49 protein-coding genes (2 of these 49 running past the window's edge) are annotated in these 57,486 nt (G+C 63.4%); 35 read left to right on the forward strand and 14 right to left on the reverse strand.

Annotated features, from left to right (window positions below; genetic code table 11):
* Both THL1_RS04735 and THL1_RS04740 read left to right on the forward strand, forming a co-directional pair.
* Positions 1–1,983 carry the 3' portion of a carbon starvation CstA family protein gene (locus tag THL1_RS04735; protein WP_069082185.1) on the forward strand. 84 nt of this gene lie to the left of the window's left edge, so 1,983 of the gene's 2,067 nt are visible here — the last part of the coding sequence; its start codon lies off the left edge, out of view; its stop codon occupies positions 1,981–1,983.
* 13 nt (positions 1,984–1,996) lie between these two features.
* Complete coding sequence (locus THL1_RS04740; RefSeq protein WP_069082186.1) at positions 1,997–2,200, forward strand: YbdD/YjiX family protein; 204 nt, start codon at positions 1,997–1,999, stop codon at positions 2,198–2,200.
* Positions 2,201–2,922: 722 nt separating this feature from the next.
* Here THL1_RS04740 and glyA read toward each other — a convergent pair.
* Positions 2,923–4,176, reverse strand: a complete 1,254-nt coding sequence (gene glyA / locus THL1_RS04745) for a serine hydroxymethyltransferase (protein ID WP_069082187.1) — start codon at positions 4,174–4,176, stop codon at positions 2,923–2,925.
* Between the two features lie 123 nt (positions 4,177–4,299).
* On the reverse strand, positions 4,300–8,439 hold the full coding sequence (locus tag THL1_RS04750) for a sensor domain-containing protein (RefSeq protein ID WP_069086408.1): 4,140 nt from the start codon (positions 8,437–8,439) through the stop codon (positions 4,300–4,302).
* A 345-nt stretch (positions 8,440–8,784) separates the two neighbouring features.
* On the opposite strand from THL1_RS04750, the gene ettA reads away from it, so the two are divergent.
* The 3 genes from ettA (at position 8,785) to gdhA (ending at position 12,762) form a co-directional block, all read left to right on the forward strand.
* Positions 8,785–10,452 (forward strand): energy-dependent translational throttle protein EttA, encoded by a 1,668-nt coding sequence (gene ettA / locus THL1_RS04755; protein WP_069082188.1) that lies wholly within the window; start codon positions 8,785–8,787, stop codon positions 10,450–10,452.
* A gap of 64 nt (positions 10,453–10,516) precedes the next feature.
* Positions 10,517–11,047, forward strand: a complete 531-nt coding sequence (locus THL1_RS04760; RefSeq protein ID WP_069082189.1) for a hypothetical protein — start codon at positions 10,517–10,519, stop codon at positions 11,045–11,047.
* A 380-nt stretch (positions 11,048–11,427) separates the two neighbouring features.
* A complete protein-coding gene (gene gdhA / locus THL1_RS04765; RefSeq protein ID WP_069082190.1) occupies positions 11,428–12,762 on the forward strand; it encodes an NADP-specific glutamate dehydrogenase in 1,335 nt (444 codons plus the stop codon).
* 140 nt (positions 12,763–12,902) lie between these two features.
* Here the strand turns inward: gdhA and THL1_RS04770 are convergent, their stop codons facing one another.
* From THL1_RS04770 to THL1_RS04780, 3 genes are all read right to left on the reverse strand, one after another.
* Positions 12,903–13,268: a hypothetical protein gene (locus tag THL1_RS04770; RefSeq protein WP_069082191.1), complete on the reverse strand. Its 366-nt coding sequence runs from the start codon at positions 13,266–13,268 to the stop codon at positions 12,903–12,905.
* A 90-nt stretch (positions 13,269–13,358) separates the two neighbouring features.
* Positions 13,359–14,579 carry an RtcB family protein gene (locus THL1_RS04775; RefSeq protein ID WP_069082192.1) on the reverse strand — a complete coding sequence of 407 codons (1,221 nt, stop codon included), beginning with the start codon at positions 14,577–14,579 and terminating at the stop codon, positions 13,359–13,361.
* A gap of 148 nt (positions 14,580–14,727) precedes the next feature.
* Positions 14,728–16,581, reverse strand: a complete 1,854-nt coding sequence (locus THL1_RS04780) for a DUF4105 domain-containing protein (RefSeq protein ID WP_069082193.1) — start codon at positions 16,579–16,581, stop codon at positions 14,728–14,730.
* Between the two features lie 163 nt (positions 16,582–16,744).
* On the opposite strand from THL1_RS04780, the gene THL1_RS04785 reads away from it, so the two are divergent.
* The 5 genes from THL1_RS04785 to THL1_RS04805 all read left to right on the forward strand — a co-directional run bounded on the left by THL1_RS04785 (position 16,745) and on the right by THL1_RS04805 (position 21,493).
* Positions 16,745–17,068 carry a TraR/DksA family transcriptional regulator gene (locus THL1_RS04785; protein ID WP_069082194.1) on the forward strand — a complete coding sequence of 108 codons (324 nt, stop codon included), beginning with the start codon at positions 16,745–16,747 and terminating at the stop codon, positions 17,066–17,068.
* Between the two features lie 88 nt (positions 17,069–17,156).
* Positions 17,157–19,667, forward strand: a complete 2,511-nt coding sequence (locus THL1_RS04790; protein WP_069082195.1) for a Lon protease family protein — start codon at positions 17,157–17,159, stop codon at positions 19,665–19,667.
* Positions 19,668–19,878: 211 nt separating this feature from the next.
* On the forward strand, positions 19,879–20,220 hold the full coding sequence (locus THL1_RS04795; protein ID WP_028629637.1) for a hypothetical protein: 342 nt from the start codon (positions 19,879–19,881) through the stop codon (positions 20,218–20,220).
* 263 nt (positions 20,221–20,483) lie between these two features.
* Positions 20,484–20,789, forward strand: coding sequence for a DUF6482 family protein (locus THL1_RS04800; RefSeq protein WP_069082196.1), 306 nt, complete (start codon positions 20,484–20,486; stop codon positions 20,787–20,789).
* An 86-nt stretch (positions 20,790–20,875) separates the two neighbouring features.
* Positions 20,876–21,493, forward strand: a complete 618-nt coding sequence (locus THL1_RS04805) for an FKBP-type peptidyl-prolyl cis-trans isomerase (protein ID WP_069082197.1) — start codon at positions 20,876–20,878, stop codon at positions 21,491–21,493.
* A 138-nt stretch (positions 21,494–21,631) separates the two neighbouring features.
* Here the strand turns inward: THL1_RS04805 and THL1_RS04810 are convergent, their stop codons facing one another.
* Positions 21,632–21,874 carry a hypothetical protein gene (locus THL1_RS04810; protein WP_069082198.1) on the reverse strand — a complete coding sequence of 81 codons (243 nt, stop codon included), beginning with the start codon at positions 21,872–21,874 and terminating at the stop codon, positions 21,632–21,634.
* Positions 21,875–22,230: 356 nt separating this feature from the next.
* A complete protein-coding gene (locus THL1_RS04815) occupies positions 22,231–23,199 on the reverse strand; it encodes a polyprenyl synthetase family protein (RefSeq protein WP_069082199.1) in 969 nt (322 codons plus the stop codon).
* 244 nt (positions 23,200–23,443) lie between these two features.
* On the opposite strand from THL1_RS04815, the gene rplU reads away from it, so the two are divergent.
* The 5 genes from rplU (at position 23,444) to THL1_RS04840 (ending at position 27,074) form a co-directional block, all read left to right on the forward strand.
* Positions 23,444–23,755 carry a 50S ribosomal protein L21 gene (gene rplU, locus THL1_RS04820; protein WP_016490856.1) on the forward strand — a complete coding sequence of 104 codons (312 nt, stop codon included), beginning with the start codon at positions 23,444–23,446 and terminating at the stop codon, positions 23,753–23,755.
* A gap of 24 nt (positions 23,756–23,779) precedes the next feature.
* A complete protein-coding gene (gene rpmA, locus THL1_RS04825) occupies positions 23,780–24,037 on the forward strand; it encodes a 50S ribosomal protein L27 (protein ID WP_069082200.1) in 258 nt (85 codons plus the stop codon).
* A gap of 140 nt (positions 24,038–24,177) precedes the next feature.
* Positions 24,178–25,395, forward strand: coding sequence for an Obg family GTPase CgtA (gene cgtA, locus THL1_RS04830; protein ID WP_069082201.1), 1,218 nt, complete (start codon positions 24,178–24,180; stop codon positions 25,393–25,395).
* Positions 25,396–25,475: 80 nt separating this feature from the next.
* Positions 25,476–26,594, forward strand: coding sequence for a glutamate 5-kinase (gene proB, locus THL1_RS04835; protein ID WP_069082202.1), 1,119 nt, complete (start codon positions 25,476–25,478; stop codon positions 26,592–26,594).
* Positions 26,595–26,609: 15 nt separating this feature from the next.
* Complete coding sequence (locus THL1_RS04840; protein ID WP_069082203.1) at positions 26,610–27,074, forward strand: CreA family protein; 465 nt, start codon at positions 26,610–26,612, stop codon at positions 27,072–27,074.
* 266 nt (positions 27,075–27,340) lie between these two features.
* Here THL1_RS04840 and rpsT read toward each other — a convergent pair whose 3' ends face one another.
* Positions 27,341–27,616 carry a 30S ribosomal protein S20 gene (gene rpsT / locus THL1_RS04845; RefSeq protein ID WP_069082204.1) on the reverse strand — a complete coding sequence of 92 codons (276 nt, stop codon included), beginning with the start codon at positions 27,614–27,616 and terminating at the stop codon, positions 27,341–27,343.
* Positions 27,617–27,832: 216 nt separating this feature from the next.
* On the opposite strand from rpsT, the gene murJ reads away from it, so the two are divergent.
* The 6 genes from murJ to ispH all read left to right on the forward strand — a co-directional run bounded on the left by murJ (position 27,833) and on the right by ispH (position 35,229).
* Positions 27,833–29,368 carry a murein biosynthesis integral membrane protein MurJ gene (gene murJ, locus THL1_RS04850; RefSeq protein ID WP_069082205.1) on the forward strand — a complete coding sequence of 512 codons (1,536 nt, stop codon included), beginning with the start codon at positions 27,833–27,835 and terminating at the stop codon, positions 29,366–29,368.
* Between the two features lie 106 nt (positions 29,369–29,474).
* Entirely contained in the window at positions 29,475–30,413 is a 939-nt protein-coding gene (ribF, locus tag THL1_RS04855; RefSeq protein ID WP_069082206.1) for a bifunctional riboflavin kinase/FAD synthetase, read from the forward strand.
* A gap of 15 nt (positions 30,414–30,428) precedes the next feature.
* Positions 30,429–33,263: an isoleucine--tRNA ligase gene (gene ileS, locus THL1_RS04860; RefSeq protein ID WP_069082207.1), complete on the forward strand. Its 2,835-nt coding sequence runs from the start codon at positions 30,429–30,431 to the stop codon at positions 33,261–33,263.
* Positions 33,256–33,759 carry a signal peptidase II gene (gene lspA, locus THL1_RS04865; RefSeq protein ID WP_069082208.1) on the forward strand — a complete coding sequence of 168 codons (504 nt, stop codon included), beginning with the start codon at positions 33,256–33,258 and terminating at the stop codon, positions 33,757–33,759. Before ileS ends, lspA begins: the two co-directional genes overlap by 8 nt.
* Positions 33,752–34,189, forward strand: coding sequence for an FKBP-type peptidyl-prolyl cis-trans isomerase (locus tag THL1_RS04870; RefSeq protein ID WP_069082209.1), 438 nt, complete (start codon positions 33,752–33,754; stop codon positions 34,187–34,189). Before lspA ends, THL1_RS04870 begins: the two co-directional genes overlap by 8 nt.
* A 92-nt stretch (positions 34,190–34,281) precedes the next feature.
* Positions 34,282–35,229, forward strand: a complete 948-nt coding sequence (gene ispH / locus THL1_RS04875; protein WP_069082210.1) for a 4-hydroxy-3-methylbut-2-enyl diphosphate reductase — start codon at positions 34,282–34,284, stop codon at positions 35,227–35,229.
* A gap of 43 nt (positions 35,230–35,272) precedes the next feature.
* Here the strand turns inward: ispH and THL1_RS04880 are convergent, their stop codons facing one another.
* Entirely contained in the window at positions 35,273–35,788 is a 516-nt protein-coding gene (locus THL1_RS04880) for a GspH/FimT family pseudopilin (protein WP_069082211.1), read from the reverse strand.
* Between the two features lie 475 nt (positions 35,789–36,263).
* Here THL1_RS04880 and THL1_RS04885 point away from each other — a divergent pair, with 475 nt between their 5' ends.
* From THL1_RS04885 to THL1_RS04945, 13 genes are all read left to right on the forward strand, one after another.
* Positions 36,264–36,605: a type IV pilin protein gene (locus THL1_RS04885; protein WP_237234816.1), complete on the forward strand. Its 342-nt coding sequence runs from the start codon at positions 36,264–36,266 to the stop codon at positions 36,603–36,605.
* A gap of 5 nt (positions 36,606–36,610) precedes the next feature.
* Positions 36,611–37,183 carry a type IV pilus modification protein PilV gene (gene pilV / locus THL1_RS04890; RefSeq protein ID WP_177343815.1) on the forward strand — a complete coding sequence of 191 codons (573 nt, stop codon included), beginning with the start codon at positions 36,611–36,613 and terminating at the stop codon, positions 37,181–37,183.
* Between the two features lie 5 nt (positions 37,184–37,188).
* Positions 37,189–38,325: a PilW family protein gene (locus tag THL1_RS04895; RefSeq protein ID WP_145928259.1), complete on the forward strand. Its 1,137-nt coding sequence runs from the start codon at positions 37,189–37,191 to the stop codon at positions 38,323–38,325.
* Positions 38,322–38,819, forward strand: coding sequence for a PilX N-terminal domain-containing pilus assembly protein (locus tag THL1_RS04900; RefSeq protein WP_069082213.1), 498 nt, complete (start codon positions 38,322–38,324; stop codon positions 38,817–38,819). Before THL1_RS04895 ends, THL1_RS04900 begins: the two co-directional genes overlap by 4 nt.
* A gap of 25 nt (positions 38,820–38,844) precedes the next feature.
* A complete protein-coding gene (locus tag THL1_RS04905; protein ID WP_069082214.1) occupies positions 38,845–41,871 on the forward strand; it encodes a pilus assembly protein in 3,027 nt (1,008 codons plus the stop codon).
* On the forward strand, positions 41,868–42,404 hold the full coding sequence (locus THL1_RS04910; RefSeq protein WP_069082215.1) for a GspH/FimT family pseudopilin: 537 nt from the start codon (positions 41,868–41,870) through the stop codon (positions 42,402–42,404). The genes THL1_RS04905 and THL1_RS04910 overlap by 4 nt, the downstream gene beginning before the upstream one ends.
* Before the next feature lie 183 nt (positions 42,405–42,587).
* On the forward strand, positions 42,588–43,679 hold the full coding sequence (gene thiO, locus THL1_RS04915; protein ID WP_069082216.1) for a glycine oxidase ThiO: 1,092 nt from the start codon (positions 42,588–42,590) through the stop codon (positions 43,677–43,679).
* 274 nt (positions 43,680–43,953) lie between these two features.
* Complete coding sequence (locus THL1_RS04920) at positions 43,954–44,421, forward strand: GspH/FimT family pseudopilin (protein WP_069082217.1); 468 nt, start codon at positions 43,954–43,956, stop codon at positions 44,419–44,421.
* On the forward strand, positions 44,418–44,855 hold the full coding sequence (gene pilV, locus THL1_RS04925) for a type IV pilus modification protein PilV (protein WP_069082218.1): 438 nt from the start codon (positions 44,418–44,420) through the stop codon (positions 44,853–44,855). The genes THL1_RS04920 and pilV (THL1_RS04925) overlap by 4 nt, the downstream gene beginning before the upstream one ends.
* 10 nt (positions 44,856–44,865) lie before the next feature.
* A complete protein-coding gene (locus tag THL1_RS04930; protein WP_069082219.1) occupies positions 44,866–45,897 on the forward strand; it encodes a PilW family protein in 1,032 nt (343 codons plus the stop codon).
* A 16-nt stretch (positions 45,898–45,913) separates the two neighbouring features.
* Entirely contained in the window at positions 45,914–46,426 is a 513-nt protein-coding gene (locus THL1_RS04935) for a pilus assembly PilX family protein (protein WP_083245822.1), read from the forward strand.
* Between the two features lie 16 nt (positions 46,427–46,442).
* The gene (locus THL1_RS04940; protein ID WP_069082221.1) at positions 46,443–49,868 is read left to right on the forward strand and encodes a pilus assembly protein; all 3,426 of its coding nucleotides are present in this window, start codon (positions 46,443–46,445) and stop codon (positions 49,866–49,868) included.
* The gene (locus THL1_RS04945) at positions 49,865–50,281 is read left to right on the forward strand and encodes a type IV pilin protein (RefSeq protein ID WP_069082222.1); all 417 of its coding nucleotides are present in this window, start codon (positions 49,865–49,867) and stop codon (positions 50,279–50,281) included. Before THL1_RS04940 ends, THL1_RS04945 begins: the two co-directional genes overlap by 4 nt.
* Positions 50,282–50,346: 65 nt before the next feature.
* Here the strand turns inward: THL1_RS04945 and THL1_RS04950 are convergent, their stop codons facing one another.
* The 3 genes from THL1_RS04950 to THL1_RS04960 are packed head-to-tail and all read right to left on the reverse strand — an operon-like array spanning position 50,347 to position 53,514.
* Positions 50,347–51,684 carry a sigma-54-dependent transcriptional regulator gene (locus THL1_RS04950; protein WP_069082223.1) on the reverse strand — a complete coding sequence of 446 codons (1,338 nt, stop codon included), beginning with the start codon at positions 51,682–51,684 and terminating at the stop codon, positions 50,347–50,349.
* Between the two features lie 2 nt (positions 51,685–51,686).
* Positions 51,687–53,288: a sensor histidine kinase gene (locus THL1_RS04955; RefSeq protein WP_069082224.1), complete on the reverse strand. Its 1,602-nt coding sequence runs from the start codon at positions 53,286–53,288 to the stop codon at positions 51,687–51,689.
* The gene (locus THL1_RS04960) at positions 53,278–53,514 is read right to left on the reverse strand and encodes a PP0621 family protein (protein ID WP_069082225.1); all 237 of its coding nucleotides are present in this window, start codon (positions 53,512–53,514) and stop codon (positions 53,278–53,280) included. The genes THL1_RS04955 and THL1_RS04960 overlap by 11 nt, the downstream gene beginning before the upstream one ends.
* A 171-nt stretch (positions 53,515–53,685) precedes the next feature.
* Between THL1_RS04960 and THL1_RS04965 the strand changes: the two genes are divergently transcribed.
* Positions 53,686–55,317, forward strand: coding sequence for an NAD+ synthase (locus THL1_RS04965; RefSeq protein WP_069086411.1), 1,632 nt, complete (start codon positions 53,686–53,688; stop codon positions 55,315–55,317).
* Between the two features lie 299 nt (positions 55,318–55,616).
* Here the strand turns inward: THL1_RS04965 and THL1_RS04970 are convergent, their stop codons facing one another.
* Positions 55,617–56,756, reverse strand: a complete 1,140-nt coding sequence (locus THL1_RS04970; protein ID WP_069082226.1) for an IS481 family transposase — start codon at positions 56,754–56,756, stop codon at positions 55,617–55,619.
* 269 nt (positions 56,757–57,025) lie between these two features.
* Positions 57,026–57,486, reverse strand: partial view of an outer membrane protein assembly factor BamD gene (locus THL1_RS04975; protein WP_069082227.1) — the end only. It continues 559 nt past the right edge of the window; only the last 461 of its 1,020 coding nucleotides appear in the window; the start codon falls outside the window, past its right edge; the stop codon is at positions 57,026–57,028.

The following is a 57,486-nucleotide window of genomic DNA, read 5'->3' on the forward strand; positions in this document are numbered from 1 at the left end:
TTGCGCCGCGGCGAAGCGATCAACGCCCTGTGGATTGTGGTTGCCGCCGTCGCCTTGTACCTGGTTGCCTTCCGCTATTACAGCCTGTTCATCGCCACCCGGGTGATGCAGCTCGACTCCACCCGTGCCACGCCGGCGGTGCTCCACAACGACGGTCTGGACTACGTTCCGACCAACAAGCACGTGCTGTTCGGGCACCACTTCGCGGCCATCGCCGGCGCCGGCCCGCTGGTGGGTCCAGTGCTCGCGGCGCAGATGGGCTACTTGCCCGGCACCCTCTGGCTGATCGCCGGGGTGGTCCTGGCCGGCGCAGTGCAGGACTTCATGGTGCTGTTCATTTCCAGCCGCCGTAATGGCCGTTCCCTGGGCGAGCTGGTGCGCGAGGAAATGGGCGAGGTGGCCGGCACCATCGCGCTGTTCGGCGCCTTCCTGATCATGGTCATCATCCTCGCGGTGCTCTCGCTGATCGTGGTGAAGGCCTTGGCCGAAAGCCCGTGGGGTATGTTCACCGTGATGGCGACCATCCCCATCGCGATGTTGATGGGCATCTACATGCGCTACATCCGCCCGGGCCGCATCGGCGAGATATCGGTGGTGGGCGTGGCGCTGCTGCTCGCCTCCATCTGGCTCGGCGGCCAGGTGGCCGCCGATCCGGTCTGGGGCCCGGCCTTCACCTTCACCGGCGTGCAGATCACCTGGATGCTGATCGGCTATGGTTTCGTTGCCGCCGTGCTGCCGGTCTGGCTGATCCTGGCTCCGCGCGACTACCTGTCGACCTTCCTCAAGATCGGCACCATCGTCGCCCTGGCCATCGGCATCCTGATCACCATGCCGGAGCTGAAGATGCCGGCGCTGACCCAGTTCGTCGACGGCACCGGACCGGTGTGGAAGGGCACGCTGTTCCCCTTCCTGTTCATCACCATCGCCTGCGGCGCGGTGTCCGGCTTCCATGCGCTGATCTCCTCGGGCACCACGCCCAAGATGCTGGCCAGCGAGTCCCATGCCCGCTACATCGGCTACGGCGGCATGCTGATGGAGTCCTTCGTCGCCATCATGGCCATGGTGGCCGCCTCGGTGATCGAGCCGGGTGTGTACTTCGCCATGAACAGCCCGCCGGCGGTGGTGGGGGCGGATGTCACCAGCGTCGCTGCGGCCGTCAGCAGCTGGGGCTTCGCCATCACGCCCGAGCAGTTGGAAGCGACCGCCAGGGACATCGGCGAGCACAGCATCCTGGCCCGTGCCGGTGGTGCGCCGACCCTGGCGGTGGGTATCGCGCAGATCCTCCACCAGGTGCTGCCGGGTGAGAACACCATGGCATTCTGGTACCACTTCGCGATCCTCTTCGAGGCGCTGTTCATCCTCACCGCGGTGGATGCCGGGACCCGTGCCGGTCGTTTCATGCTGCAGGACCTGCTGGGTGAGTTCGTTCCGGCACTCAGCAACACCGAGTCCTGGACGGCCAACGTCATTGCCACCGCCGGCTGCGTGGCCATGTGGGGCTGGTTGCTGTACCAGGGCGTGATCGACCCGCTGGGCGGCATCAACACCCTGTGGCCGTTGTTCGGCATCTCCAACCAGATGCTGGCGGGCATCGCCCTGATGCTGGGCTGTGTGGTGCTGATCAAGATGAAGCGCCAGCGCTACGTCTGGGTCACCCTGATCCCGGCCATCTGGCTGCTGATCTGCACCACCACCGCGGGCCTGATCAAGCTGCTCGATCCGAACCCGGCGGTCGGCTTCCTGGCCCTGGCCAAGAAGTACAGCGACGCGCTGGACGCCGGTCAGGTGCTGGCGCCGGCCAAGGACATCGGCCAGATGCAGCACGTGATCTTCAACGCCTACACCAACGCGACCTTGACCGTGCTGTTCCTCTTCGTGGTGCTGAGCATCCTGTTCTACGCTATCAAGGTGGGCCGGAACGCCTGGATGAAACCGGAGCGTACCGACAAGGAAGCGCCGTTCCAGCCGATTCCGGACGCCTGAGGAGGGACCGCATATGTTCAACGACCTCAGCCGCATGGGTAAGTACCTGGGCCAGGCCGCCCGCATGCTGGTGGGCATGCCCGACTACGACAACTACGTCGAGCACATGCGCAGCAAGCACCCGGACAAGCCGGTGATGACCTATGAGGAGTTCTTCCGCGAGCGCCAGGAGGCCCGCTACGGCGGCGGCAAGGGACGGCCCGTGCGCTGCTGTTGAGACCCACCTGGAGAGGAAACGCCACGACTGGGTCGTGGCGTTTCTTTTTGGAGAAACCGACGGGCTTGCCCCTAGCCATCGATAGGAATCGGGTTACCCAATCCGGCGGCCCGTAAGAAGGTCCATCATGGATTGCCGGGGAGGCCTGCACCGGAGTGGCAATTTTGTGTGTGTTCTTGCCTGGCTCCGTGCAACCGGATGCTTCCCTCTCCCTCGGCCCCTCTCCCGGAGGGAGAGGGGTGACTCGTGCCGGCGAGTCCAAAGCCATCCTGAAGCCCATGTAGAGCTGAAACTGGGTACAAATGGTGGGGCCGCAACCTGCCCCTTCAGTAGGCCGAGCGGAATCGTTGCACAAGAAAAAGTCCGGCATCAGCCGTAATGCTGTTCACTTAGGTGATGGCGTTAGCGCACATGAGGAGAGGCGTGACCGGCCTTCGGAGTAGTCTGCCACCAGGTAGCCCGGATGAAATCCGGGAGTAGCGGCTGGACTCTCCCCGGATTTCATCCGGGCTACCAAGCTGAAGGCACCGTAGGAGCGAGCTCTGCTCGCGAAGGCGACGGGTTCGCGAGCAGAGCTCGCTCTACGAGGGATAGATGCCCCGGACAAACAGCTTTTGATGATGCAAAACCAAAAACGCCGCCCTCCTGCTCAAGGAAAAGCGGCGTTTTTCTTATGTGAACAGCATTACGGCATCAGCCGGGCTCCTGCAGTGCGCTGTCGCTTACTTGCCGTAAACCGGCAGCTTGGCGCAGATGGCCTTGACCTGTTCGCGAACGCGGTCGACCACGGACTCGTCGCCCATGTTCTCCAGGATGTCGCAGATCCAGGTGGCCAGCTCGCGGCACTCGACTTCCTTGAAGCCACGAGTGGTCACGGCCGGGGTACCGATGCGCAGGCCGGAAGTGACGAAAGGCGAGCGGGGGTCGTTCGGTACGGAGTTCTTGTTCACGGTGATGAAGGCGCGGCCGAGGGCAGCGTCGGCATCCTTACCGGTGATGTCCTGCTTGATCAGGCTGAGCAGGAACAGGTGGTTCTGGGTGCCACCGGAAACCACGTCGAAACCGCGGTCGATGAAGACCTGGGCCATGGCCTGGGCGTTCTTCACCACTTGCTGCTGGTAAGCCTTGAACTCGGGTTGCAGGGCTTCCTTGAAGCACACGGCCTTGGCGGCGATCACGTGCTCCAGCGGGCCACCCTGGGCGCCGGGGAACACGGCGGAGTTGAGCTTCTTCTCGATCTCTTCGTTCTTGCGAGCGAGGATCAGGCCGCCGCGCGGGCCGCGCAGGGTCTTGTGGGTGGTGGTGGTGACCACGTCGGCGAAGGGAACCGGGTTCGGGTAGACGCCAGCGGCGACCAGGCCGGCAACGTGGGCCATGTCGACGAACAGGTAGGCACCTACCTTGTCGGCGATGGCACGGAAGCGCGGGAAGTCGAGGACCTGCGAGTAGGCGGAGAAGCCGGCGACGATCATCTTCGGCTTATGCTCTACGGCCAGGCGCTCGACTTCGTCGTAGTCGATCAGGCCATTGGCGTCGATACCGTATTGCACGGCGTTGTACAGCTTGCCGGAGGAGGACACGCTGGCGCCGTGGGTCAGGTGACCGCCGTGAGCCAGGCTCATGCCGAGGAGGGTATCACCGGCCGACAGCAGGGCCAGGTAGACAGCTGCGTTGGCCTGGGAGCCGGCGTGCGGCTGGACGTTAGCGTAGTCGGCGCCGAACAGTTGCTTGGCGCGGTCGATGGCCAGCTGCTCGACGACGTCGACGTACTCGCAGCCACCGTAGTAGCGCTTGCCCGGATAGCCTTCGGCGTACTTGTTGGTCAGCACGGAGCCCTGAGCCTCCATGACCGCCGGGCTGGTGTAGTTCTCGGAGGCGATGAGCTCGATGTGTTCTTCCTGGCGCTGGGCTTCTTGCTCCATGGCGGCGAACAGGTCGGCATCGTAGCGGGCGAGGGTCAAATCACGGCTGAACATGGCGGTCCTCTTAGGGATCGGTGCAGGGAAAGCTGCGCATTCTACCCGATAGGTCGCAGGCTGGCATATGAAGGTCGGTCATGTGACAGACAAGTGGCCTTCATCTCGCCTGTGGAGCGGGGTTCAGCTCAGGATGAAGTTGGCGCTGGTCCCGAACAGGCGTTCGAACTGGGCCGCCGGCACCGGGTGGCCGAACAGGTAGCCCTGCACTTCGTCGCAGCCGTGTTCGCGCAGGAAGTTCAGCTGGGCATGGGTTTCCACGCCTTCGGCGATGACCGCCAGGTTCAGGCTGTGGGCCATGGCGATGATGGCGCGGGCAATCTGCGCGTCGCGTTCGCCGTCGGGCAGGCCGTCGACGAAGCTGCGGTCGATCTTCAGCACATCGATGGGGAACTGCTTGAGGTAGTTGAGCGAGGAGTAACCGGTGCCGAAGTCGTCCACCGCGATGCACAGGCCGAGGCGCTTGAGGTTCTCCAGGATGGCCATGGCCTCGGCCACGTCGCGCATCAGGATGCTTTCGGTCAGTTCCAGTTCCAGGCAGGCCGCAGGCAGGCCACTGTCTTCGATGATGGCGGCGATGCGCTCGGCCAGCTGACCGTCGGCGAACTGGCGGGCGGAGATGTTCACCGAGATCTTCGGCAGGCGCATCTTCGCCTGGTGCCAGGTCCGGAGCTGGCGGCACGCCTCGCTTAGCACCCAGTCGCCCACTTGCACCACCAGGCCCAGTTCCTCCAGTACCGGGATGAACTCCCCCGGCGGCACCAGCCCGCGCGTTGGATGGCGCCAGCGCAGCAGGGCCTCGACCCCGGTGAGGCGCTTTCCGTCGCCGGAGAACTGCGGCTGGTAGTAGAGCAGGAACTCGCCTTGCTCCAGGGCATGGCGCAGGTCGCTTTCCAGCTCCAGGCGTTCCAGGGCGCGGGCGTTCATGTCGGCCTGGTAGAACTGGAAGTTGTTCTTGCCGCGTTCCTTGGCGTGGTACATCGCCGTGTCGGCGTTCTTCATCAGTTGGCTCAGCTCGCGACCGTCCTGGGGCGAAAGAGCGATGCCGATGCTGGCGGTGACGAAGAACTCGCGGCCCTCGAGGACGAAGGGGCGGGCCAGGCTGCCGAGGATCAGCTCGGCAACATGGATGGCGCGGTTCAACGCGCCCTCGCGGGTGGCGCGTGCTTGCAGCAGCAAGGTGAATTCGTCGCCACCCATGCGCGCCACGGTGTCGTCTTCGTCGACGCAGGCGGCCAGACGCACGGCCACGTCCTTGAGCATGCGGTCGCCGGCGGCATGGCCGAGCGAGTCGTTGATCGGCTTGAAACGGTCGAGGTCGAGGAACATCAGTACGACCCATTCCTGATGCCGCTCGGCGTGTTGCAGGGCCGTGTGCAGGCGGTCCTGGAACAAGGTGCGGTTGGGCAGGTGGGTCAGCCCGTCGTAGTAGGCCAGGCGGTGGATGCGCTGTTCGCTGGCCTTGCGCTCGCTGATGTCGCTGAAGAAGCAGACGTAGCTGACCAGGTCCCCTTCCTCGTCCTGCACGGCGGTGATGCCGACCCAGGCCGGGTAGTTGTCGCCCTCCCGGCGCTTGAGCCAGATTTCGCCTTCCCAGCTGCCGCGCTGGTTGAGCTGGCCGATGATGTAGTTGAGCTGGTTGGCCTGCTGGCGGTCGGCGGTGAACACCGAGGGGAGCTGGTCCAGCACGTCCCGGGCGGCGTAGCCGGTGATGCGGCAGAAGGCTTCGTTGACCTGGACGATGTAGCCGGCCGGGTCGGTGACCAGGATGGCCGAGGTGGAGTGCTCGAACACTGTGGCAGCCATGCGCATGTCTTTCTCGGCGCGGCGCTGCTGGCTGATGTCGCGACCGACGCCAAGCATGCCCTCGAAGCGTCCGTATTCGTCCCACATCAGCATGGTGCGCAGCTCTACGGGAATTTTCTGCCCGTCGGCGCGCATGCAATCGAAGAGGAACAGCCGCGACGGCATCTGGCTGCGCAGTTCGGCCAGGCGTTGCGGGTTACCCAGGGCGTTGCGGATCTGCTCCAGTTGCTCGAACAGCGTGACCATCTGCCGAGGGTCGGCGGCCATGCCCTGGAAGCCGTTGGCGATGGTCCATTCGGCGCTGTAGCCGAGCGCCGGCAGCACCGAGGGGCTGACGTAGTTGAGTTGTAGTTCTCTGTCGGTGGTGAAGATCACGTCGCTGATGCTTTCGGCCAGCATGCGATAGCGGCGCCCGCTCTCGCGCATGGACTCGGCGGCTTCGATCGGTTCGGTAATGTCCTTGGCCACGCCGATCAGGCGGCTGACGCGGCCGTTCTCGTCACGGGCCAGGGCCTGTTCGCGAACGTCGAACCAGTGCCAGGTGCCGTCCTTGTGGCGCCAGCGCAGCTGGCACTGCAGTAGCACGCCGTCACCGACCACCTGCTGCAGGCTGCGCACGCGCCAGTACTGCTCGGCGTCGTCGGGGTGCAGTATTTCCTCCCAGAAGCGTTCGCCCATCCTGCTGATGTCTTCACGGCCGTAGCCCAGCTGCTGGGCGAGGCGGTTGTTGGTGAGCATCACCCGCTTGTTGATGATGTCGTGCACGTAGAGGGTGTCGGGCACCGCCAGCACCACGTCGGACCAGAAGCGTTCGCGCTCGATCAGCGAGAGTTCCACCTCCTTGCGGCTGGTGATGTCGTTGATGCTGAGGGTGACGGCTTCCAGGTCCTGGATCATGTCCGGCAGGTGCAGCACCAGCCAGATGTGCCGCGACTGGCCCTGGGCGGTGACGATCCGGCTTTCCATCTCCAGGTGCTTGCTTCCCCCCAGCAGGGCGGCCATCAGCTGGAAGCGAATGCCGCTTTCTTGCAGCGGACGGGTGCCGACCAACAGTTGCCAGGCCTGCTCACTGCTACTGACTTCCAGCAGGCGCATGGCGACCTGGTTGACTTCGGTGATGCGCAAGAGGTCCAGCAGCTCGATGTGGCGCTGCGGGTTGGCTTTGATCCACGCGGCCAGGCTGTTGCGGTCGCGCACACCGTGCTGGATCAGGTAGCGGCGCAGGTCGGCCAGGTCGAGTACGCAGAGGGCGATGCCGCCGCCTTCGAAGATGTCCTGGTAGCGCCGACGGGTTTCGTGCAACACCCGCAGGGCGCGCTGCTCTTCGGTCACATCGCGCAGCACCCAGACGTAGCCCAGTAGCTGGGCACCGTCGTTGAGATCGTTGCGGGTCACCGCCAGCAGGCGCAGCTCGCCGTTGCGCTTGAACTGCACGAGGTCCGAGCCCAGTTCGTGGTCCAGGCCAGGGGCGTTGAGCAGCAGCGGGTCCAGGCCCGGCAGCAGGGCCTGCAGGTGGTGGTCCTGGGCGACCTTGCCGCTGATGCCGAACATGGCTTCGGCCTGGGGGTTGAGGTAGCTCAGACGGCCGTCTACCTGGGTCACCAGCACGCGTTCCTCAATCACCCCCAGGGCACTGGCGGCCTGGCGCAGCGAACGCCGCGAGGCGTCGTTGAGTTCGCGCAGGCCGCGTTGCTCGCGTTGCAGGTAATAGAGGGCTATCAGCGCCAGGCTGGCACTGATGAGGAACAACAGCAGTTTGCTGAGCAGTTCGGGGAACAGGCTGGCGCGTACCTGGCGCTCGTCATGAAGTGCCCGGACCTGCCAGTCGCTGTGTTCCAGCTTTGATACGAGGATGGTCTGTGCCTCCTGCTCGGCCGTCACCGGCATGACGATCGAGCCGGCGCGGTTCGAGTTGCCGCTCTGCGCCAGCACCCGCTGGAGGTAGCGGTCTTCCAGCAGCCAGCGATAGTCGCGGTCTTCGTGCTTGAGCAACCAGGTGCGAATGGCTTCGGCGTCCATGCGCAACACCCAGTAGCCGCTCGGTTCGGGTAATGGCGACTGGCGCAGGATCAGGTAGACCTCACCACGCCCCACGGCGCTGAACGCGTAGTGGTAGATCTGGCCATCGCTGCGTTGAACCAGGTTGGCCAGATACAGGTCGTCGTCGCTGTCGGCCTGGGTATCGGCCAGCACGCCGCCATTGGGGTTGAGCCAGGCCAGGCTGCGCGTGGCTGGCATGAGGGGGCGCAGCAGGTCCAGTTCGGTCAGGCGCGCGTCTCTGCTTTCGAGGTTGGGCGGTTGCTGGCGGAGTAGCGCGATGACGGCGTCGGCCTTCATCTGCATGACCAGCTCGAGGTGGCTGGCCAGCTCGCGGGTCAGGGTGTAATTGCGGCCCCGCGCACTGTCCTGCAACTGGCGGTACTCCTGATGCAACTGCCACAGCAGCAGCGTCAGCATCAGCAGCACCAGGCCCACCAGCACGCCCTTGACCGAGCCGCGTACGGGAACGCCGGACACGGGCAATCCGGGCTTTGGCGGGGCGGGAGGGCGTGGACTGGCTGGCACGAGTGGCGTTCCTGCGACTACTGCTCGACGGGCAGGTGACGGGGCGTCCCGGACCCCTGGGGCCGCGGACCGGCTAGCATGCCTTGAAGGCCTGCAAAGTGCCAGCACCACCGACGAGCGTCGTTTGCCCTCCCCGGTGCATTCCGGTAGCTTTGCCGCACGCGCGCGGGAGCGCCTGTTCCCAGATTGTCGCTCCCCGCCTTATCCAACATTCGTCACAGCACCAAGGTCTGTCACATGGCTCAATACGTCTACACCATGCACCGGGTTGGCAAGGTCGTGCCCCCGAAGCGGGAGATTCTCAAAGACATTTCCCTGTCCTTCTTCCCGGGCGCCAAGATCGGCGTGCTCGGCCTGAACGGCGCGGGCAAGTCGACCCTGCTGCGCATCATGGCCGGGGTGGATACCGAGATCGACGGTGAAGCCCGCCCGATGCCGGGTATCAAGGTCGGCTATCTGCCCCAGGAACCCCGGCTGGACCCGGCCAAGAGCGTGCGTGACATCGTCGAAGAAGCCGTCGGCGAGATCAAACAGGCCCAGGCGCGCCTGGACGAAGTCTATGCCGCCTACGCAGAGCCGGATGCCGACTTCGATGCCCTGGCCGCCGAACAGGCCAGGCTGGAGGCCATCCTCCAGGCCGCCGACGGCCACAACCTGGAGCGTCAGCTGGAAGTCGCCGCCGACGCCCTGCGCCTGCCGTCGTGGGAGGCGAAGATCGAGCACCTGTCCGGTGGCGAGAAGCGCCGCGTAGCCCTCTGCCGCCTGCTGCTGTCGGCTCCCGACATGCTGCTGCTGGACGAACCGACCAACCACCTGGACGCCGACTCGGTGGCCTGGCTGGAGCACTTCCTCCACGACTTCCCCGGTACTGTGGTCGCGATCACCCACGACCGTTACTTCCTCGACAACGTCGCGGGCTGGATTCTCGAACTGGACCGTGGCTACGGCATCCCCTTCGAGGGCAACTACTCCGGCTGGCTGGAATCCAAGGCCAACCGCCTGGCCCAGGAAGCCAAGCAGGAAGCCTCCCACGCCAAGGCCATGAAGGCCGAACTGGAGTGGGTTCGCCAGGGGGCCAAGGCTCGTCAGTCCAAGTCCAAGGCCCGTCTGCAACGCTTCGAGGAAATGCAATCGCAGGAATTCCAGAAGCGCAGCGAAACCAACGAGATCTACATCCCGGCCGGCCCGCGCCTGGGCGACAAGGTCATCGAGTTCCACAACGTCTCCAAGGGCTACGGCGACCGCGTGCTGATCGAGGACCTGTCCTTCAGCGTGCCGAAAGGCGCCATCGTCGGTGTCATCGGTGGTAACGGTGCCGGTAAGTCGACCCTGTTCCGCATGATCCTGGGCAAGGAGCAGCCGGATTCGGGCAGCATCGAGCTGGGTGAAACCGTCCAGCTGGCCAGCGTCGACCAGAGCCGCGACAGCCTGGAAGGTGGCAAGACCGTATGGCAGCAGGTGTCCGATGGCTTCGAGCAGATCAAGATCGGCAACTACGAAGTTCCCTCGCGCAGCTATGTCGGCCGCTTCAACTTCAAGGGCGCCGACCAGCAGAAGTTCGTCAAGGATCTCTCCGGTGGTGAGCGTGGCCGCCTGCACCTGGCCCTGACCCTGAAGCAGGGCGGCAACGTGCTGCTGCTCGACGAACCGTCCAACGACCTCGACGTGGAAACCCTGCGTGCGTTGGAAGAAGCGCTGCTGGACTTCCCCGGCGCCGCCATCGTGATCTCCCACGATCGTTGGTTCCTGGACCGTATCGCCACCCACATCCTGTCTTACGAGGACGACGGCAAGGTGACCTTCTTCGAAGGTAACTACACCGAGTTCGAGGCCGACCGGAAGAAGCGCCTCGGCGATGCGGCTTCCCAGCCCCACCGGGTGCGTTACAAGAAGCTCGCCCAGTAAGCCATCGGGCAAGCATCACGAGAAAACGGAGCCCCACGGCTCCGTTTTTGTTTCTGGAGGTTCCATGAAAGGATTCAACCACTACCTGTTCTGGTTATCGATCCTGGCGTTGTTCGGGGTCTGTGGCCTGTACTTCTCGTTCTACCCTTCGCCGGTCTGGCAGCTTGGCTCCGTGGCCTGCGCCCTGTTGCTGGGTGGCGGGCTTTACGCCTGGCTGGCCTGGCGGGAGCGTTTCGTCAGCCTGTTCGAACTGGAAACCGACGCCGCTCTGCTGCCGTTGCACCTGACTCTGGGCTCGCTGCTGGTGCTGGTGGTCTGGGGCGTCCTGCAGGTGCCTGTGGCGGCGCTCTACACCCAATGGCTGGGCGAGGACGCCGAGTTCGCCGCACGGGTGCTCAACAAGGACCAGGGTGGACTGGGCTGCGAATTCCGGGTGGAGCTGGTGGTTGACGATGCGGCGCAAGGTATGGGCGTCTGTGTGACGGAGGACGTCTGGCTGTCCCTGCCGGAACGTGGCGCGGTGGTGATGCTCGGCAAGCGTAGCGGGCTGGGCATCAATCCTCGGCAGGTGCTGCGGGCGTCGGCGGGGCGCTGAGTCGCTTTCGTGTCCTACCCGTCAGGGTGGCGACTGGCCGGGCGCAATGCTCAAGTAATGAGCGACAGATTGTATCCAATCGTTTCTGCTTGGACCTGCATGCCGGGCCGCCGGGAAGGGTGGCTGAAGTGGGTCGCTGTGACCGTCCTTTTATGGTGCGCGCCGTGCAATGTTCTGGTGCGATATGTCGCTAAGGGGCGGCGGGTGTTTTGCATGGCATGCTGGCTGGGGAGCGGGGGAATCTGCTGTTTCTGTCGTGAATTTATATGTAATGCACCAAAAAGTTTCATCAATGCGTCATGTCGCCCTATCTAGGGGCTGGCTGGCTTGATAGAGTTTCGCGCCACGAATTGTTCACAAAAGAAAAAATGGTGAGAAACATGACGCAATCCGTCGACGCCTTTCTGCTGCGCCTGAAGCGGCGTGATCCCGACCAGCCTGAATTCCATCAGGCCGTGGAAGAAGTGCTGCGCAGCCTGTGGCCCTTCCTTGAAGCCAATCCGAAGTATCTGGAGGCCGGCATCATCGAACGGATCGTCGAGCCGGAGCGTGCCGTGCTGTTCCGGGTGCCGTGGGTCGACGATGCCGGTCGGGTGCAGGTGAACCGCGGTTTCCGCGTGCAGATGAGCAGCGCCATCGGCCCCTACAAGGGCGGCCTGCGTTTCCACCCTTCGGTGAACCTGGGCGTGCTGAAGTTCCTGGCCTTCGAGCAGGTGTTCAAGAACTCCCTGACCTCGTTGCCCATGGGCGGCGGCAAGGGCGGTTCGGACTTCGACCCCAAGGGCAAGAGCGACGCCGAAGTCATGCGCTTCTGCCAGTCCTTCATGAGTGAGTTGTACCGCCACATCGGCGCCGACCTGGACGTGCCAGCCGGCGATATCGGTGTTGGAGCCCGCGAGATCGGCTTCCTCTTCGGCCAGTACAAGCGCCTTTCCAACGAGTTCACCTCGGTCTTCACCGGCAAGGGCCTGGCATACGGCGGCAGCCTGATTCGCCCCGAAGCCACCGGCTATGGCTGCGTCTACTTCGCCCAGGAAATGCTCAAGGGCATCGGTCGCGGGTTTGACGGCCAGCGCGTGGCCATCTCCGGCTCCGGCAATGTCGCCCAGTACGCGGCGCAGAAGGTCATGGAGCTGGGCGGCAAGGTCATTTCGCTGTCCGACTCTGAAGGTACCTTGTTCGCCGAGGCGGGCCTGACCGTGGAGCAGTGGGAAGAGCTGATGGAGCTGAAGAACGTCCGTCGTGGCCGTATCAGCGAGCTGAGCGGCCCCGGCCTGCGCTTCCTGCCTGGCCAGCGTCCCTGGGCGCTGCCTTGTGATATCGCGCTGCCCTGCGCGACCCAGAACGAGCTGGGCGCCGAAGATGCCCGCGCGCTGCTGGCCAACGGTTGTGTCTGCGTCGCCGAAGGCGCCAACATGCCGTCGACCCTGGAGGCTGTGGATATCTTCATTGACGCGGGGATTCTCTTCGCACCGGGCAAGGCATCCAACGCTGGCGGCGTTGCCACCAGCGGCCTTGAAATGAGCCAGAACGCCATGCGCCTGCACTGGACCGCCGGCGAGGTGGATCAGCGCCTGCACGGCATCATGCAGAACATCCACCACGCCTGCGTGAGCTACGGCGAGGAGAATGGCCGGGTGAACTACGTCAAGGGCGCCAACATCGCCGGCTTCGTGAAAGTGGCCGACGCCATGCTGGCGCAGGGCGTCGTCTGACCCTCGGGCCGTTATGTGTTTTGTAGGAGCGATTTCAATCGCGAAAGCAGACCGCAGGGGTGTCCTGCAGAGGTGATGAGGGCAGCTTTGCTGCCCGATCGCGAATGATTCGCTCCTTCAAGGCAAGGCGCCGTCGTCGATCAGTCAGGGCGCAACGCCCTGCCCATCGCATTCCCTCGATCCCTTTCCCACTCTTCGTCCTGCCGGTCGCGGCGCCAGTCCTCGTACTCGCGCCGTTCCTCGCTCTGTACTTGCGCCTGGCACTGCCGGAAGCCATCGCTCCAGCCTTCGGCATAGTGGGCGTCCTTGAGGTAACGGGGCACGTCCTTGCGGAACTCGCCGCTGATCACGCCTGCAGCCTGGCGGCCGCTGCTGCAGCCATCTGCAAAACCGTCGGCGAACGCCGGTGGATACCCCTGTGCGAGCAAGTGGTCATGGGTGGATTCGCAGCCCACGAGCAGGCTGGCGCAAAGTGTGGCGAGAAGGGCGGCGTAGCGAAACGCCATGCTGGACTCCCGTGCGCCAGAGGGCGGGCGCACGCGCAGTGGGGGGGCGAACGACTCTAGCGCTGGCCGTGTGATGAAAACGTCAAGGACTCAGCCCTTGACGCATACCACCTGACGCAAGGTATGCACCACCTCCACCAGGTCGCGCTGGGCGGCCATCACGGCGTCGATGTCCTTGTAGGCCATCGGGATCTCATCGATCACATCCTTGTCCTTGCGGCATTCGACATGCGCGGTGGCGCGGACCTGATCCTCAACGGTGAACAGCTTCTTCGCCCGTCCCCGGCTCATGCTACGGCCGGCGCCGTGGCTGCAGGAGCAGAACGCCTCCTCGTTGCCCAGGCCGCGCACGATGAAGCTCTTGGCGCCCATGGAACCGGGGATGATGCCCAGCTCGCCTTTCTGCGCCGACACCGCGCCTTTACGCGTCACCAGCACTTCTTGGCCGAAGTGGTGCTCCTTCTGCACGTAGTTGTGGTGGCAGTTCACCGCCTCCAGGTTAGCCTCGAAGGGCGTGCGGATCACCTTGCGCGCCGCGTCGATCACCGCCTGCATCATCAAGGCACGATTCTGCCGCGCGAAGTCCTGGGCCCAGCCCACCGCTTCCACGTAGTCGTCGAAGTGCTTGCTGCCCTCTTCGAAGTAGGCCAGGTCGCGGTCCGGCAGGTTAGCGATGTGCTGGCGCATGTCGGCCTGCGCCAGTTCGATGAACAGGGTGCCGATGGCGTTACCCACGCCGCGCGATCCGCTGTGGAGCATGAACCAGACGCGGTCGGCCTCATCCAGGCAGACCTCGATGAAATGGTTGCCGGTGCCCAGCGTGCCGAGATGGTGGCGGTTGTTGGTCTTTTCCAGTCGCGGGTACTTGCTGGTGATGGCCTTGAAGCGCCTGGCGAGTGGGCGCCAGGCCTGGTCGGCGGCGTCCGGCACATCATCCCAGGCGCCCTGGTCGCGCCTGCCGAACGTCTTGCCGTGGGGCACGGCGCCCTCGATGGCGCGGCGCAGGCCATGGAGGTTGTCCGGCAGGTCGGCGGCGCGCAGGGAGGTGAGGGCCGCGATCATCCCGCAGCCAATGTCCACGCCCACTGCAGCAGGAATGATGGCGCCCAGGGTGGGGATCACACTGCCGATGGTGGAGCCCTTGCCCAAGTGCACGTCGGGCATTACCGCCAGATGCTTGAAGATGAACGGCATCTTCGCGGTGTTGATCAGTTGCTGGCGGGCTTCCTCCTCGACGGGCACGCCCTGTGTCCAGAGATGGATGGGTTTGCCGCCGGCCACTTCCAGCAATTGTGGGCTGTTTGGTTTCATCGGTGCTGCCTGATGAGGGTGTGGATATCTATTGTGTGCCTGTCAGGGCCGGCCGGGCGCGTATCTTACCGGTGGAGCGCCGCCCGCCCCATCCTGCGAGCCAAGCGACGGAGCACGCCCCGTAGGATGGGTTGAGGTACGAAACCCATCAATAGTGGTACCACTTCAGTTCCAGCAGCACTTCGTTCACCGGCGCAGTGAGCTGGCTGAACTCCCGTTGTGCGGAGAGGCGCAGGCCGAGGCTGCGGGAGATTTCCCATTGCTGGTTGAGCGACAGGCTCCGGCGCACTTCGCCGTTGTGGAAGTAGTCGCCAGACGCCTCCAGGCTGAGGGGGCCCATCGGGTTGTGCCAGAGCAGGCCGGTATTGAACCCGGCGGCGGTGGCGATGAAGGGGGCGAAGTCTTCATTGTGCTCGACGCGGGCGGTGGCGAGCGCAAAGCCCAGAGCCTCTTGACCGAGCTGCCAGGAGCCGCCGACGCCACCGTTGAGGTGGCTGACCAGGCGCTCGTCGCCATCCTCGCCCAGTACCCGCTCCAGGCCCCCGGCCACTTGCCAGGACCAGGGTTTGAGCAGTTCGCCGCGCGGCGTGAGGGAGCGGATGGTGGCGAGGTCCAGGCGCTGCAGTTGCCAGTGGTTGTTTTCGTACTGACGGAGCTTGGCCTGGAGAATCTCGATCTGTGCACCCGCCGGGAAGCCGGAAAGGTTGTCGTTGAGGTCGTGGTAGGCCATGCGCAGGCCGTACTCGACGAAGGCGCGGTCCTCGCGGCTGCCCACGCCCAGTTGCCAGGTTCGCGATTCGTGGCCTTCCTCAGGCAGGTCCGGGCGCGCCACGTCCAGCTCCGGTGGCGGATTGCGATTGATGCTTTGCAGCAGTTCGAAGCTGCGGGAGGCGTTCTCTCGGGTACGGCTCTCGCCCGTCGTGCGATAGCGCACCAGGCGGAAGGCGGCATCCTGGATCAGCGCACGGCGCGGGGCGGGGAGGGTGAGGAAGGCGGGGTCGTCCAGCCGCTTCTCGTCTTTGGCCAGGCGTAGCACCCACTGCTGCTCGTCGCTGTCCAGTGGCGCGGCGCGGGCCAGCAGTTCCTTCTCTCGCGAGGGGCGGTAGTCGATGGATTCCACCAGCCCGGCGTGCTTGACCGCGCGTACGGTGTCGGTGGGGATGGCGGTGATCGGAAACTGGTCGGTGAGCTCGATGCCGGGGCGGGCGATCTCCAGCAGTTCCAGCAGGCGGTAGGAGCAGTTTTCGTCGAAGAAGTAGTAGTCGAAGCGGACTTGCTTGAGCTCCCAGATGTGCTCGACCATGCGCCCGGTCTCTTCGGGCGTGAGGTTCAGGCGATATTCCCAGAGGTCACGGTTCTCCAGGCGGCTGTATTCCTTGAGCTTCTCGCGGTAGGGCACCAGGGCGAACAGGCCGGGGTAGCCGCCCATCAGGCCTTTCCAGGCATAGAGGATGCTGTTGTCGGCGCCTTCGATGAAGGCGCCGAAGTTCAGCGCGTAGCTGAGCATCACGGTGTTGTTTTCGTGGATGTCCGGCTGGTCGATACGCAGCAGCGTGTGGCCGAACATGGACGAAGGACTGTTCAGATAGGCGGCGGGGAACACCAGCACCGTGCTGTGCGGATTGACGTCAGCGTACCAGGCCTTGAATTCGCTGCAGGCCGGCTGCGGCAGGTCGTTCAGTTGCAGTTGCTGGTGCAGCCAGCGGGTGCGTGCCGGATAGGTGCACTGGGGGTGCTTGTCGCCCAGGCTGGCGGGTTCGTAGAGGGCCTTGAGGGTGGCGTTCAGTTCAGCTGCCGGGTTCCCGGGGCCGTCCTCGGCGAGGAAGAAACCGGCATCGTCCACGTAGCTGCGCCAGCCGCCCAGCTTGCCGGTCTCGTAGTGGCCCAGGGCAATCCAGTAGGGATCGTTCGCCAGTGTCTGGAGGCGTTCGGCGGGGACATGGGGAGCGGCGTGGACGGTGATGCAGGAGCACAGGGCGAAGTACGGCAAAATCCGTTTCAAGGGCGCAACTCTTCTTGGGGAGAGGTCGTCGGCCGGAGCTTTGGGCAAGGCCGGTGCGGGTGTCAAGCAAGGCCATGGCCGGTATTTGCGCAAGTTTGCCGAAGTGGCATGCAGGCTGCGTTACAGCGTCCACACTTAGGGTGTGAACTGGGGAGATTCCAGCATGACTGTCACTGATCCTCGGGCCGCCCTCGATGCCCTGATAGTGGAGTACACCGCCCGCGCCAATTCGATTCGCGAAGACCTGGCCAGCAGCCACTCGCCGGATTTCGCCGAACAGGCGGGAGAGCGCGAGAACGACGAAGTGCTGACTGCCATCCTCGCCGAAACCGAGGCCGCCCTGCGTCGCGTTGGCATGGCCAAGCTGCGTCTGGCCGACGGCAGCTACGGCTATTGCCAGCGCTGCGGTGAGGCCATAGAGCCGGCGCGACTGGCGGTGTTGCCGGCGGCCGAGTACTGCCTGAGCTGCGCTGACCTGGCGCACTGAATACCCCTGGCGTTATGCCTTGCCAGTGATGTCGGGGCGGCGCCAGAATGCGGCCATTGCTTTCTTGCCGAGCCACTAAGGACACTCGATGCCTGACTCCTTCGCTGCCAGCCTGCGCCTGGCGCCCGATGCGCTGACCCGTCCCTTCGAGCCCCAGCAGTTCAGTTTCAAGACGACCGACGACCTGGAGCCGTTTCGCGGCGTGCTCGGCCAGGAGCGTGCGGTAGAGGCCCTGCAGTTCGGCGTGGCCATGCCGCGCCCCGGTTACAACGTCTATGTGATGGGCGAGCCGGGAACCGGCCGCTTCTCGTTCGTGCAGCGCTACCTCAAGGCTGAAGGCAAGCGCCTGGATACCCCGGCCGACTGGGTATACGTCAACCACTTCGAGGAGCAACGCGAACCCCGCGCCCTGCAACTGCCGGCGGGGGAGGCCCAAGACTTCATTTGCGACATCGAGCACCTGGTGGACAACCTCCTGTCGACCTTCCCGGCCGTGTTCGAGACGCCCACCTTCCAGCAAAAGAAAAGTGCCATTGATCGCGCCTTCAATCAGCGCTACGACCGCGCCCTGGATGTGATCGAGCGCCTGGCCCTGGAGAAGGACGTTGCCCTCTATCGCGACAGCGCGAATATCGCCTTCACCCCGATGAAGGACGGCAAGGCCCTGGACGAGGCGGACTTCGCCCAGTTGGAGGAGGCCGAGCGCGAGCGCTTTCACGACGACATCGCGATTCTGGAAGAGCGGCTGAACGAGGAGTTGTCCAGCCTGCCGCAGTGGAAGCGCGAGTCCAGCAACCAACTGCGCCAACTGAACGAGGAAACCATTACCCAGGCCCTACAGCCGCTGCTTTCGCCCCTGTCGGAAAAGTACGCGGAGAACGCTGGCGTGGTGGCTTACCTGCAGGCCATGCAGGTGAATCTGCTGAAAACGGTGGTGGACCAACTGCTGGACGAGAAGCCCGACGCCCTGCGCCGCGAATTGCTGGAAGAGCAGTATTGCCCGAGCCTGGTGGTGGGCCACAGCGCCAGCGGCGGCGCCCCGGTGGTGTTCGAGTCTCACCCGACCTACGACAATCTGTTCGGCCGCATCGAGTACGGCACCGACCAGGGCGCCCTCTACACCAGCTATCGCCAATTGCGGCCGGGTGCGCTGCACCGTGCCAACGGCGGCTTCCTGGTACTGGAAGCCGAGAAACTGCTGGGCGAGCCCTTCGTCTGGGACGCCCTCAAGCGTGCACTGCATTCACGTCAGTTGAAGATGGAGTCGCCGCTTGCCGAGCTGGGCCGCCTGGCCACCGTGACGCTAACGCCGCAGGTGATCCCGTTGCACGTGAAGGTCGTGATCATCGGTTCGCGCCAGCTCTACTACACGCTGCAGGACCTGGACCCGGATTTCCAGGAGATGTTCCGCGTGCTGGTGGATTTCGACGAAGAAATCGCCCTGTCGGACGACAGCCTGGAACAGTTCGCCCAACTGCTGAAAACCCGGACCTCGGAAGAGGGCATGGCACCCCTCACCGCGGCTGCGGTCGCCCGGCTGGCCACCTACAGTGCGCGACTGGCGGAACACCAGGGACGCCTGTCGGCGCGCATCGGTGATCTGTTCCAGCTGGTCAGCGAGGCGGACTTTATCCGTCACCTGGCTGGCGAACCGGTGACCGACGCTGGCCATATCGAGCGCGCGCTCAAGTCCAAGGCCACGCGTACGGGCCGTGTTTCCGCGCGCATCCTCGATGACATGCTGGCGGGCATCATCCTGATCGACACCGCCGGCGCTGCCGTGGGCAAGTGCAACGGCCTGACGGTGCTGGAAGTGGGCGACTCGGCCTTCGGTGTACCGGCGCGGATTTCCGCAACTGTCTATCCGGGCAGCTCGGGCATCGTCGACATCGAGCGCGAGGTCAACCTTGGCCAGCCCATTCACTCCAAGGGTGTGATGATCCTCACGGGTTACCTTGGCAGCCGCTACGCCCAGGAATTCCCCCTGGAGATTTCCGCGAGCATCGCGCTGGAGCAGTCCTACGGCTACGTGGACGGCGATAGCGCGTCCCTGGGCGAGGCCTGCACCCTGATCTCCGCGCTGTCGCGCACCCCGCTCAAGCAATGCTTCGCCATCACCGGCTCGATCAACCAGTTCGGCGAAGTGCAGGCGGTGGGCGGGGTCAACGAGAAAATCGAAGGCTTCTTCCGCCTCTGCGAGGCTCGCGGATTGACGGGTGAGCAAGGGGTGATCATTCCCCATGCCAACGTCACCACGCTGATGCTCGACGAGCGCGTGCTTGAGGCCGTGCGCCAGGGGCGTTTCCATGTCTACGCCGTGCGCCAGGCTGACGAGGCCCTGAGCCTGCTGGTGGGAGAGCCCGCCGGCGTGCCGGACGACAAGGGCCAGTTCCCCGAAGGCAGCGTCAGTGCCCGCGTGGTGGCGCGCCTGCGGGAAATCGCCGAGATGGGCCTCGAAGAGGAAGAAAAGGTCGGGGCGGCACAGGAAGTGGTGGAAGCCGTCGCCAAGGCAGCCTCGCCACCGAAGCCCAGCCGCAAGGGACCAAAGCAGGAGCCTGGCAAGGCGCCGGTTCGGGACAAGACCCAGGGCCCGGCCTGATGCTCCCCTGACCGGTTGCACCGGGCCTGTTCCCGGTGTGGCTGGTCGGTCATTGAGCGGCAGGGGCAGGCGCTTGTGCAGTCTGCGTCCGGCCGCCTTTCCCTCACCCTGTCAACAGGGTTATCCACAGTTCACGTGGATAAGCATCGCGCTTTCGCAGGTCCGAACTCGGGTGTAGGCTGAAAAGCAGGCCTCTGCGAGGAAAGCCGCCATGACGCGCAACCTCTGCCTTACCCGCCAATGCCTGGGACTGGTGACTCGGATCGAGTGCGTGATCCGTCCGCTGGCGGGAGAGAATGGACTCTGGACGCTGCTCTGTGCGGCGGGCATGTCGGGGGAGCAGCCCTCGGCGATCAAAGCCCAGGGTCCATTCCACGGGCCGCTGGTGGCCGAGTCGGTGCTTTCCGCGATCGCCGATTGCCTGGCCGAGCAGGGCTACACCGAAGCCCACGATCCCCCCATCTGGCGATTGCACCTGCAGGGCGAGTTGCGTCGCATCAACGGTACGCGCTGCCGCAACCTGGGTGACTACCAGTTCCGTCCTGAAACCTGACGGCGTTCGGTTGGCCAGCTTTTGAGCAGCCGCTGCGTGCCGAAAACAAGATCAGGTGGCAGGTGATCCTCCACATGATCTTCGTCGTCTCGGCCTTCGACATGTGCTACCTGGACAAGATGACCAAGCACGACCACTGATCGTCGCTTCCAGACCGTCTGAACCGCCCGGCCGCTGAAAAGCGGACGGGCGGTTGCGTTTGGGCCGCCGGTATCTGGCCTCGTGCATTAGATTTGAGGTGTACAGACCACGAGGGCGACGCCATGAAATTGCACGACCTCACCAGTCATGCCCGTGCCGGGCACGTCGAAGAAATCAATCTGATCTCCCTTGAAGGCGGCATTTACGTGTTGGAGGCCCGCATCGATGGGCGTTCCCATGCGCTGGACGATGGGCAAGGCCATGCCACGCACCTGCGTTCGGTGGAGCACGCCCGAGAGGTGCTGCGCGATCTTCCGGATCTGCCGTTCCACCTGGTCCACAGTGTGGTACATGACGAGATGTGCGGGATGGATACGGACAGTCAGGACACCGTGCGCGTACCGATCTCGACCCGCGCTTCCCACTGAGGTGCCGCAGCCGTCCGGAGCCCGCGCCGGGGAGAGGAAGCTGTGCTAGTCTGGCCGGCCTTTTTTCCCCTGAACCGAGTTCCGCCATGACTCAACTTGATCTTTCCACCGACGAAACCCGCGTCAGCTACGGCATCGGTCGCCAGCTCGGCGACCAGATCCGTGACAATCCCCCGCCCGGTGTGAGCCTGGAGGCCGTCATCGCTGGCCTCAGCGATGCCTTCCAGGGCCTGGAAAGCCGCGTTGACGGTGCTGCACTGTCCGCCAGCTTCCGTGTGATCCGTGAGCTCATGCAAGCCGAAGCCCAGGTCAAGGCAGAAGCTGCCGCCGGCGCGGGTCGCGAATACCTGGAAGAGAACGCCAAGCGCGAGGGCGTGACCGTCTTGGCGTCCGGCCTCCAGTACGAAGTGCTGGTCGCGGGCGAGGGCGCCAAGCCGTCGGTCGAAGACACCGTACGTACCCACTACCATGGCACCCTGATCGACGGCACTGTGTTCGACAGCTCCTACGATCGCGGCCAGCCGGCCGAATTCCCGGTAGGCGGCGTGATCGCTGGCTGGGTCGAGGCCCTGCAACTGATGAACGCCGGCAGCAAGTGGCGCCTGCACGTACCGAGCGAACTGGCCTATGGCGGCCAGGCTGTCGGCAGCATCCCGCCGCACAGCGTGCTGGTGTTCGACGTGGAACTCCTGGACATCCTCTGATCCAGGCGTTGACCCTTGGACGAGCCGTCCCTGGCTCGTCCTGCGGGGGCGCCTTTGCCCTCGCTGCAGGACCGGCGCCCGTGTGCCGTCCCAGCGGATGACGCGTCTTGGCGTCACCCGGAATCTTCCACTCCCTTCTCAGTGCGCCTCACCATGGGGACGCAGCGCTCTTGCGTAACAGAACAGGAAGAGGTTGCGCACCAGTTCCTTGAGCACCAGCGGTTCGCTGGAGCTCAGGCTGGTCAGGTCGAGGTCACCTTGGTCACGCAGCTCGTCGAGAGCTTCTTCTTCCAGCACGGCGCACACCTCTCCGGTTTCCCGATGGAGTATCCGCAGGTAGGGGTGGGGGCGATCCAGCCAGGCATCGATCAGGTAAGTCATGGCTCATCTCCTTGAAAAGCGTAGAGATGAGAATAATTCGTATTATCTAAATAGCAAGTGCCAATCGATACCTTTCGTCGAGGCAGAAAAAAGCCCGTCACCAGGACGTAATGCTTTCACTGGGGTGTTGGCGGTAGCGCATATGAGGAAGTAGCCTGCCGCCGGGAAAGGCCCCGTAGGAGCGAGCTCTGCTCGCGAAGGAGGCGGGTTCGCGAGCAGAGCTCGCTCCTACGCGTGATATGTGCCCTGGATAAACACTTTTTTGAAGATGCAAAACCAAAAACGCCGCCTCTTGCTAAAGGAGAAGCGGCGTTTAGCATTACGTCACCAGGACGGGCTTTTCGGCTGCTCGGAACTCAGTGGGTGCGCGCGACGGCGAATTCGGTGAGTTCGATCAGCGCATCGCGGTAGGCGCTGGGCGGCAGTGTGTCCAGGCAGGCGATGGCGCGGGCGGCGTAGTCGCGGGCCAGACGCGCGGTGTAGTCCAGTGCGCCGGCGGATTCGACTGCTGCGCGGATGCCTTCCAGGTCCTGGCTGCCGCCTTGCTGGATGGCCTTGCGCACCAGGCTGGCCTGTTCCGGGGTGCCGTCGCGCATGGCGGCGATCAGCGGCAGGGTCGGCTTGCCTTCGGCCAGGTCGTCGCCAACGTTCTTGCCCAGGGTGGCGGCGTCACCGCGGTAGTCGAGCAGGTCGTCCACCAGTTGGAACGCGATGCCCAGGGCGTCGCCGAACTGGCGCAGGGCTTCGGCCTGCTCGGCGCTGGCGCCGGCCAGCACCGCAGCACTGTGGGTGGAGGCTTCGAAGAGCATCGCAGTCTTGCCGCGGATGACTTCCATGTAGGTTTCTTCCGTGGTGCTGGCGTCGCGAATCTTCGACAGCTGCAGCACTTCGCCTTCGGCGATGACCCGGGTGGCCTGGGAGATGATGCGCATCACCGGCATGGAGCCGAGTTCCACCATCATTTCGAAGGAGCGGGCATAGAGGAAGTCGCCCACCAGGACGCTCGGCGCGTTGCCCCAGAGCGCGTTGGCGGTGGAGCGGCCGCGGCGCAGGCCGGAGGCGTCCACCACGTCGTCGTGGAGCAGGGTTGAGGTATGCAGGAACTCGATGGTGGCCGCCAGCAGCCGCAGCTGGTCGCCACCGAAGCCCAGGGCGTTGCCGCCGAGCAGCACCAGGAGCGGACGCAGGCGCTTACCGCCGGCGGACACGATGTAATCACCGATTTTTTCCACCAGGGGAACGCGGGAGGTCAGTTGCCGACGAATGATGTCGTCGACTGCGGTAAAATCGTCCGCCACCACGCGGTAGAAAGCCTGGGGTTGCATCGGCCAGATGTGCTCCTGTTGGGATGCGCGGCATGCTAGGGACCGGGCCGGGGACTGTCAAGGCGAGCACTGCCGGTGCTTGCGCGGCAATCGCGGCTTGCGTACAATCGCGGCCCCTGAACTTCCTTGGGCATTTTCCTGCCTTACGCAATTGCACGGGCGTCAATTCCGGCCCCATGCAGCCATGCCGACCCATACCTCTTTTTATAAAGCGTCGGGTGAGCAGGTTTAACGGAGAAAATCCATGTACGCAGTTATCGTTACCGGCGGCAAGCAATACAAAGTCGCTGAAGGTGAATTCCTGAAGATCGAGAAGCTCGAAGTCGCCACTGGCGAATCCGTGACTTTCGATCGCGTCCTGCTGATCGGCAATGGCGAAGACGTGAAAATCGGTGCTCCGGTCGTCGATGGCGCCAAGGTAGTCGCTGAAGTGGTCTCCCAAGGCCGTCACGACAAAGTGCGCATCATCAAGTTCCGCCGTCGTAAGCACCACATGAAGCGCCAGGGCCACCGCCAGTGGTTCACTGAAATCAAAATCACCGGCATCCAGGCCTAATTTCCTTTTTGGAGGATTTGACTCATGGCACACAAAAAAGCTGGCGGTTCTACCCGTAACGGCCGCGACTCAGAAAGTAAACGCCTTGGCGTGAAAATGTACGGCGGCCAGGTTATCAAGGCCGGCAACATTATCGTGCGTCAGCGCGGCACCAAATTCCACGCCGGCGTCGGCGTTGGCCTGGGCAAGGATCACACCCTGTTCGCGAAAGTGGATGGCGTGGTCAAGTTCGAGGTCAAAGGTGCTTTCAACCGCAAGTACGTAAGCATCGTCGCGGCCTGATTGCGACTTCGCTGGAAAAGCCCCGTCTTGCGACGGGGCTTTTTTGTTTCTGCTTTGCTGAAACTCTGCATCGAGCAGGGTTCCCTGTATCCTATGTGCTTTGTTTCACTCAACCCGTCCCCGTGGCGGGAGGCGTCCTGATGAAATTCGTCGATGAAGTATCGATCTTTGTAAAAGCGGGCGACGGCGGCAATGGCCTGATGAGTTTCCGTCGCGAAAAATTCATTGAAAAGGGCGGCCCCAACGGTGGTGACGGGGGCGATGGCGGCTCCGTGTTCATGGAGGCCGATCCAAACCTCAATACCCTGGTGGACTATCGCTACACCCGTCGTTTCGATGCCCAGCGTGGCGAGAACGGGGGCAGCAAGGACTGCACCGGGCGCAAGGGTGATGATCTGGTCCTTCCGGTTCCGGTGGGTACCACCATCATTGATGCGGCTACCCAGGAAATCATTGGTGACCTGACCAGGCCCGGCCAGCGCCTGATGGTTGCGCAGGGTGGCTGGCACGGTCTGGGCAACACCCGCTTCAAGTCCAGCACCAACCGTGCCCCGCGCCAGACCACCAAGGGCAAGCCGGGCGAATCCCGCGATCTCAAGCTGGAGCTGAAAGTGCTGGCGGATGTCGGTCTGCTCGGTCTGCCGAACGCGGGCAAGAGCACCTTCATTCGTGCCGTGTCGGCTGCCAAGCCGAAAGTGGCTGACTATCCGTTCACCACGCTGGTGCCGAACCTGGGTGTGGTCAGCGTGGGTCGCTTCAAGTCCTTCGTGGTGGCTGATATTCCGGGTCTGATCGAAGGTGCCGCCGACGGCGCTGGCCTGGGTATTCGTTTCCTCAAGCACCTGGCGCGTACGCGTCTGCTGCTGCACATCGTCGACATGGCGCCGCTAGATGAAAGCGACCCGGCCGAGGCTGCGGCGACGATCATCGAAGAGCTGGGCCGCTTCAGCCCTGCGCTGACTGAGCGTGATCGCTGGCTGGTGCTGAACAAGGCGGACCAACTGCTCGATGATGATCGCGATACGCGGCTGAAAGCAGTGCTCGAGCGTCTGGGCTGGACGGGGCCGGTATTCGTGATCTCCGCCCTGGAGCGCGAAGGTACCGAGGCGCTCTCCCAGGAGATCATGCGCTACCTCGACGAGCGCAGTCTGCGCATGGAAGAAGAGCCGGAGTATGCCGAGCAGCTCGCCGAGCTGGATCAGCGTATCGAGGACGAGGCTCGTGCCCGTCTGCAGGCCATGGACGATCAGCGCGCCCTGCGCCGTGCCGGCCTGAAGAGTGCCGGTGTCGATGACGACGATGATTTCGATGACGACGAGGATGACGGCGACGGGCCGGAAATCTTCTACGTACCCTGACCCCTGCGCCGCCCGGTGCTGTGGGGTGTTCGCATGGCCGCGCGCCTTGCCGCGCGGCCTTCTAGCTAAGGTTGGACGATATGCGGGACAAGGTGACTGGCGCGCGGCGCTGGGTGGTGAAGATCGGTAGTGCTTTGCTGACGGCCGATGGTCGTGGTCTGGATCGCGCTGCGATGGCGGTCTGGGTCGAGCAGATGGTGGCTCTACGTGATGCGGGCGTGGAGCTGGTGCTGGTGTCCTCCGGTGCGGTGGCGGCTGGCATGAGTCGCCTGGGCTGGAACAGCCGTCCAAGCGCCGTGCATGAGTTGCAGGCTGCGGCTGCGGTCGGGCAGATGGGGCTGGTGCAGGCCTGGGAATCCAGCTTCGCCGAGCATGCCCGGCACACGGCGCAGATCCTGCTGACCCACGATGACCTGTCTGACCGAAAGCGCTACCTGAACGCTCGTAGCACCCTGCGCACCCTCGTGGAGTTGGGTGCCATCCCGGTGATCAATGAAAACGACACCGTGGTGACCGATGAAATCCGTTTTGGCGACAACGACACCCTGGCGGCGCTGGTGGCCAACCTGGTGGAAGCTGATCTGCTGGTAATTCTCACCGACCGCGATGGCATGTTCGACGCGGATCCGCGTCATAACCCCGATGCCCAGTTGATCTTCGAGGCCCGTGCCGACGATCCGGCACTGGACGCCGTGGCCGGTGGTACCGGTGGCGCCCTGGGGCGCGGCGGTATGCAAACCAAGTTGCGTGCGGCGCGCCTCGCTGCTCGCTCCGGTGCTCACACGGTGATCGTCGGTGGTCGCATCGAGCGGGTGCTCGATCGTCTCAGGTCTGGCGAGCGCCTGGGTACGCTGCTGGCGCCTGAGCGCGGCATGCTGGCCGCGCGCAAGCAGTGGTTGGCTGGCCATCTGCAGACTCGCGGCACGCTTGTGCTGGACGCGGGCGCGGTCAAGGCGCTGCGCCAGGACCGCAAGAGCCTGCTCCCGGTAGGGGTCAAGGCGGTACAGGGCAGCTTCCGTCGCGGCGAGATGGTAGTTTGTGTCGGTCCGGATGGTGCTGAAGTGGCGCGTGGCCTGGCTAACTACAGTGCCCTGGAGGCGCAGAAGATCATTGGCCAGTCGTCTGATCTCATCGAGAAGCTGCTGGGCTATGTAGATGAACCTGAACTGGTGCACCGGGACAACCTGGTCCTGGTCTGAGTCGCGGAGGACGCTATGCGGCTGATCAAGGGAATGGCGGCGGCTCTGCTGGCTCTGCCGCTGCTGGTGGTGGCTGAGGAGATCGGTTCTGTTTCCACGGTGTTCAAGTGGGTAGGGCCGAACGACAAGATCACAGTCGAGGCGTTCGACGATCCCAAGGTGGACGGCGTGACCTGCTACCTGTCGCGGGCAAAGACCGGCGGCGTGACAGGAGGGTTGGGGCTGGCTGAGGATCGCGCCGAAGCCTCGATCGCTTGCCGCCAGGTGGGGGCCATTCGCTTCAATGGCGAACTCAAGGATGGCGAGGAGGTGTTCAAGGAGCGCACCTCGCTGGTGTTCAAAACCATGCAGGTAGTGCGTTTCTTTGACCGCAAGCGCAATACCCTGGTTTACCTGGTGTACAGCGATCGGATAATCGAGGGCAGTCCTCAGAACGCAGTGACTGCTATCCCGATCCTGCCCTGGCCTGGTAAGCCTTGAGTTGACGAAGAAGCCCGGAGACTCTGGGCTTTTCCATGGGGATTGGGTGCTGTAGGGGGGGCGTCACGCTTCACCGACCCACCATCGAGGCTCGGTCGGGCTCCGCTGGTGGATGTGAACAGCGACATCCATCCTACGCTGTTGCGCGACCGCACTCGGGGTAAGCGCACCTGGCTCGTGCTCGCAAAAGGGAGGGGGCGTTAGGTGTGTTTTCTGCAGGCAATAAAAAACCGGCCAGAAGGCCGGTTTTTCGCAAGAACTCAAGCTTAGGCAGCAGCTTGACCGAGCGCCTTGATATGGGCGTTCAGGCGGCTCTTGTGACGAGCAGCTTTGTTCTTGTGGATGATGCCTTTGTCGGCCATGCGGTCGATCACCGGTACAGCGGCGGTGAAAGCGGCTTGGGCCTTCGGCAGGTCTTTGGCGTCGATAGCCTTGACCACGTTCTTGATGTAGGTACGAACCATGGAGCGCAGGCTGGCGTTATGGCTACGACGCTTCTCAGCCTGTTTGGCGCGTTTTTTGGCAGAAGGTGTGTTGGCCACCGTCAAGCTCCTCGAAACTGGGGAATTGAATCAAATTAAGGCCGCGAATCATGCCGATGCGATTTGGCCTTGTCAAGGGTGATCAGGCGGGTCGGGCGACGAGTGTCCGCTTTTCGTGCGGGATGATTTTATCCAGCCCGGACTCTACACTCGGCAGCCTCAGACCGCGCGCCGGCAGTCTACCAGCGCGCGCTGCATTCCAGTCCGGATTCCTGAATGAATTTGCTCAAGTCGCTGGCGGCCGTCAGCTCCATCACCATGCTGTCCCGCGTCCTGGGCTTTGTGCGCGACACCATTGTCGCGCGCTTCTTTGGCGCAGGAATGGCCACCGACGCCTTCTTTGTCGCCTTCAAATTGCCCAACCTGCTGCGCCGGATCTTTGCCGAGGGGGCCTTCTCGCAGGCCTTCGTCCCTATACTGGCCGAGTACAAGACCCAGCATGGCGAAGAGGCGACCCGCACCTTCATCGCCTACGTGTCCGGTCTTTTGACTCTGGTGCTGGCCGCAGTGACCCTGGTGGGCATCCTGGCCGCGCCCTGGGTGATCTGGGTGACCGCGCCGGGTTTTGCCGACACTCCCGAGAAGTTCGCCCTGACCACTGACCTGCTGCGGGTGACTTTTCCGTACATCTTCCTGATCTCGCTGTCGTCGCTGGCTGGAGCCATCCTCAATACCTGGAACCGATACTCAGTGCCGGCTTTCGTGCCGACCCTGCTGAACGTCAGCATGATTGTGTTCGCCCTGTTCCTCACGCCCTATTTCGACCCGCCGATCATGGCGCTAGGTTGGGCGGTGCTGGCGGGCGGCCTTGCACAGTTGCTTTACCAGCTGCCTTCGCTGAAGCGAATCGGCATGCTCGTGCTGCCGCGACTGGACCTGCGCGATACCGGTGTCTGGCGCGTCCTCAAACAAATGGGGCCGGCAATCTTCGGCGTTTCGGTCGGTCAGATTTCGTTGATCATCAACACCATCTTCGCCTCGTTCCTGGCGGCAGGTTCGGTGTCGTGGATGTACTACGCCGACCGCCTGATGGAGCTGCCTTCCGGGGTGCTGGGCGTGGCGCTGGGCACCATCCTGCTGCCGTCCCTGGCCAAGACCTACGCCAGTGATGACCGCCACGCCTACTCGCAGTTGCTCGACTGGGGGCTGCGCCTGTGTTTCCTGCTGGTGCTGCCTTGCTCACTGGCCCTGGCGTTGCTGGCCGAACCCCTGACGGTCGCGTTGTTCCAGTACGGAAAGTTCACCGCCAACGATGCCCTGATGACCCAGCGCGCATTGATTGCCTACGCTGTCGGGCTGCTCGGGATCATCCTGGTGAAAGTGCTGGCGCCCGGCTTCTACGCGCGACAGAACATCCGCACGCCGGTGAGGATTGCGATCTTTACCCTGTTGGCGACCCAGTTGATGAACCTGGCCTTCGTCTTTCCGCTGCGCCATGCCGGACTGGCCCTGGCCATCAGCCTGGCGGCCTGCATGAACGCCGGGTTGCTCTACTGGCAGCTGCGCAAGCAGCAACTGTTCCAGCCGCAACCGGGTTGGCGCGCGTTTCTCGTCAAGCTGGTGCTGGCCGTGCTGGTGATGTGCGCGGTGCTGCTGGGCGTCATGTACCTGCTACCGGCCTGGGATCAGGGCAATATGGCCGAACGCCTGCTGCGCCTGGGGCTGTTGGTCGGGGCCGGCGTGATCGCCTACTTCGGCATGCTGGCCCTGCTGGGTTTCCGTTTGCGGGATTTCGCGCGGCGGGCAGTCTGAGTCGCCAGCACCCGGCGGCCGCTTGTCGTACTGGCAGGCTTGCGCCGCCTGTTGTCCGGCGCTGGCTGTGCGTATAATCGACCACTTTGTGAACAAGACTTGTGCTATGCAGCTGGTTCGAGGCCTACACAACCTGCGGCCCCAACATCGGGGCTGCGTCGCCACCATCGGCAATTTCGACGGCGTGCACCGCGGCCATCAGGCCATTCTCAAGCGGTTGCGCGAGCGTGCGGCTGAGCTGGGTTTGCCCACGTGCGTGGTGATTTTCGAGCCGCAGCCGCGTGAATTCTTTGGCCCGGACACCGCCCCCGTCCGCCTGACGCGCTTGCGTGACAAGCTCGAACTGCTGGCCCGTGAAGGGGTGGACCGCGTGCTCTGTCTGGCCTTCAATCGCCGCCTGCGTGAGCTCAGTGCTGCCGAGTTCGTCCACGCCGTGCTGGTGGAAGGGCTGGGAGCCAGGCACCTGGAAATCGGCGACGATTTCCGCTTCGGTTGCGACCGCGCGGGCGATTTCGAATTTCTCCAGCAAGCCGGCGAGGCCGAAGGTTTCAGCGTCGAAGCCGCGGCCACCGTGGAGCTGGATGGCCTGCGGGTCAGCAGCACCCGCGTACGCCAGGCGCTGGCCGATGGGGATTTCGCCCTTGCCGAACGCCTGCTCGGCCGGCCGTTCACCATCACCGGCCGAGTGCTGCATGGCCAGAAGCTGGGCCGCCAGCTGGGTACCCCGACGGCGAATGTGCAACTCAAGCGCCGCCGGGTTCCGCTCAATGGCGTTTACCTGGTCAGCGTGGAGCTGGACGGCGGGCAACGGCCCGGAGTTGCAAACATCGGCGTGCGCCCCACCGTCAAGGGCGACGGGCGCGCCCACCTGGAGGTCCATCTGCTGGACTATTCCGCCGACCTTTACGACCGGCGGATCAGCGTGACCTTCCACCGCAAGCTGCGCGAAGAGCAGCGTTTTGCCTCTCTGGAGGCATTGAAATCGGCGATCGATGCGGATGTCGCTGCAGCCCGTGCCTATTGGCAGGGTACTCAATCAAATTGAAGAGCCTGGACTGAAATGACCGATTACAAAGCGACCCTGAACCTGCCCGAGACGGCATTCCCGATGAAGGCCGGTCTGCCCCAGCGCGAGCCAGAACTGCTGCAGCGCTGGAACAGCCTCGACCTCTACGGCAAGCTGCGGCAGATGGGTGAAGGTCGCCCGAAGTTCGTCCTGCACGATGGCCCGCCCTACGCCAACGGCAGCATTCACATCGGTCACGCGGTCAACAAGATACTCAAGGACATCATCGTTCGCTCCAAGACCCTGGCGGGTTTTGACGCGCCCTATGTGCCAGGTTGGGACTGCCACGGCCTGCCCATCGAGCACAAGGTCGAGACCACCCACGGCAAGAACCTGCCGGCAGACAAGACGCGCGAGCTGTGCCGTGCCTACGCTGCCGAGCAGGTCGAAGGCCAGAAGGCCGACTTCATTCGCCTGGGCGTATTGGGCGAGTGGGACAACCCCTACAAGACCATGGCGTTCGCCAACGAGGCCGGTGAAATCCGCGCCCTGGCCGAAATGGTCAAACAAGGCTTCGTGTTCAAGGGCTTGAAGCCGGTGAACTGGTGCTTCGATTGCGGTTCCGCCCTGGCTGAGGCTGAAGTCGAATACGCCGACAAGAAGTCCGATGCCATCGACGTCGCCTTCCCGATCGAAGACGCCGACAAGCTCGCCGCCGCCTTCGGCCTGTCGAACCTGGCCAAGCCCGCCGCCATCGTCATCTGGACCACCACCCCCTGGACCATCCCGGCCAACCAGGCGCTGAACGTCCACCCCGAATTCAATTACGCGCTGGTCGACACCGGCGCGCGCCTGCTGGTGCTGGCTGAAGAGCTGGTGGAGTCGTGCCTTTCGCGCTATGGCCTGGAAGGCCAGGTCATCGCCACCGCCAAGGGCGAGGCGCTGGACCAGGTCCGCTTCCGTCACCCCTTCTACGAGCGCCTGTCGCCCGTCTACCTGGCCGAGTACGTCGAGCTGGGGGCCGGTACCGGCATCGTCCACTCCGCGCCGGCCTACGGCGAGGACGACTTCCGTACCTGCAAGCAGTACGGCATGAGCAACGACGACATCCTCAGTCCGGTGCAGAGCAACGGCGTCTATGTCGAGTCGCTGCCGTTCTTCGGCGGCCAGTTCATCTGGAAGGCCAACCCGGCCATCGTCGCCAAGCTGGAAGAAGTGGGCGCGTTGCTCAAGCACGAATCCATCAGCCACAGCTACATGCACTGCTGGCGCCACAAGACTCCGCTGATCTATCGCGCCACGGCCCAGTGGTTCGTCGGCATGGACAAGCAACCGGAGCAGGGCGCCACGCTGCGTGAGCGCGCCCTGGACGCCATCGGCCAGACCGAGTTCATCCCGGCCTGGGGCCAGGCGCGCCTGCACGGCATGATCGCCGGTCGTCCGGACTGGTGCATCTCCCGCCAGCGCAACTGGGGCGTACCGATCCCGTTCTTCCTGCACAAGGCCTCCGGCGACCTGCACCCGCGTACTGTCGAGCTGATGGAACAGGTTGCCCAGCGCGTCGAGCAGCAAGGCATCGAAGCTTGGTTCAAGCTGGATGCCGCCGAACTGCTCGGTGACGAGGCTGGCCAGTACGACAAGATCAGCGACACACTGGACGTCTGGTTCGACTCGGGCACCACGCACTGGCACGTCCTGCGCGGCTCCCACGCCGAACTGGGCCATGCCAGCGGTCCGGCTGCCGACCTCTACCTGGAAGGTTCCGACCAGCACCGTGGCTGGTTCCATTCGTCCTTGCTGACCGGCTGCGCCATCGACGGCCATGCACCTTACCGCCAGCTCCTGACCCACGGTTTCACCGTGGACGAGAGCGGTCGCAAGATGTCCAAGTCCCTGGGCAACGTGATCGCCCCGCAGCAGGTCACCGACAGCCTGGGCGCCGACATCCTGCGCCTGTGGGTATCTGCCACCGACTATTCCGGCGAGATGGCCGTCTCCCAGCAGATCCTCCAGCGCAGCGCCGACGCCTATCGCCGAATCCGCAACACCGCGCGCTTCCTGCTGGCCAACCTGAACGGCTTCGACCCGGTCAAGGACCTGCTGCCCACCGAAGACATGCTGGCCCTGGATCGTTGGGCCGTGGACCGCGCCCTGCTGCTGCAGCGCGAACTGGAAGAGGCCTACGGCGAATACCGCTTCTGGAACGTCTACTCCAAAGTGCACAACTTCTGCGTGCAGGAGCTGGGTGGCTTCTACCTCGACATCATCAAGGACCGCCAGTACACCACCGCCGCCGACAGCGTTGCGCGTCGCTCCTGCCAGACCGCGTTGTTCCACATCGCCGAGGCCCTGGTGCGCTGGATTGCCCCGATCCTGGCCTTCACCGCCGAGGAAATCTGGCAGTACCTGCCGGGCGAGCGCAACGAGTCGGTCATGCTCAACACCTGGTACCAGGGCCTCAGCGAAATGCCGGAAGGCACCGAGCTGGACCGCGAGTTCTGGGAGCAGGTCATGGCCGTCAAGGCGTCGGTCAACAAGGAACTGGAAAACCTGCGCAGCACCAAGGCCATCGGCGGCAACCTGCAAGCTGAAGTCACCCTGTTCGCCGAAGAGGCCCTGGCCGCCCGCCTGGCCAAGCTGGGCAACGAGCTGCGCTTCGTGCTGATTACCTCCGCTGCCGAAGTCCAGCCGCTGGGCAGTGCGCCGGCCGATGCCGTCGAGACCGAGGTTTCTGGCCTCAAGCTGAAGATCAACAAGTCCGCGCACACCAAGTGCGGCCGTTGCTGGCACCACCGCGTTGACGTCGGCCAGTTCGTGAAGCATCCGGACCTGTGCGGCCGTTGCGTGGAAAACATCGAAGGTGCTGGCGAGGTACGTCACTATGCCTAAGGCATATGGCCGCCTCGGCTGGCTCTGGCTGACTGCGCTGGTGTTCGTGCTGGACCAGGCGAGCAAATGGTTCTTCGAGACCGAGCTCAACCTCTACGAGCAGATCGTGGTCATCCCTGACTACTTCAGTTGGACGCTGGCCTACAACACGGGCGCTGCATTCAGCTTCCTGGCCGACAGTTCCGGTTGGCAGCGCTGGCTGTTCGCGACCATCGCCCTGGTGGTCAGTGCTGTGCTGGTGGTCTGGCTGAAGCGCCTGAAACCCGAAGAGACCTGGCTGGCCATTGCGCTGGCCCTGGTCCTGGGCGGGGCGCTGGGCAACCTCTACGACCGCGTGGTGCTTGGCCATGTGGTCGATTTCATCCTGGTGCATTGGCAGCACCGCTGGCGCTTCCCGGCATTCAACCTGGCGGACAGTGCCATCACGGTCGGCGCCGTGATGCTGGCGCTAGATATGTTCAAAGCGAAGAAGTCCGGAGAAACCGCCCATGACTGAACATCGCATAGGGCCGGACATGGAGGTCACCCTGCATTTCGCCATCAAGCTCGACAATGGCGACGTGGTGGACAGCACCTTCGAGAAGAATCCCGCCACCTTCAAGGTGGGTGACGGCAACCTGCTGCCGGGCTTCGAGAGCGTGCTGTTCGGCCTCAAGAGCGGCGACAAGCGCGTGCTCGCCATCGAGCCCGAGCAGGGCTTCGGCCAGTACAATCCGCAGAACGTGCAAGTGATGCCCCGGGGCAACTTCCAGGACATGGAGCTCTCCGAAGGCTTGCTGATCATCTTCAACGATGCGGCCAACGCAGAGCTGCCCGGCGTGGTGAAGATCGTCGACGACACCCACGTAACGATCGACTTCAACCACCCGCTGGCGGGCAAGCCGCTGAGCTTCGAGGTGGAGATCCTGTCGGTGAGGCCAGCCTGATGGGCAGTGGCCCTGTAGAAGCGAGGGGGACGCCGAGTCCTTGCTCGCGATGAAGCGACTAAGGGCCACGAAGGCTGTACGAGGTAACTAACATGCAAATCAAACTCGCCAACCCCCGCGGCTTCTGCGCCGGCGTCGACCGTGCCATCGAGATCGTCAACCGCGCCCTGGAAGTCTTCGGGCCGCCGATCTACGTGCGGCATGAAGTGGTGCACAACAAGTTCGTGGTCGAAGACCTGCGCGCCCGTGGCGCCGTGTTCGTCGAAGAGCTGGATCAGGTGCCGGACAACGTCATCGTCATCTTCAGTGCCCATGGCGTTTCCCAGGCGGTGCGCCAGGAAGCCGTACGCCGTGGCCTCAAGGTATTCGATGCCACCTGCCCGCTGGTGACCAAGGTGCACATGGAAGTCGCGCGCTACAGCCGCGATGGCCGCGAATGCATCCTCATCGGCCACGCCGGCCACCCCGAAGTGGAAGGCACCATGGGCCAGTACGACGCCAGCAATGGCGGTGCCATCTACCTGGTGGAGGACGAGGCCGACGTTGAGCGCCTGGTTGTGCGCAACCCTGATGCGCTGTCGTTCGTGACCCAGACCACGCTGTCCATGGACGACACCAGCCGGGTCATCGACGCACTGCGGACCAAGTTCACCAGCATTGGTGGCCCGCGCAAGGATGACATCTGCTACGCCACCCAGAACCGCCAGGATGCGGTCAAGCAACTCGCTCACGAGAGCGACGTGGTCCTGGTGGTCGGCAGCCCCAACAGCTCTAACTCCAACCGCCTGCGCGAGCTTGCCGAGCGCTTGAACACTCCGGCCTACCTGATCGATGGCGCCGAAGACCTCAGGCGTGAGTGGTTCGACAACGTCCAGCGGGTCGGCATCACCGCCGGCGCCTCGGCACCCGAAGTGCTGGTGCAAGGTGTGATCGAGCAGCTTCGGGAGTGGGGCGCGGAGGTCGCCGTCGAGCTGGATGGCAGGCCGGAGAACGTGACCTTCTCCATGCCGAAGGAATTGCGGGTGGTCAACGTCGGTTGACACTACCCATCCCATCCCATCCGAATCCGGAGGCGGGTGTGAGTCAGCAGCTGCCAGGCCTCTTCTTGACGCTGCGTACCCTGCCCGTTGCGTTCAGTACCAATTGCCTGATCGGCAGCCGGCCATCGGCATGGCAAAGCGTCAATGTGCCGGCTTGGAAGGCGCCGCCTATCAAAGATGTTCGGCCCATCGGCGTGTAACGCACATAACGCCGTACTGGTGAATTGCCCTTGATGATTAACCCTTCCGGTTGTGGGCCGACCTGCCTCAGCACGGGTTCGTCGTAGTCCCATCGACCATTGCCGTTCTGATCGGCGTAGATCAGCCACCCTGTTGACCAGTTTCCGTCCTGGTTATCGACGAGCACCGCGACCCTCCGTGTTACTGATGCTTGGCGCGCATAGGCAAAGCTCGTGATCAGTGCCTGATTGGCGGCAGTCAATTCCTGTGCGCGGATGAGCTGGCTGAGCTTCGGAACTCCAAGGCTGATGCACAGCGCGACAAGTGTCAGTACGACCAATGCTTCGATGAGGGTGAATCCGTGAGCGGTTCTGGCCATGGCATCCTTGCCCTTGTTGAGAATCCAGGGGGTATCGGCCTGTCGTCCCCGCCCTTTGCCCGCCCGTCGCCGACAAAAGGACCAGGGTCAGGCCTGGCTTGTAAGCTTCTGGAATTGAAGGGATTTCTCAAGATCACCAGATCGACGATGGAATAGGGAAAACTCCGGAAATTGGCGGCAGATCACTTCGCGACATAAAGGAATGACGCATGCTGTATGTGTGAATGTGCTAGGGAAGCATGTGTAAAGCGCGCATTACACCGCTGGTGGCGGGTTCCCGTTGTGCGCAGTGAGACTGAGACGAGAGTCGGGTGAAGTTGCGACAGCAGTCGGAGGGTGGACAATGGTGGCAACTGAAGGGATCTCAGCTGAATCAGGGATCATGAAGTCGAATCAGGCACTCCTCCGGTCGTCAATCCAAGAAGGTGGTTCAGTGGGCAGAACGAAGCAGCGTGGCTTTACCCTCATAGAACTCATGATCACGGTTGCGATAGTCGGCATCCTGGCGGCAATCGCCTATCCGAGTTACCAGCAATATGTGATTCGCGGTAATCGTGCGGCTGCACAGGCGCAGATGATGGATATCGCCAATCGCCAGCAGCAGTACTTCCTTGCCAATCGTACGTATGCGACCAAGGAGCAACTAGGTTATAGCCTTGAGAGCGACCTGGTCGGCAAGTACACCGATAGCATCACTTTGGGCTCCGGTTCCGTCCCCAGCTTCACCATCACCTTCACTGCGGCTGGGTTGCAGGCGAGCGATGGCAACTTGACCCTCAATAATGAGGGGGTCAAGAACCCTCCGGCCAAGTGGTAGGTGCAATGAATCCTTCATTGTTGTTGACCCCCCAGCGTGGCCTGACCCTTATTGAGGTGCTGGTCACTATCCTCATCCTGTCCATCGGGCTGCTCGGCATGGCGGGCCTTCAGGCCCGGCTGCAGCAGTCCGAAATGGAGGCGTACCAGCGTGCACAGGCCTTGCTGCTGCTCGATGATATGGCCAACCGCATTGCCGCCAATCGCAACGCGGCAGTGAGTTATGTCACCGGAACGACTGCCCCATTGGGCGCCGGAATGACCTGCGCAAGCGTGACGTCGACTTCGTCCCGGAGAGACCGGGACATTAGCGAATGGTGTAATACCCTACAGGGCGTGGCGGAGGCTAGCGGTACGGCCAGGGTCGGATCGATGGTCGGGGCGAGGGGATGCGTGGAGTCCATAGGCAGCAACCAGTATCTGGTGACGGTTGCCTGGCAAGGGCTTACACCGATCTCGGCGCCGCCGTCAGGTGTGGCGTGCGGGGCTAACAGCTATAACGGCGTGACCGGGTCTGTCTGTGCGAATGACCTCTGTCGACGTGTGGTAACCACCATTGTGCGTGTCGCGAACCTATGAATGACATGAGCATCGCTTTCCGCGGCCTTGCGTCGGGAGCTTGTGGTCGCAACCGGCAGTCGGGATTCAGCCTGGTCGAGCTGATGATCGCGGCCGTCATCAGTCTGCTGATAATGGCGGCGGTCCTGACGCTTTTCCTGGATGTGTCGAGGACCAACGATGAAATGGCCAAAACCAACGCGCAGATCGAGAATGGCCGGTTTGCGTTGCAGCTGCTCCAGGAGGATCTGGCTCATGCAGGATTCTGGAGTGGCTATGTCCCCGAGTTCGATGACCTGAGCAACAGTGGAGTGCCTACCGACGTTCCCGACGCGGTACCCGGCCCCTGCTCCTGGACCTCCGCCGATAACGCGAATCTGTTGGGCATCGCCGTGCAGGTGTATGACGGCGTGCCGCCTGGCTGCGCCGGGATAGTCACAAACAAGAAGGCCGATACTGACGTGCTGGTGGTGCGGCATGCTGAAACCTGTCGTCCTGGCGTTGGCAACTGCGAGGCCGAGCTATCCGGAAAACTCTACTTCCAGTCGTCATTCTGCGCGGATGACGCGGCCCGCTACGTGCTGGGCACCAGTGGCTTCACCATGAGGAAAAGGGACTGCATTACGCTTGCGGACAAGCGCAAGTTTGTCTCGAACCTCTATTACATCCGCGATTATTCGGTGACTGTAGGGGATGGCATACCGACGCTCATGCGCTCGACTTTCGGCGCGGGTGCTGCGCCGGGGGCGGCGGAGGCCCTGATCGAAGGCATCGAAGGCTTCCGTGTCGAACTGGGTATCGACAGTGTCGGCGATGGTGGCGTGGCCAATAATTACGGCGAAGCCATCAATTTCGCCCTGAATGTCCAGGGCAACGTAGACCGTTCGCGGCCGATCAACCGGGGCAACGGGGCTGCAGACGGCGACTTCGTGCGCTGTCCGGCCGCAGGTTGCACGGTAGACCAACTCATTGATGTGGTTACGGTCAAGGTCTTCCTGCTGGTGCGTGGCGTTCAGCCCTCGCCGGGTTACAGCGACAGCAAGAGCTATGCCTTGGGTGCAGCCAATCCGGCGGCGGAGATCATCGGCAGCAACTACAAGCGTCACGTCTATTCCACGACTGCTCGCCTGGTTAACGTCTCGGGTCGGAGGGAAACTCCATGATCATGAGGGCTCCGCACCGCGATCAACAGGGTGCGACGCTGGTCGTCGGGCTGATCATGCTGCTGATGCTTACCCTCCTGGTTGGCAGTGCGTTCACCATGAGTGGTAGCAGCCTCAGGTCGGTGGGCAACATGCAGGCTCGAGACGAGGCGCTCGCCGCTGCCAACATCGCGATCGAACAGATAGTGAGTTCTCCGTTCACCGATGCGCCGGCGGCCGAGTCGATCAACGTGGACATTAATAATGACGGTACCACCGACTACACGGTGAACATCGCCACCCCAGTCTGCATGAGCGAAGCCGAGCTTCCCGTCGCGACTGAGGAGCAGCTAAGCGGCCTGCGTGCGGGGGTGGCACCGCCCGATTCGCAATGGAGCACGGTCTGGGAACTGGTAGCGACTGTGTCTGATCCTGTCAGCGGGGCCTCCACGCGCGTGCGGTCTGGCGTGCGGGTATTGTTGTCGGAGATCGAGAAGGAAAGCGTGTGTCCGTAACCGAATGCTGTTTCAGGAGAGCGGTATGAGAACGGGGTTCTTGAAAGGAATTTTGGCGGCGTCGGCCCTGTCGTTCTATTTGCCCGTCCAGGCGGAGGACATCGATCTGTTCGTGGGTACTACACCTAGCGCCAACGACGTGCCGAATGTGCTTGTCGTGCTGGACAATACCGCGAACTGGAACAACGCCTTCACCAATGAAATGGCTGCGCTGAGCACCGTGCTGAGTGGGCTGGACGCCAACAAGTTCCGCCTGGGTCTGATGATGTTCACCGAAACCGGGCAGGGCAACTCCAACACGGATGGCGCCTACGTGCGCGCCGCCATCCGCTTGCTGGACAGCAGCAACAAGACCAAGTACCAGCAACTTGTGCAAAGCCTGCACATTACCGACGACAAGTCGAATGGTGGCAAGGTCGGCCTTGCCATGTGGGAGGCCTACCAGTACTTCTCCGCTGGGGCGCCTCACGCAGGCAACGGCAAGAAGAAGACGGACTATTCCGGTAACGCCACGGGTACTACTGCGTCGAACGCAGTCTATGCCCTTGCCGGCAATGCCCTGGCTGCGAAGGGTGCGACGGCATATAACACGCCGATAGCCTCCGGATGTGCCAAGAACTTCATCATTTACATCAGCAACGGGGCCGCCCAGGACAACAACGCTGATACTACTGCCGGCAAGTCAGCCCTGGCGGCGGCCGGCGGCCGGACGACTACTATCCCCATCTCGCCCAGTGGTTCGCAGGACAATGTGGCGGATGAGTGGGCGCGCTTCATGAAGAGCAGTGACCTTGGCATCGTCACTTACACAATCGACGTCAACAAGGTGACCACCGGCCAGGGGCCGGGCTGGACGGCGCTGCTCAAAAGTATGGCGGGCGTCAGTGGTGGCAAGTACTTCGATGTGACCAGCACTGGGAGCGAGATCGCCGACGCCCTGAGGACGGCGCTTTCCGAGATCCAGTCGGTGAACAGTGCGTTCGCCTCGGTCAGTTTGCCGGTGAGCGTGAACACCCAGGGGACCTACCTGAACCAGGTGTTCATCGGGATGTTCCGCCCCGATGAACACCTGGGGCCGCGCTGGGCCGGCAATCTCAAGCAATACAAGCTGGGCCTCAGCAATGGTGCCCTGCGGCTGCAGGATGCTGCCGGCAACTCGGCGATCAACACTTCGACCAACTTCATCACTGAGTGCGCCCGTAGCTTCTGGACGCCCACGAGCCTCGACACCTACTGGCAAAACAAGCCGCAGGGCGCTTGCCTGACGGTGGCCAATTCCGACATCTCGAATACGCCGGACGGCAACGTGGTCGAGAAGGGCGGACAGGGTTACCTGCTGCGCAGCGGCACCAGCCGGACGGTCTACACCTGCAATCCGTCTTTCGCCTCCTGCACCCAGCTAACCGACTTTGCCACCACCAACACAAACATCACCTCGTCCCTGCTTGGCGTCGCCGATGCCGAGCGGACCAATCTGATCAACTGGGCGCGCGGCCTGGACGTGAATGACGAGGATCAGGATCTGGTCACCACCGAGGAAAAGCGCCAGTCCGCCCATGGTGACGTGGTGCATTCGCGTCCGGTGGCAATTGACTACGGCACCACCGGTTCACCGCAGGTCGTAGTCTTCTATGGCGGCAACGATGGTGTATTCCGGGCGATCAACGGCAATCGCACCGATAGCATTGGCTCCGTTGCGGCAGGTGGCGAGCTGTGGTCCTTCGTCCCGCCGGAGTTCTACGGCAAGTTGAGTCGGTTGCGCACCGAATCCCCGACCATCGCCTTCCAGGGCAGCACGGGCGGCCAGCCGAAGAGCTATGGTATCGACGGTCCCATCACGGCCTTCCGCGGCACCATCGACACTACGCAGAAGACCTATATCTATGCCGGCATGCGACGTGGTGGGCGGGCCCTCTATGCATTCGACGTCACCACCCCGGCCAGCCCCTCGCTGAAATGGAAGGTTGGCTGCCCGAATCTTGCAAATGATGATGGCTGCTCCAGCCAGATGAGTGGCATTGGGCAGACCTGGTCCTCGGCAGTGGTGTTGAAGGCTGCGGGTTATGGGGCCGGCAACTCGCCGATGCTTATCATGGGGGGGGGCTATGACAGTTGCGAGGATACCGATGACGGCACGGTCAATCACTCCTGTACATCCTCCAGCAAGGGTAAGAAGATCTACGTACTGGATGCCAATACCGGACAGGTGCTGAAGGTGCTGGATACCAAGCGTGGTGTGGTCGGAGACATCACTGTAGTGCCCGACAGCTCGGGTTTGGCGAAATATGCCTATGCCGCCGATGTTGGAGGCAATGTCTACCGCGTAACCATCGGCAGCGGCGAGCCGAACGATTGGACCATCGCCCGGATTGCCTCGTTCGGCTGTGCGGATGGGGGAAGTTGCTCCAGCAACCGGAAGTTCCTGTTTGCCCCGGAAGTGGTGGTTGCAACTGATGGCTATCTGCTCCAGATTGGCTCCGGCGACCGGGAGAAACCGTTGAGCAGCTTCCCTGCAACAGCGCGGGTTGCCAATTACTTCTTCAACTTCAAGGATCGGCCGACCGAATCGGGCTGGCTGAGCACGGACGGCACCTGTTCGGCTGATGGGGAAAACTTCATCTGCCTCAATTCCCTGCTGGCGATATCCGGCGATTCCACACCGACCCAGGAGCAGCTGAATGCCAAGCCCAAGGGTTGGTACCTTGGCCTGGCGGCATCCGAGCAGGTAGTGACTTCGGCTATCACGGTGTTCGGCCGGATCGTCTTCAATACCCATCAACCCACCCCACCGGATCCGAATGCCTGTTCCGGTCTGGGCACCAATCGGGCGTACAACATCGCCTACAAGGATGCCTCGGGCCTCGATGGGGACAGGTTTGTCGTTCTTGACGGCGGCGGACTTTCGCCCTCTCCGGTGGCGGGCAAGGTGAGGCTGGATGATGGTACGGAGCTGCCGTTCGTCTGCACTCTCGAGTGCTTCGAACCGGACCCCGAGTTCTCCGCTGTGACACGACCTAAAGGCCGGGTTTATTGGAGCATCGACAGAGAATGAGTCGTTTGGCTTTGGGACTGGATGACGGCTGCCTCGCTGGGACGCGCGGCTCTGCCGGCTTCACCCTGATCGAGCTGATGGTCACCCTGGCGGTGCTGGCGGTCCTGCTGGGGATCGCCATCCCTTCCTTTACTGACGTGACTCTGAGCAGCAAGCTGCGGAGCCAGGCCAATGACCTGGTCGCGGGCGCCACGCTGGCACGAAGTGAGGCGATCAAGCGCAATCAGCCGGTAACCCTTTGCGCATCGGCAAACGGTTCGACCTGCGCCTCCTCGGGTGGCTGGCACCAGGGCTGGATTGTGCGTGGTTCCACTGGCACGGTAATACAGCGCCACCCGGCTTCGCCAAGCGGCTTCCTGATTTCCTCCAGCGTGCACAGCATTGCCTTTCAACCGACTGGAACCGCCTCGGCGAGTGCCGTATTGAAGGTCTGTCGCGCCTCGCCAGATGAGGGTGACCAGGAGCGTCTGGTCTCGCTCAGCCTCACCGGTCGGCCCTCGGTATCCAAGACCACAGCGGGCGAATGCCCCTGAGTGCCGCTGCGCCGCCGCTCTAGTGATCAGGTGCACACCTCCATAGAATGCCTCTCCCGGTACCGGGGGAGGCCGGTACCCTGGGTACTGCGCCCATATTGTCCGTGTGCCGTTTGTGCGAGGCAGGTTCTTGGTTGCCAGTGCCTGCGTCGCGCCAGGTCATTCTGTTGTTCTGGAGGTTCCATGCGCGTTTTGCTGGTCGGTGGGGGAGCTATCGGGTTGCTGTCTGCATACCTGTTGGCGAAGGAAGGGCTGGACGTCTGCCTGTTGGACAAAGGCCCCTGCGGTCGTGAGTCGTCCTGGGCTGGCGGCGGGATCGTTTCGCCGCTCTATCCTTGGCGCTATTCCTCGGCTGTAACGGCTCTGGCGCATTGGTCCCAGGACTTCTACCCGCAGTTCGGCCAGCGCTTGCTCGCTGAAACCGGTATAGACCCCGAAGTCCACGAGACGGGCCTGTACTGGCTGGACCTGGACGACGAAGCCGAGGCCCTGGCTTGGGCCGCTCGCGAAGGGCGGCCGCTGGCGCCGATGGCTATAGACCGGGTGCACGCTGCCGTGCCGCCGCTAGGGCCGGGCTTCCAGCACGCCATCCACATGGCCGGCGTGGCCAATGTGCGAAATCCGCGGCTGACGCGCGCATTGCGTGAGGCACTGTTGCGCATGCCGAACGTGACCCTGCATGAGTCGTGCGAGGTGCGGGGCTTCATCCGCGACGGAGGGCGCATTCTCGGGGTGAGCACGACCGAGGGCGAGGTCCTGGCGGATCGTGTGGTGCTGGCGGCTGGCGCCTGGAGCGGTGAGTTGCTGGCCAACCTTGGTCTGTCCTTGCCGGTGGAGCCGGTGAAGGGGCAGATGATCCTCTTCAAGTGTACCGAAGACTTCTTGCCGGCCATGGTGTTGGCGAAAGGGCGCTATGCGATCCCGCGCCGTGACGGCCACATCCTGGTGGGTAGCACCCTGGAACACGTCGGTTTCGACAAGACGCCCACCAGCGAGGCCCTGGAGAGCCTCAAGGCATCCGCTTTCGAGCTGTTGCCGGAACTGGCCAATTCCGAGTTGGTAGGGCATTGGGCGGGACTGCGTCCCAGCTCGCCCGAAGGCATTCCCTTCATCGGTCCTGTGCCGGGCGCGAACGGTCTGTGGCTGAACTGCGGCCATTACCGCAACGGGCTGGTGCTGGCGCCAGCATCCTGTCGCCTACTGATGGACCTGATGCTTGGCCGCGAGCCGATCATCGACCCGCAGCCCTATGCGCCGGAGGGGCGTCTGGGCTGACGGACGCCTCGGAAGTCGGGCCTGTGCGTGATCGCCGCCGCAGGCGCCGACGGCGCGTTCTTCAGCACGGTCCTGGCCAATCTTGTGGGCAAGCTCGCAGTTCATAAAACGCGATTTAAAACGGGCGTACCAATCAGCTAATATTCGCGCATACATTGCCGCTGGTCCTTAATTCTCGGCCGCTCGTCATGGAAGGTTGGCAAGGTCGGAGCAGGAAGCTTCGTCGCGCGGGCGTCTGCCCGCTCAGGTTCGCACCATCCTTTGAGGGCAGGGAATGTCGCAGCGAGGATTCACGCTGATCGAACTGATGGTCACGCTTGTCGTGCTCGCAGTATTGATCGGGTTGGCAGCACCAAATCTTTCCCAGATGCTTCGCGAGAACCAGGCAGCGGCAGAGCTTGATGCGTTCTCCGGCATGCTCAACTATGCGCGCCGCGAAGCAGTCCAGGGAGCGCAGACCATCAGGTTGAAGGGGCCGCTGGCAGTCGATGGCAGCTGGCAGTTGTTGCGTGAGCGGGACAGCCTGGAACTACGCCGTTTCCCTCCCCTGAACTCATTGGCGGTCACCCCGGCAGGTCTGCAAAACATCCTCTTCGACTCGCAGGGCCGCCTGGTGAGCGCGGCCAGGATGGCGCTCACCCTGACGGCGAAGGATACATCGCTGCGCTGCGCCGCCTTCAATCGCAGTGTTTCCATTGAACTGTCCGGTTCGATTTCTCTGCAGAGGGGAAGCTGCAAATGAGTGCGTCGTACCAGCGAGGAGCCTCACTCATCGAAGTTCTGGTTGCAGTGCTCCTTTTCTCTATTGGTGTGCTGGGTCTGGCAGCCATGCAGCTCACCGCGCTGAAGGCGAACCAGCTCGCGTCCGTACGCTCCCATGCGACCTTCCTGGCCTACGAGATGGCTGATCGCATGCGCGCCGCGCGAGGAGATGCGCAGGCGGGGTTCTACAACCTGGCGGTCGGCGCCGCCTTAGCCTGTGATCCTGCGCGGGAAACCTGCCTGCCTTTCCAGCGGGACCTGGCGGAATGGCGCGCCAACCTTGCCAGGCAACTGCCGGAAGGGAATGGCGGCGTGGTGCAGAACGGAGGTCGCTTCACGGTCATCGTGCAATGGAACGAGGAGCGGGTGGGCGGAAGCGCCGCCCAGCAATTCTCCTTCGTCACGCAGATTTGACGGGGTGCACATGCGCAAGCAACGCGGCTTGAGCCTGGTGGAGCTGATGGTGGCCATGGCGATTGGTCTGGTCATCAGCCTGGCGGTCCTCCAGGTCTTCATCAGCAACAAGAACACCTTCCTTCTCCGGGGGGCAGCGGGAAACCTGCAGGAAAACGGACGCTTCGCCCTGCAATACCTCGCCGCCGAACTGCGCCCAGCGGGCGTTGGGGTGGGAGCCCGGCTTGATGAGGACGACATCTGCGTGGTGGCCGCCAAAGGCGACACGGGGGAATGGAGCGCCATGAATCGTCCCATCTGGGGACGGCGCATCACGGCAACCGGGGAGCTTGGGGCGGTAGGCACCGACCAGTTGGCGATCTTCGCCAATGACGGTTGCGAGTCCTTCCTCACTCCCGGCGAGCTGCTCAAGCCGTCGCTCAATGCGAATCTCAAGGTCACGGCCTATTGCCCAAGCATGCAGCAGGATCATGCCGTGATGGTGCAGGACATGGAGAAGGCGGTGGTCATCCGCATCACCAACAAACCGAATTCGTCGGGTTCTGGCCAGGTGACACTGACCCATGCTGCGAGCACCAATGACAAGAACGCCAAATGCGGTGGCTTCAAATTCTCGGATATCCAATTCAACAGCCCAGCGCGGGTGGTGGGCTTCGCCTACAGGACCTTTTACGTGGCGGATACCGGCCGCGTCACGGCAAACGGACAGCCCATCCGTGCATTGTTTGTCCGCGATGCGGCGCAGGTTCCAGCGCAGACTAACGAGGTCGTGGAAGGCGTGGAGTCGCTGCGCACCAGTTTCGGCGTGGCGGCGAACAACAGTATCGGTGTGCAGACCTACCTAAGCCCGGCCGAGGTGGAAGCAGCGAACCGATGGGGTGATGTCCGCACGGTGAAGATCGATCTGTTGCTGGCCAGCAATGAGCGAGTGGCGGGAGCTCTGGACCAGGCTGTCCAGTTCGGGGGGGCGGCAGTGGTGGCGGATGGGCGCCTGCGCCAGGTATTCAGCACAGTAGTGGCCCTACGCAATCGGGTTGACTGATGAGGCAAGGATAAGCATGCAAAAGCAAAAAGGAGCAGTGCTGCTGGTTTGCCTGATCGCACTCCTGGCACTCACCGTGTTGGGGGTTACGGCGATGTCCGGCAGCACCCTGCAGGAGCGTATGGCCGGCGGCGCGCGGGACTACAACGTGGCGTTCCAGGCGGCCGAGAGCGCCTTGCGGGTGGGCGAGGCCTATGTGCGACAGCAGGTGGAAGCCAGCGTCGATCCTACCCAACTGTTCCTGGCGAGGACCGATTGCCCGACGGTGACGGCTACGCAATGGACCCCTCCCGCCGAACTTCACAACAAACCGCGGCAGCCGGTCTGTCAGGTTCGCAACTTTTATGGAGCGTCGGGCGGCGCGACCAGCTTCGTCTGCGAAACCGACGGTTCGATTGCCGAGAACCGGGCGTTCGATTGCCTGAGCCGGACCTATCTGTTCAACGTCGAGGCCACCGGTTACGCCGGCGGGGATGCCGAAGTGCACCTGCGCTCCACCGTGGCCATTGCCATCCGCAGCCAGAACTGATCGAAGGAAGACACGGATGATCCGCTCGAAATATGCGTTTGCGGTACGGGCACTGGTGGCCGGCCTGCTGACTTTTGTGGTCAGCCACAGTGCCCTGGCAGCATTCGTGCCTGGGCAGGTTCCGTTGAACCTGGGTGGCCAGGTCGAGCCCAACCTCATGTTCATCCTGGATGATTCGGGCTCGATGCGCTGGGGCTTCCTCCCGGATGAGCTCAAGCCCGCGTATCTGGAGCGCACGGGCGGATGGTACGAGCGGCGGGAGTGCACGGGGCGGGGCAGCTATGCCGGCAAGAACCTGCATTTCTGCTCGAAGGCAAGTCATCGCTACCTGGCTTCCAGCCACCTGAACAAGTCCTACTACAACCCGGCCGTACAGTACCTGCCGCCAGTCAAGAGCGACGGCCAACGCTATGCCAACGCAACCTTCGTGGCCGCATTCGTGGATGGTTATACGGGGGGGCAGACGGTCAACCTCGGCAATGACTACATGGCGATCATGGATGACTACTTTTCGCCCAATAGCTATGAGTGCTTGAACAGGCGTTGCAGCAACGTCGAGTACTACAACGGTTTTGCCGTGGGGGCGGAGAGTGGCGCTGGTGCCGCTTTCTATTACGAATTTGTCGGAGGGGGTAGCTGTGCCAGCAATCCTCGCCAGGATGCCTGCTATGCCGAGCGTAGCGTGGGCGCCGCCGAGCAGCAGAACTTCGCCAACTGGTTCTCCTACTATCGGACTCGCATCATGTCGGCCAAGGCCGGGGTCAGCCAGGCGTTTTCCGCGCTTCCCGGGGACATCCGGGTTGGTTATGGCGCGATCAACCTGACCGATACCCTGGCGCGCGGCGTACGTCGATTCGAGGGGACCGGGCGCTCCGAGTTCTATGACTGGCTGTTTGCGGCCAACGCCTCAGGGGGTACGCCCCTGCGCAAGGCGCTGGGTGATGCAGGCGAATATTACTCGCGCAAGGACGAGTCGGGGCCCTGGAGTTCGACGCCGGGCCAGACCGGCGGCAAGGAATATGCCTGCCGCCAGAGCTACACCATCCTGACCACGGACGGATACTGGAACGGTGACGCGGCCTCCAGGGAGGGCGCGCGCGTCAACGTGGATAACAGCAACGGCCCGACCATCAGCGGACCAGATGGGCAGAGCTATCGTTATGTGCCCAAGGCGCCTTTCAGCGACAGCTCGGAGAACACCCTGGCGGACGTCGCCATGTACTACTGGAGTCGTGACCTGCATAACACCCTGGCCAACCGTGTGCCGACCGATCCGGCCGACCCGGCGTTCTGGCAGCACATGGTGACCTTCGGGGTCGGTCTGGGCATGAGCGGGACCGTCGACCCGCAGGCCGCGTTCGCCGCCGTCAAGAATGGCGCTTCGGTGACCTGGCCAAGCCCGACCGGCAGCGAGCCGGCGAAGCTGGATGACCTGTTGCACGCGGCGGTGAATGGTCGGGGTGGTTTCTTCAGCGCCCAGGACCCGCAGCAGTTCGCCAGCGCCCTGGGTGAGACCCTGGCGTCGATCAGCGATCGTACCGGGTCGAACACCTCGGCCGTGCCCAATGCCCGCCGTCTGGACAGCAACACCCTGGTCTACGAGGCCTTCTATACCAGTTCGGACTGGTCCGGAAAGTTGCTGGCGAAAAAGCCCATGCAGACCAGCGCCGGCATCGTTTTCGAGGAGGTCTGGGAGGCGGGGCAGAAGTTGGGGCTCAGCTCGCGTAGCCTGTTCACCCACGATGGCGCGGCGGGCACCAACCATGGCCAGGCATTGAACTGGAGCAGCCTTAGCGCAGCGCTCAAGGTGCATTTCAACGACGATGAGGCGCTGTTCAACTACCTGATGGGCAGCCGCACGAACGAGGCGCCGGCCGGCAGGAGGTTCCGCAAGCGCGCCACCCTGCTCGGCGATATCGTCAACTCCACCCTGGTGTTGGCTAACAAGCAGGACTGGGGCTTCCATGGGCGGGTACCCGTAGCGAGCGGCGAGCAGACCTACGCCGAGTTCGTCGCCGCCAAGTCGAGCAAGCCACCGGTGCTGTTCGTCGGCGCCAACGATGGCTTCCTGCACGCCTTCAACGCCAACAATGGCAATGAATTGTTCGCCTACATGCCCAACGGCGTCTTGGGTAACGTCAAGCTCCTGGCCAATAGCGACTACAAGCACCGCTACTTCGTTGATGGGAAGCTGCACATCCGCGATGCCCGTCTCAATGGTGCATGGCGTACCGTGCTCCTGGGTAGCCTCGGGGCCGGTGGGAAAAGCGTCTTCGCCCTGGACGTCACGGACACCTCCGGCACGGGCTTCAGTGCCAGCAAGGTGCTGTGGGAAATCAAGGATGATGCCGATCTGGGCTACAACTTCGGCGAGCCATTGGTTGGGCGCATGAAGGACGGCAGTTGGGCGGCGATCTTCGGTAATGGACACGGCAGCACCAATGATGACTCGGTGTTGTTCGTCGTCGATCTGGCTACCGGTGCTGTGAACAAGATTCGTGCGGGCCAGGCCACGGGCGGCCTGTCCAGCCCGTCCTTCGTGTATGCCACCGACAGCTCGGGCAACATCTACGTGAAGGATGTGTATGCCGGCGATCTGAGCGGAAACCTGTGGAAGTTCAACCTCAAGGGCAATGGTTCCGGTGTTGGCGATTTCGAGGTCAGCCTGAGCTCAGGCAACAAACCGCAGCCGCTGTACGTTGCTACAGATACCGCGGGCACGCGCCAACCGATCACCGTCAAGCCGGAAATCGCCTACCACCCGGATGGCGTGTCGCAGGGCGTCGTCGTCTACTTCGGCACCGGCCGGCTCTATACCGCGAGTGACGTGGTCGACGCGTCCAAACAGAGCCTCTACGGCATCTGGGACAAGCTGGCGAGCAACGGCTCCTCCACCGCTTTCAGTGGCCGTTCGAACCTTGACCAGCGCTCGATCCTGTTCGAGGGCGAGGCCTTCGATCGGGATGTGCGGGTACTCGACGCACCGGCCACCGCCATGGACTGGAGCAACAAGCGTGGCTGGTATCTCGATCTGACCTCTCCGGTCAAAGGTGCCCAGGGCGAGCGGGTCATTTTCGCTCCGCGCATCCTGCTCAATCGACTGGTCATCGAAACCGCCATTCCGTCTTCCGACCCCTGCCTGGCTGGTGGCTCCGGCTGGACAATGGTGCTCGACCTGGCGACTGGCGGGCGGCTCAACTATGTCCTGCTGGACCTCAACAAGGATGGCAAGTTCACCGACGCGGACATGGTCACCGTCGGTGACCAGAAGCTTCCACCGTCCGGTATCGGATCTTCCGGAAGCATACCGACAGGTTCGTTCGACCTGATCGACCCGCAGAAGTACTGGTTGTGCCGAGGCACGGGCGTGGATGACTGCATTCCGGCCGCCAATACCATCAATGTTCTCGAAGGCCGTCAGTCCTGGAACCAGATTCGATGAAAAGCAGCAAGGCGTTCACCCTGATTGAGCTGATGATCGTGCTAGTGGTAATCGGCATCCTTGCCGCGATCGCGTATCCCAACTACACCGAGTATGTGCGGCGGGGCAAGCGGGCCGAGGTGAAGGCCGCCTTGATGGAGGGTGCGCAGGCGCTGGAGCGCTATTACTCCACCCACGGCTCCTACCTGGGCGCCGAAGGCAACCTTGCCGATACCTTTGCTGCCCAGGCGCCAGCTTCGGGGGCGGCCAACTACACCATCGCCGCCCAAGGTGCCCCGGCCGCTACCACCTACCAGCTGCGGGCTACCCGCGCCGGCAGCATGGCCAATGATCCGTGCGGCGACTTCCAGCTCAGCCACACCGGCGAGCGTACGCTGGCCAATGCCACGCGCACGGCGGCCCAGTGCTGGTAGTGGGGCGCCGCCTTCCCGGACGGGCTACTTGACGGTACGTTCGCCTGGAGCGGCGGCGCTGGGCGTCAGTCGATGCCCAGCTTCTTCAGGCGATAGCGCATCGAGCGGAAGGTCAGGCCCAGGCGCTGTGCCGCGGCGGTGCGGTTCCAGCGGGTTTCTTCGAGGGCCTGCATGATTAGCTTGCGTTCGATGTCTTCCAGATAGTCTTCCAGGTTGTCGATCTGCGCCAGGTTGGCCTCGCCGCCTTCTGCCGCGCCGCTGGCATCGGCCAGGCGCAGGTCGCGTGCCTGGATCTGGTCGTCCTCGCACAGGGTGTAGGCGCGCTCGAGCATGTTCTCCAGCTCCCGGACGTTGCCGGGGAAGCGGTAGCACTTGAGCTTGTCCAGCGCTTCGGGGGAGAGGCTTGCCGCTGGCAGCCCGCTCTGCTGGGTCAGACGCTTGAGCATGGTTTCCGTCAGCAGCGGGATGTCTTCGCGGCGCTCGCGCAGCGGCGGCACGCTGAGTTCGATGACATTGAGGCGGTAATAGAGGTCCTGGCGGAAGCGGCCTGCCGCGACTTCGGCAGCGAGGTCCTTGTGGGTAGCGCTAAGGATGCGCACGTCCACGCCCCCTTCCAGCTGGCCGCCCACCGCGCGCACGGCCTTCTCCTGGATGGCGCGCAACAGTTTCACCTGCATCGCCAGCGGCAGGTCGGCCACTTCGTCGAGGAAGAGGGTGCCGCCATTGGCGGCCTGGAACAGACCCTGTTTGTCTTCCACGGCGCCGGTGAAGCTGCCTTTCTTGTGGCCGAAGAATTCGCTTTCCATGAGCTCCGACGGGATGGCGCCACAGTTGACCGGCACGAAGGGACGCTCGGCACGCGGGCCCTGATCATGGATCAGTCGCGCCACCAGCTCCTTGCCGCTGCCGGACTCGCCGCTGATGTACACCGGCGCCTGGCTGCGGGCGAGCTTCTGGATCTGCTTGCGCAGGGCGGTCATGGGCGGCGAAGTGCCCAGCAGGCGGCCGTCCACTGGGACTTCGCCGTCTTCCGGGGTGCTCAGGCGCAGGGCAGTGTTGACCAGTTCCCGCAGACGGCCGAGATCGACCGGCTTGGTGACGAAATCGAAGGCGCCGGCCTTGAGGGCGTTCACCGCGGTATCGAGGCTGCCATAGGCGGTGATCATCGCCACCGGGACCATGGGGTGGCGCTGCTGGATGTACTGCACCAGTTCCAGCCCGGTCCCATCGGGCAGGCGCATGTCGGTCAGGCACAGGTCGAAGGGTTCCCGTGCCAGCCACTCGCGGGCCTCCTTTATGTTGCGGGCGCTGCGGGTGTCGAGCTTCATCCGTCCGAGGGTGATTTCCAGCAGTTCGCGGATATCGGGCTCGTCGTCGACGATCAGGGCTCTCTGTCGGGTCATGGTCAGCTCAGTTTGCGCGGGTGTGCGAAGGTGATGCGGAAGCAGCTGCCAACTGGCTCGCGCGGTTTGTAGTCGAGTCGCGCCTGATTGCTTTCGCAGAGTTCGCGGGAAATGTACAGGCCCAGGCCAGTGCCCTTGCTCTCCGTGGTGAAGAAGGGCTCGAAGATGTTGTGCACCTGCTCGGGCGCTACGCCTTCGCCATCGTCCTCGACCTCCAGCACTGGCAGGTCGCTTTCCGGGTCGCGGAACAGCTTGAGCCAGACCTGGCCCTGACTGTGCTGCTTGGCGCTGTAGCGCAGGCCGTTCTGCACCAGGTTGGTCAGCACCTGGGTCAGTTGGTGCGGGTCCATGCGGGTTTGCAGGGTGCTGCCAAGGGTGGTCAGGTGCAGGGTCTGGTTGGCGCCGGAGGTGCTGCGGAACTCGCTGGCGAAGCGGGTCAGCCAGTACTTGAGGTCCAGCAGTTGCGGTTCCGACTGGCGGCGGCGGGACAGTTGCAGGACGTTTTCGATGACCAGGTTCATGCGCCGCGAGTGATCCTGGATGATCTGCGCCAGGCGTCTATCGGGGCCCTGGAGTTCTTCCGATTCCTGCAAGAGCTGGGCGGCGTGGCTGATGGCGCCCAAGGGGTTGCGGATTTCGTGGGCGATGCCCGCCGTCAGGCGGCCCAGGGAGGCAAGCTTGAGTTGCTGGGCCTGCTGGGCGATCTGGGAGATGTCTTCGAGGAACACCAGGGTGTTCTTTTCGTTGCCCCGCTGCAGGTGGACGAAGCTCGGCTGCAAGGTCGGGCCGTCGGCAAATGCCTGGATGCTCTGGGGGCGTAAGGTCGGGTTGGCCAGCCACTGCTGAAGGCTTGCCAGCAGTTCGCGGCACTGGGTGTCCAGTGGCCGGCCCATCAGGTTGTCCTTGCCCAGCAGTGTCTGGGCGCCATTGTTGGCGAGCAGGATCTGGTTCCGCGGGTCGAGCACCAGGATGCCGGTGCGCATGCGTTCGAGAATCTGCGCGTTGAGCGCCTCCAGGTTGGCGACATCGGCGGCGCGTTGCTCGGAGAGGGTTTCGCTGAGTTGCAGGCGGCGGCTCAGGCCCTGGATGAACAGCGCGGCGGCAAAACACAGCGCACCAAAGCCGCCGGCCTGGACGAACTGGCTGGCAGCCTGCGGATGGCTGAGGCTGAGGTAGAAGGTCAGGTAGATCAGCCCGATGGTCGCCACAGCCGCCACCAGCAATCCGATGCGGCCCCGCAACAGGATGTTGGAGATGGCCACCGACACCACCATGAGGTTGGCGATGCCGCTGGGCGTGCCTCCTCCCGCGAAGAACAGGCAGGACAGCAGCAGCACATCGACCACTGCCAGGCTGAATACCTGCACCATGCTTCGGGGGCGGGGGACCAGCGCGGCGATCAGGGTATTGAGGATCAGGTAGAACCAGCTGGCGTTGCGGAACAGTTCCGGTCGTGCCAGATCGAGTAATTCGTCATCCAGCTCGCTGGAGATCAGTACCACCAGTGCAACGCCGATCAGCAGCCGGTACAGGCTGTACAGGCGGAAGATGCGGCGTCCCTGGGCGCTGAGTGCACTGGGTAGGGACAGGCTGTCAGCGCTCACCGGAGCTTCGGTCCTGTTCCAGGTGGGCCTTGCTGCAGTACCAGCGGTCGTCCTGGGACAATGCATGGGCCCGGGGCACATGCACACCGCACTGGGCGCAGCGCACCATGGGCTGGGTGTCGTCCTGCTGGCGCGGCTTGGGGCGGGGCGTCGAAGGGGTCTTGAAGCGTCGCCACAGCCAGATGGCGGCGAAGATCACGGCAATCCAGAACAGCAGGCGAAACATGCCGAAGGTGCTCTCTACTTGATGGAAAGCTGGCAGTTTAGCCAAGCCGGTTGTCCGCGCACAGAGACCGGCCGCACGCTGGCGCTTCTTGCCGGGTATTCGCTGTGGTCGCGGCGGAGTATGGTGGCGTTTAGTGGCTTCAAAGCCCTGGACAACACTCGGGAGGCGGCCATGCGCCAAAGCCTGCGAATCGTGATGGCCCAGCTCAACCTTCGCGTCGGTGACGTGCAGGGTAATGTCGAGCGGATCATCGAGGATGCGACCACGGCGCGCGAGGCCTGGGAGGCAGACGCCATTGTATTTCCCGAACTCTCCTTGTGCGGCTATCCACCGGAAGACCTGCTACTGCGGTCCAGCATGCAGCGGCGTATCGAGCAGGGCCTGCAGCGGCTCCGGGATGAGGTCCGTGGCATCTATCTGGTGGTCGGGTATCCCTGGCTGGAGGATGAACGGCGCTACAACGCCTGCGCCGTGATCGCCGATGGCCAACTGCTGGCGACCTACTACAAGCAGCATCTTCCCAACTACCGAGTGTTCGACGAGAAGCGTTACTTCGAGCCTGGCCACCAGCCCTGTGTCGTGGATATCAAGGGTGTGCCGGTGGCGCTGTCGATCTGCGAGGACATCTGGTTTCCCGAACCGATGGCCCAGGCCCGTGACGCCGGCGCGCAACTGATGCTCAGCCTGAACGCCTCGCCGTTCCACCTGGACAAGCAACTGGAGCGCGAGGAAGCCCTGGCTGAGCGGGTTGCCGAAGGCGAGATGCCGGTGATCTATGTCAACCAGGTCGGCGGCCAGGACGAACTGGTGTTCGACGGCGGCAGTTGCGTCATGGATGCCGTTGGCCTGATCTGCCAGCGGGCGCCGGCCTTCGCGGAGGGGCTATATCCGGTTGATCTTCAATTGCAGGGAGGGCGCTGGGTGCCGCGCCGGACTCATTGCGCCGAGCTGCCGGAACTGGAAGCGAGCGTTTACCAGGCGCTGGTGGTGGGTGTGCGCGACTATGTGCAGAAGAACGGCTTCAAGGGTGTGGTGCTGGGGCTGTCGGGGGGCATCGATTCGGCGCTGACGCTGGCGGTCGCCGTTGACGCCCTTGGCCCGGAACGCGTCGACGCCGTGATGATGCCATATCACTACACCGCGCAGATCAGCCTGGAAGATGCCGAGATCGAAGCACGCCTGCTGGGCGTCGCGTATCGGGTGCTGCCCATTGCGCCGATGGTGGACAGCTTTCAACAGGTCCTGGCGCCGATATTCGATGGACATGCCCGTGACGCCAGCGAGGAGAACCTGCAGGCACGGTGTCGTGGAACCCTGCTGATGGCGATCTCCAACAAGAAAGGCAGCCTGGTGCTGACCACTGGCAACAAGAGCGAACTGGCGGTGGGCTACGCGACGCTTTACGGCGACATGGCCGGTGGTTTCGACGTGCTCAAGGATGTGCCCAAGACCCTGGTGTTTCGCCTGGCCGAATACCGCAATAGCCTCGGGCCGGTGATTCCGCCCAGGGTGATCGAGCGTCCGCCGTCGGCTGAGTTGGCGCCGGGGCAGCAGGATGAGGACTCGCTACCGCCCTACGCGATGCTGGACGAGATACTGAAGCTCTATATCGAGCATGACCTGTCGGCCAACGCGATCATTGCCGAGGGTTTCGACGAGGATGCGGTGAACCGCGTGCTGAGCATGGTCGACCGTAACGAGTACAAGCGACGGCAGGCAGCAGTCGGCGTGCGGGTGACTCAGCGGGGCTTCGGTCGGGACAGGCGATACCCCATCACCTCCGGCTGGAGACTGGGGGAATAGGGCGGGGAGAAACAGGTGGCCTTTAAGCATTGGAGGGGGGTGTGCAGCCCCCAGGTTGGCGCCTCGTAGCTGGAGGAAGTCCGGGAGCGGCGGCTGGATTTCCCTGGGCTCCATCCGGGCTACGAGGCTGTGACGACTCAAGTTGTCTGGATCGTAAGATGGAGCCGAGCAGGTAGGGTGCGCTGTGCGCACCAAGGGTTGAGCGAGGTGCCGGGGGTGAACCCGCGATCGGTGTGCATGGTGTTCAGCCGGGATAGATGGGTAACGCTTGTCGGGAGACATGGGTAACGGGTTGATGATCATGTTTTGCCCGGTCTCAAGTCGACTTGGCGCAGGATCTTGTGGATGAACACCACATCGTAGACGCCATCGACGGCGGTGGGGCGGAGAGCGACGCGTTCCCCGTACAGCCCCCCGCCGACGAACAGGCTGCGTCCCTGGAAACTGACCTGGCCGACGCGGCCGACCTTGAGCACCCGGTCGCCCGGTTCGTAGTCCAGTTCAGGCAATTGCTCCGGGTAGCTGCGCCGGCTTGGCTGGTAGCGCGTGATCGGTGGCAGTTGGCCCAGCGCCTCATGCGGGCGGTCGTGGTTGTACTGCTCCCGCCAGTGCGCCATCGCCTGCTGGCAGTGCGCCAAGTCGCGAAACGAGCGCTGCAGTAACTCGCGCTTGAGTGTCTGGTGGAAGCGTTCCAGCTTGCCCTGGGTCTGCGGATGATGAGGGCGGCTGTGGCTGACCTCGATGCCGAGCCGCATCAGCCAGACCTCCAGGGCGGACAGGCCGCCCGCGATGTTCGAGCCCCAGGGCGGACCGTTGTCGGCGGTGATCCGGCGCGGTAGGCCATAGCGGCGAAAGACCTGGATCAGGTGCGGTCGAACCAGTTCGAGGCGCTCGCCCTCGCAGGCCTCCAGGCAGAGGGCAAAGCGTGAGTGATCATCCAACAGCGTCAACGGGTGGCAGCGCGACGAGCGGCCGTCGGCGAGCGGGAAGTGGCCCTTGAAGTCCATCTGCCAGAGCTCGTTCGGCTGGCAGTGCTCGAAGCGCTGCGTGGCCGGAGCTTCGGCCTCCTCGGCGTGGTAGCGCACCCGGCAACCATGGCGGCGGAGGATGGCGTCGAGGGTGCTGTGGTGGGGACGCTCGAACGCGGCCGGCAGCAGGCCGCGCAGCTTGCGGGCGCCCCAATACGGGAAACGGTGGTGCAACTGCACCACCGCCTGTTCCAAGTCCGGGTCGCTGCGCCCAGGGCTGTGCAACGGCCGGCGTGAGCGCTCCTGCAACCCCGCATCGCCGTGCTCGCGGTGGCGCTGTAACCATTTGTAGGCGGTTTTCGGGCTGATGCCGTAGCGCCGACACAGCTCCCGCACGTTGCTCTGCGGTTGTTCGGCCAACCGCACAAACTCGCGTCGAATCGACATGGTGGTGCACTCCTGCCACGGCATCGCTCGAACTCCAGAGTCGAAGGATTCCGTAAGCCTAAATGCGTTACCCATGTCTCCCGACACCCGTTACCTATGTCCCCCGGCTGAACACATGGTGCACCCTACGGCGGGGTCCGAGTCGCGTAGGTAGGTCGTGTCCCCTTATAGGGGCCAAAGCAAGTCCACGTTCTACGAACGTGGTTCTTTACTCGGGCTACCGAGCCGGGGGAGTAGGGCGGGGAGAAACAAAAAAGGAGGCCATGGCCTCCTTTCTTGTATGTGGCGCTGTATCAGTCGAACAGGCCGAAGGTCATGTAGCTGAACCAGGAACGGTCGCTGCTCTTGGCTTCGGATTGAGGCTCTTCTTCCTGCACTTCGTCGCGGTTTTTCGGCAGCAGTTCGTCCGGAATCTCTTCCTTGGCGTTCTCGTACTGCTTGATCACGTCCTGGGCGGCGCGGGTTTCGCCCGGCGGCAGCGGCGCTTCGCTCTCGATCAGGCCCAGGGTGGCCTTGGCCAGCCAGGAACGGTTGTCGGCTTCTTCTTCGCGCGGCACGAACTGTCCGTCTACCAGCGTAGGGTGGTCCGGGTAATTGAGCTTCAGGGTTTCCAGGCTGGAAGCGGCGAGGTCGTTCAGGCCCAGGCGCTGATAGGACTCCACCATGACGGCCAGGCCATCGCCCACGGCGGGGGTTTCCTGGAAGTTTTCCACCACGTAGCGGCCGCGGTTGGCGGCGGCGACATAGGCCTGGC

It is taken from the genome of Pseudomonas sp. TCU-HL1 (assembly GCF_001708505.1).
GTDB lineage: Bacteria > Pseudomonadota > Gammaproteobacteria > Pseudomonadales > Pseudomonadaceae > Metapseudomonas.

Excerpts from the sequence above, each read along its gene's own strand:
- THL1_RS04945 (WP_069082222.1), top strand. The coding sequence starts at position 49,865 with ATGAAAAGCAGCAAGGCGTTCACCCTGATTGAGCTGATGATCGTGCTA.
- thiO (WP_069082216.1), top strand. The coding sequence starts at position 42,588 with ATGCGCGTTTTGCTGGTCGGTGGGGGAGCTATCGGGTTGCTGTCTGCA.
- THL1_RS04795 (WP_028629637.1), top strand. The coding sequence starts at position 19,879 with ATGACGCGCAACCTCTGCCTTACCCGCCAATGCCTGGGACTGGTGACT.
- THL1_RS04960 (WP_069082225.1), bottom strand. The coding sequence starts at position 53,514 with ATGTTTCGCCTGCTGTTCTGGATTGCCGTGATCTTCGCCGCCATCTGG.
- ileS (WP_069082207.1), top strand. The coding sequence starts at position 30,429 with ATGACCGATTACAAAGCGACCCTGAACCTGCCCGAGACGGCATTCCCG.
- rpmA (WP_069082200.1), top strand. The coding sequence starts at position 23,780 with ATGGCACACAAAAAAGCTGGCGGTTCTACCCGTAACGGCCGCGACTCA.
- rplU (WP_016490856.1), top strand. The coding sequence starts at position 23,444 with ATGTACGCAGTTATCGTTACCGGCGGCAAGCAATACAAAGTCGCTGAA.
- THL1_RS04815 (WP_069082199.1), bottom strand. The coding sequence starts at position 23,199 with ATGCAACCCCAGGCTTTCTACCGCGTGGTGGCGGACGATTTTACCGCA.
- THL1_RS04940 (WP_069082221.1), top strand. The coding sequence starts at position 46,443 with ATGATCCGCTCGAAATATGCGTTTGCGGTACGGGCACTGGTGGCCGGC.
- THL1_RS04970 (WP_069082226.1), bottom strand. The coding sequence starts at position 56,756 with ATGCCGTGGCAGGAGTGCACCACCATGTCGATTCGACGCGAGTTTGTG.
- THL1_RS04895 (WP_145928259.1), top strand. The coding sequence starts at position 37,189 with ATGAGCATCGCTTTCCGCGGCCTTGCGTCGGGAGCTTGTGGTCGCAAC.
- cgtA (WP_069082201.1), top strand. The coding sequence starts at position 24,178 with ATGAAATTCGTCGATGAAGTATCGATCTTTGTAAAAGCGGGCGACGGC.
- THL1_RS04790 (WP_069082195.1), top strand. The coding sequence starts at position 17,157 with ATGCCTGACTCCTTCGCTGCCAGCCTGCGCCTGGCGCCCGATGCGCTG.
- THL1_RS04750 (WP_069086408.1), bottom strand. The coding sequence starts at position 8,439 with ATGCTGACGCTGCTGCTGTGGCAGTTGCATCAGGAGTACCGCCAGTTG.
- THL1_RS04810 (WP_069082198.1), bottom strand. The coding sequence starts at position 21,874 with ATGACTTACCTGATCGATGCCTGGCTGGATCGCCCCCACCCCTACCTG.
- THL1_RS04775 (WP_069082192.1), bottom strand. The coding sequence starts at position 14,579 with ATGAAACCAAACAGCCCACAATTGCTGGAAGTGGCCGGCGGCAAACCC.
- THL1_RS04900 (WP_069082213.1), top strand. The coding sequence starts at position 38,322 with ATGATCATGAGGGCTCCGCACCGCGATCAACAGGGTGCGACGCTGGTC.
- THL1_RS04880 (WP_069082211.1), bottom strand. The coding sequence starts at position 35,788 with ATGGCCAGAACCGCTCACGGATTCACCCTCATCGAAGCATTGGTCGTA.
- THL1_RS04950 (WP_069082223.1), bottom strand. The coding sequence starts at position 51,684 with ATGACCCGACAGAGAGCCCTGATCGTCGACGACGAGCCCGATATCCGC.
- THL1_RS04760 (WP_069082189.1), top strand. The coding sequence starts at position 10,517 with ATGAAAGGATTCAACCACTACCTGTTCTGGTTATCGATCCTGGCGTTG.
- lspA (WP_069082208.1), top strand. The coding sequence starts at position 33,256 with ATGCCTAAGGCATATGGCCGCCTCGGCTGGCTCTGGCTGACTGCGCTG.
- pilV (WP_069082218.1), top strand. The coding sequence starts at position 44,418 with ATGAGTGCGTCGTACCAGCGAGGAGCCTCACTCATCGAAGTTCTGGTT.
- THL1_RS04785 (WP_069082194.1), top strand. The coding sequence starts at position 16,745 with ATGACTGTCACTGATCCTCGGGCCGCCCTCGATGCCCTGATAGTGGAG.
- THL1_RS04870 (WP_069082209.1), top strand. The coding sequence starts at position 33,752 with ATGACTGAACATCGCATAGGGCCGGACATGGAGGTCACCCTGCATTTC.
- THL1_RS04905 (WP_069082214.1), top strand. The coding sequence starts at position 38,845 with ATGAGAACGGGGTTCTTGAAAGGAATTTTGGCGGCGTCGGCCCTGTCG.
- THL1_RS04965 (WP_069086411.1), top strand. The coding sequence starts at position 53,686 with ATGCGCCAAAGCCTGCGAATCGTGATGGCCCAGCTCAACCTTCGCGTC.
- gdhA (WP_069082190.1), top strand. The coding sequence starts at position 11,428 with ATGACGCAATCCGTCGACGCCTTTCTGCTGCGCCTGAAGCGGCGTGAT.
- THL1_RS04805 (WP_069082197.1), top strand. The coding sequence starts at position 20,876 with ATGACTCAACTTGATCTTTCCACCGACGAAACCCGCGTCAGCTACGGC.
- pilV (WP_177343815.1), top strand. The coding sequence starts at position 36,611 with ATGAATCCTTCATTGTTGTTGACCCCCCAGCGTGGCCTGACCCTTATT.
- THL1_RS04930 (WP_069082219.1), top strand. The coding sequence starts at position 44,866 with ATGCGCAAGCAACGCGGCTTGAGCCTGGTGGAGCTGATGGTGGCCATG.
- THL1_RS04840 (WP_069082203.1), top strand. The coding sequence starts at position 26,610 with ATGCGGCTGATCAAGGGAATGGCGGCGGCTCTGCTGGCTCTGCCGCTG.
- ispH (WP_069082210.1), top strand. The coding sequence starts at position 34,282 with ATGCAAATCAAACTCGCCAACCCCCGCGGCTTCTGCGCCGGCGTCGAC.
- THL1_RS04800 (WP_069082196.1), top strand. The coding sequence starts at position 20,484 with ATGAAATTGCACGACCTCACCAGTCATGCCCGTGCCGGGCACGTCGAA.
- THL1_RS04920 (WP_069082217.1), top strand. The coding sequence starts at position 43,954 with ATGTCGCAGCGAGGATTCACGCTGATCGAACTGATGGTCACGCTTGTC.
- proB (WP_069082202.1), top strand. The coding sequence starts at position 25,476 with ATGCGGGACAAGGTGACTGGCGCGCGGCGCTGGGTGGTGAAGATCGGT.
- ribF (WP_069082206.1), top strand. The coding sequence starts at position 29,475 with ATGCAGCTGGTTCGAGGCCTACACAACCTGCGGCCCCAACATCGGGGC.
- THL1_RS04885 (WP_237234816.1), top strand. The coding sequence starts at position 36,264 with ATGATCACGGTTGCGATAGTCGGCATCCTGGCGGCAATCGCCTATCCG.
- THL1_RS04770 (WP_069082191.1), bottom strand. The coding sequence starts at position 13,268 with ATGGCGTTTCGCTACGCCGCCCTTCTCGCCACACTTTGCGCCAGCCTG.
- glyA (WP_069082187.1), bottom strand. The coding sequence starts at position 4,176 with ATGTTCAGCCGTGATTTGACCCTCGCCCGCTACGATGCCGACCTGTTC.
- THL1_RS04910 (WP_069082215.1), top strand. The coding sequence starts at position 41,868 with ATGAGTCGTTTGGCTTTGGGACTGGATGACGGCTGCCTCGCTGGGACG.
- ettA (WP_069082188.1), top strand. The coding sequence starts at position 8,785 with ATGGCTCAATACGTCTACACCATGCACCGGGTTGGCAAGGTCGTGCCC.
- THL1_RS04935 (WP_083245822.1), top strand. The coding sequence starts at position 45,914 with ATGCAAAAGCAAAAAGGAGCAGTGCTGCTGGTTTGCCTGATCGCACTC.
- murJ (WP_069082205.1), top strand. The coding sequence starts at position 27,833 with ATGAATTTGCTCAAGTCGCTGGCGGCCGTCAGCTCCATCACCATGCTG.
- THL1_RS04740 (WP_069082186.1), top strand. The coding sequence starts at position 1,997 with ATGTTCAACGACCTCAGCCGCATGGGTAAGTACCTGGGCCAGGCCGCC.